Genomic DNA, 47190 nt, shown 5'->3' with positions numbered 1-47190 from the left:
TGGCTCTGGAACGAGCAGGATACGACGGGGCGTTCGTCGAGACGAGAAACGGCCAAGGGACGGGGCCCATCGTCGATCGCGCCGAATAGCTCCAGAAGAACCACGCCAGTTACCGTCGAACTTAACAGTGGTGGCCCCCTGCCCCGGCCGGTTTTGGATCGCATAACGCCCTTTATGCGAGCTAAACGTACCACATGGGGCAGGGGACGCAAGGCGGAATCTCTCATTTATGGAAGGCGGCTCGTGGGGACTTCGCCTAATCGCGATTGCAGGAATTTTAAGAAGCTGAGTTACGAGCCCAATCTGGAAACCTGAGGTACGAATGGATAGTATCGACTGCATGCAGGTGCGGTATCCGGACCCCTGGCCCACGGTCCCCGCGTGAGGCCGACGAACACCTACCTCTGGCGGGCCTATGGGCGACAAATTCGAGTATTACGACATTTTGGGGATCCTCGTTCCCGGTAGCTTGCTCATCGCGTGGATTCCGATCTGCTTTCCGTCAGCGCGCGAGCTTGCCGTCCCTGAGTTTCCAGAGGCCTTTGCCGTTGTGATCTGCACCGCGCTCGCGGTGTTCCTCGGCCAAGTGGTCCAAGCCCTTGCCAGTCTGGCGGAGCCGTTGCTTCATCGATCGTGGGGCGGAAGACCTTCGGACCTCGCCCTCGCTGGCACCCTGACGAAGTATCTGCCCCGAGATTCCGCCGAGCGGATCAAGCGAAAGCTGGCCGATACGATCGGAGGGACACCGTCGGATCGGTCGCTCTTCCTGTATGCCATGCAGGTGACGGACGGCTCCGGGATCGGACGGGCCTCGCGATTCAATAGCCTCTACGCCTATCACCGCGGACTGCTCACGACCGTCGCTCTCGGCTTCGCCCTGTTCATCGCCTCGATGGTCTTCGGGGCCGCCGCTCAGTGGACTTGGGGCCAACGCCTCGGCGTCATCGCGGGCCTGTTCGGGCTGCTCGTTCTGATCTGGCATCGAACGCGGCAAAGGGGCTGCTACTACGCACGCGAGGTGCTGCTGTGCGCCGAGCGGGTGACCCAAAGCGAGACGGCCGGAAAACCGTCGAAGGAGTAATAATGGCTAACATCGCCAAGGAAGTGATCTGGCCGAAGGACCCGAACATCCTCGTCAGGGTTGTGTTCCTGCACGTCGGGCAAGGATCGAGCACGATCGTGCTCGCCGCAGATGGTTCGACCTACAAATCGCTCTTGGTGGACATCAACCTCGACGCGTCGTGCGACGGAATCGACGTCCCGCGCTTGATGAAAGATCTCCTTGGCGATGCTGGTCTCGATGTCTTCGTCAACTCGCACCCGCACGACGATCATCTCTGCGGGGTGAAAGCCCTCTCTGACAGCATCGCGATCAAGGAGGTGTGGCACTCCGGCCACGTCCCCGGCCGCGACAACGAGGAGGCCTACAGGCAACTCCAGGAGGTCATCAAGAAGGTGACATCAGGCGGCGGAAAGGAGGAGGAACTTTGCGGCAGCCGTTCGCCTCGGCCGGTTGGAGAGGCCGAGTGCTATGTCCTGGCTCCAGCGCAACACGTGAAGGATTCGATCGATGACGAGACCGCCGAAGTGAGGCGGAGGCGAATCCACGAGCACTGCGCCGTCCTCAAGTTCGGCTCAGGATCAACCTGGGTGATGCTACCAGGAGACGCGGATCGGGACGCGTGGGAGAAGTGGATCACTCGTTATCATAACGGGCGGCTGCCTGCGGTCGTCTTGGCCGGGAGCCACCACGGGTCCAGGACTTTCTTCTACTACAACGATGGCGACGAGCCGTACAAGGCAGCGCTGAAGGCGATCGCCCCTGACTACGTCGTGCTCTCAGCTCCGAGGCACTCCGAGAGCAGGCACAAGCATCCCCATCCGCGAGCCGTGGACTTCTATGCCGAGGAGGTGGGCAGACAGAACATCCTCCATACAGGCGAAAATCGATACTGCTTCATCTGTGACATTTTCCGGAACGGTACATACTATATTGACTCGGACAAAGGGGAGTTGGTCGAAGCCTATCCCATCGAGGACAAGAAAGACGGGGGCGGAGGCAACGGCAGCTCCGGCAAGCCATGGGCTGCTCCTGCGGTCATCACCCGGGTCGACCACCGTCCTATGGGGAGCCGGTCCCGATGACAAGCTCGTGGATCACGCTCTACCCGCAATGGTACATCGGGGAGCGGCAGGGACTTGCCCGTCACTATCCCGGGTTCAAGGTCTACGAACCAGAGCTTGAGAAGGGGAAGTTGATCCTTTACGGCATGTTGGAGGTACGACCGCCCGGCGGGACGGTCGGCCATCCGGTCCTGCTCGAGTACCCCGCCTCCACGCCCTTCGAAAAGCCGGTCGTCCTTCCGTTGAAGGCACTTCCGGCGATCGATGAGCAGGGAAACTTCAAGGAGCTATTGGAGCCGGAGTTCTTCGATCACCGCCACCAAATGCCCAACGGGGCGCTCTGCCTGTTCCAGCGAGAGACGCGGACTATCGTGGGTGGCGACGTTGTTACTGGAGTGCAGGCGCTGAGCAGGGCGGAGCGCTGGTTTTTGGGCCTCCACACCGGTAATTGGCCTCCAGACTCGGCGGCCAGCGAGCTTGAAGCGCATTTCAAATACGCAACTGATGTGCTCCTCAGCGAAACCTTCTTTCGCGACGACATCAACGGCTTCGGCCGGTTCTACATGGTGCCGGACCTGCGGAGGCTCCAGGACTCGCAACTCAAAGATCTGTGTCCGATGATCGTCACTGCTCTGACGGAGGAGAGCCTGATCGTCAAGATGTTCGACGCGAGAGCCGACCTGTCTCGGATCTACCCTTGGATCAAGTCGGATTTATGGGATCTTTCGAAGCTGGCAGAGATAGACGTCAAGAGCGACGAGCAGCGGCCGGTCGAGAACGGATATTGGTGGTCCTTGCCTAAGGAGCCGAGGCCATTTCGGGACGGGCGCGGATTTCTGGAAGTCCTCACGCCCGTCGCTAATGGAGGCGATCCGTGGCCCCTTGTCAGCAAAGCCCTCGGCGGGGAGATGACCATCGGCGATCGCCACTTCTTTGGCCTCCGATACCCGGGTAGAGACGGCGGAATCGCCTGGTTGATGGTCGCTATGTCGCGCGGCAAACGGTCGGTGGTCGGCACGATCGCCGACGAAAAGTCGAAGCGCGAGGCCTTCGAGAGAGCCCCGATCTACGGGCTGAGAGTCCATTCCGCGAGGCCGTCGGATCTGCGCCTCCGCAACACGGGGGTTGTCGCCGAATCGATCTCACAAAAGCGGGTTGTGATGCTAGGTCTCGGGGCTCTCGGGGCCGAGGCGGCTGAACTGCTCGCGAAGGCTGGCGTCGGCGGATTCAGGATGTGCGATATGGATCGGCTATCGACGGGTAACGTCGCCCGCCATGTCGGCGGCCTGAACGAATTCGGAGCGCCGAAGGTAAGAGTCGTGGCCACTCGCATTCACGAAATCAATCCTTACATTAAATTTGATGAATCGGACCTGATCTTCGGTACGGCTGTCCATTCGCTTGAGGATCTCGCGGAATTCATCCGGCCAGCGGACCTCGTCATCTCGACGGTTGCCGACGAGAGCGTTGAGTCGGTCATCAATCAGGTGGCCGTCATTGAGCGCAAGCCTGTTCTCTACGGACGCGCGTTGAGGCGGGCCAGTATGGGCCGGGTTTTCCTCGTTCGGCCGGGCCGAGACGCCTGCAAGGCGTGCTTGTCTGCCTTCGCCTCGCGAGGACGATCCGGGGAGCCCGCTCCTCGCGATTGGATCGATGTTCCTGAATCCGAGGCAGACGTTCTTGTTCACGAATGTGGTCGTCCAGTGATCCCGGCAAGTGCGGTCGATCTTGCGTTCGTCGCGGGGCTCATCGCTCGCGTGGCGTTGGACTATTTGGAAGATCCGCAGATCGAGCGAAATCACTGGCTCTGGAGTAAGAGGCCCGAGCCGTTGGTCGATCGGCGACTTACGGAGCCCCTCGAAACTTTTATAGGCCGCCTCGACCCCGACGAAGCCTGCCCGGCTTGCCAGGAGCCTGATGTCCGAGCTGTCACGCTCAGCGAAGACGCACGCCGCGATATCATCCTCATGACCGAAGCATCACCGAAATCCGAGACCGGCGGAGTATTGATCGGATACGTCGACTCCGAACGGCGTGCCCATGTGATACGTGCTACCGGGCCCGGGCCGAATGCCGAGCAGTCTGCATATCGGTTCTCTCGGGACGTGGATTTCGTTCAAAGAGAGCTTGAGCGATCGGCAGGTGAACTCGGAGAGCGAGGGGTATATCTAGGCGAGTGGCACTCGCACCTCGTCGCGGACCCGAGGCCGAGCACTACGGATATTGATTCTCTCTGTGGGATTGCGGCCGAGCCGAATTACCTGACCAGATGCCCAATTATGATCATATCTGGACTTGATACGAAATCTGGAAATGTTCACCATGTCCGCGCGTGGAGCTTCCCCGTGGGAGGTCGTATCTACGATATCGAGATCGAAGACGAGCCGACAGAATAGTTAAACTGGCGTATCTATTTATCGGAGCATCTTCGCTCGTAGCGTATTCGTTATGCCCTACGAGACGAACCTTGCTTGGAAGCACGCGGTCCCGTAATTCGCCCGATACTGAGTCCGAAGGATATCGATCACCTTGCGAGCATTCCATTCGTGAATCGCCCAGGCGACTACGGGCTCAATCCCCGGGATCGCTCTGGAGCTGTGCCCTCGCCCGCTCCACGGCCTCGTGGAGCTTCTTCTGGAGGAGTGGTCGCGGTGGCAGTTCGGTCATGTAGGCGGCCACTCGAATCCCGCTCTGGTCGAGCTGCAAAAGTTCGACCTGCTCATCCGATTTGTTTGCGCAAAGGATCAGGCCAATCGGCGGCTCCTCGCCCGGCTCCTGCTCGTGTTTTTCAAGCCATCTCAAGTACAGCTCCATCTGGCCCTTGTGAGCAGCCTCGAAGGGGCCGAGCTTCAGCTCGATCGCGACCAGTCGCCGGAGCTTGCGGTGGTAGAAGAGCAGGTCGAGGAAGAAATCCTTCTGGTCGATGACCATGCGTTTCTGCCGTGCGACGAAGGCGAACCCGGTCCCGAATTCGAGGATGAAACCCTCCAGCTCGCGGAGGATCGCGGCCTCCAGGTCCTTCTCGCTGTACGTGTCCTTCAGGCCGAGAAAATCGAGGAAATAGGGGTCGCGAAAGACGAGGTCCGGCGTCAGCCGATCCTCCTCGCGGAGCTTCGCCAGCTCCTGCTTGGCCAGTTCGGCGGGCTTTTTGAGAGGGCCGTCCGCTCGAAGAGCATGCCGCGGAGCTTGTCGCGGAGGCCTCGGACGCTCCAGCCCTCGATGCGGCACATCTCCGCGTAGAAGTCCCGCTTCATCGGGTCATCCAGCGGGATGATCTCGACGAAATGGCTCCAGCTCAATTGTCGCGACAGTGTCGCGACAATTTCCGAGTCGGGGAAGCGCTCGGCAAACTGGTACCATCCGCCAGACATTCGAGCGGGAAAATCCCGTCCCGAACTCCACGGCCAATTCTCGCGACACCGTCACGACAATCTGCTCACCGTACTCGGCTCGCTCCTGCCCCAGGATCTCCGTGCGGACTACCATGCAATGACGGCCCGTGTATAGGGCTTCCCGTAGCGGGCGGACCAAAATCAACGCGTTCGCTGGACCCTCCGGCGGAGACGGACCGGGACGTTGCCGGAGTCACTCGTCGGGTTCCTGGACCCGATAATCATCGGGAAGGTGACGGCTGAGGTCCATGCTGTCGTGCAGTATCCGGCCAACCTCGACGCCACCCTCGGCAATCGTCCGGTACAGCAGGAAATGGCGGGGCCGCCGGACCCGGCCGACGGACCGCTTGACATGGTCGCGGCTGTGCCGGAGGTGATAGGTCCGCGCCCCGGCCACGATCTCCGGACGATCGTGGCTGCCCACACATTCGGGGGCCTCGGCCACGTCCAGGATGGCCCGGATGAGCAGGGCCTCGTACCGGAGGCGAGCCTTCTCCCCGAACTCCTCATGGGTCCAGGCCAGGATCGCTTCGATGTCCTGCTCGGCCTGCGGCGAGAGGCGATAGTGGGCCATCGGTCACTGTTTGCCGGGACTGCGGGTCGTCGCATGCTTGGCCGCCCGGCGGCCGATCCCGCCGATGAACTCCGCGAGCTGCTGATCCCCTTCGAGCGTCGTGCCCGCGCCCCGGTCGAGCGTGTCGAACGCCTCGGCGGCCAGGCCGCGGAGGGTGGCCAGCTTCTGCTCATCCTCCCGCGTCTGCTGCTCCAGCAGGCGCAAACCCGCCCGCAGGACCTCGCTCGCGTTCTTGTACCGCCCCGAGGCGATCAGGCCCTCCACGAGCTGGTCATAGTGATCCGTCAGATTGATGTTCCGCGTCGGCATCGCGTGCCCCCTTCGTGTTCTCCCCCTATCCCCTCGACCCTACCCAAATTGGCAAAAATTGTCAACTGCGGCCCGCGTGCACACGCGGGCCGCGCCCGACCCGAGCGGATCGCGGGCGTATCCACCTGCGCCGACCCCGGCGCTACGGGAGGCCGCGTCACGCGGGAGCGGTGCCGAAATTCGCCCGAGATCGAGGCCGGAGGATTTCGGCGACCCTGCGGGCATTTCATCCGTGAGCTGGAGCCTAATTTTTGCGACAGCGTCGAAAGAATCCGCTCGCCGGATCGGTCCGCCCCGCTCGCGCCGTCGAAAGCGGCCACGGTCCGTGGCAGAAGTCGCCAATTGGGCAACGAGTGCTGCACAAATTGCCTCGGCCCGCGTTTTCCGCGCGGCATCCGGGCCTGCACCCGGCTCGCTTTCGACATGCGGTTCACGGCTCGGGGTCGGCAGGGAAGAGCCTCCCCTGCGTAGGAGGCGACTCGGTGCGTCCCGCCTCTCGGCACACCTCGGTGGGACGGGCCTCCGCCGCCAACGCCTGACAGATGCGGGTGCGGGCCGCCTCCAGGGCCGCCCGGTGCTCGGGCGAGAGGAAGGTCTCGCGGGCCTCCAGGTAGAGGAGGCTCCCGAGCCGCCAGCGGGGCGGCAGCGTCTCATCCCCGACCTCCGAGAGGAACGGCTCCAGGTCATCGTCCTCGTATGGGATCGCCATCCGGGGAGCCTGCCCCGGCCCGCGTCGAGACGCAAGGCCCTTGGCACGGCCGCCCGAACACGAAATCGCTGGTCGATTGTCGCGACGCTGTCGCGACAATTCTGCTCGCCAAATTGGCCCGGCCCGATTGTGCAGGAGCCTCTTGCACGAACGCCTCGGCCCGCGTTTTCAGCGGCGACTTCCAGGCCTGCACCCGGTCACTCCCAAGGAGTGGACGGGTGTGAAATTCAGGTGGCGATTTGGAAATTGGGGATGGGCTTCCGGTCTTGGGATTTCCTTGCGGGCGAATCGGGGGCGAGTCGAGGGGTTTTTCAGGGCCCGGAGATATTCCGGGGAAAGGTGCCGCTCCCCTTCCCTGCTCTTCCGGGCCGGGGGGCGGCGGTTGATTCGTGGGGGGATTGGGCCTCGGCCTCGTGGCCTAGCCTCGGAAGCTGCGGGCTCTCGCCTTCGCGGCCGCCCGGAATTCGTCGTCGGTGAATTCGGCGATGATTTGTTCGGCGCTCGCTCCGTGCCCGTAGAACCAGCCGTCCACGGTGACGAGGTGCCGGAAAATGTGCGGCTCCTCGGGGCCAGGCTCGTCGGCGATGAAGTTCTCGTGCTCGGCTTCCCAGTAGTGCCAGAGAATTTCCTCGATGGCCTCGGCGACCGCTTCGGGCAGCGTCTCCTTGGCCGGTGATTTCCGCGTTTCTTGGTTCATGGTGTTTCCCTCCGTGAAGAGGCCGGGCCTCGTGGCCCGGCCTGGTCGGCTAGTCCTCGTGCGGCAGCATGATCGTGATGACCGGCTCGGCCTTGTCGCCGGGGCCGCAGTGGGCCTTGAGCGTCACGAGCGGCGGGTCTCCGGGCCGGTTGTCGTTGCGGACGTGGAGCCGGAAGAGCAGCTCCGAGTCGGTTCCCTTGGAGCGGGTTATCGCCACCCGGCACATCCACAGGATGTCCCAGAGCCGCCCGGCTTCATCCTGGGCGACGACTCCGTCGGGGACCGCGACGTATTCGGCCCAGACGGCATGGGTCAACGCCACGGGGATGCGGAATCCGGCTTCGAGTGCCGTCTCGGTCACGTCGATGAGCACGCCGTCCGCGATGGCCTGGGCCCGGGTGTAGCGGAAGATGATGAGGTCGTCGTTGTTCTTCATGATGATGTCTCCTCTTTGGGACCCGCCCGCGACAGCGTTTTTCCGTCTGGGGGAGGGCCGCGTTTGTCTTTCGCCCCGTGGTGGAGACAAACGCGGCCCTCCCCCGGACGGGAAACAGCCCTTCCGATCCGGTCCTCGGGACCGGATGCCGCTGTTCCTGATCGCCTTGCCGTGTCGCGAGGGATGGAGCGGAGCGGCTGCGAGCGGAGTGACAGGCTTTGCCTGGCATGAGCACGCAGCGGAGCGGCTCCGGAGGCGAGAAATGTCGCGGGGGATGCTCTTCGATGGGGAGGGATTCAGGTGGCCGCACGGCCCGAGTGTGCACGCGGACGGCTCGCGGCCTCGGCGGCTGCGTCGCGTTCAGCCTCGTGCCTGGGCGCAATTTCTCCGCTGGCCGCAGACGCGGCATTTCCAGGCCGGGGGTCTGACCCGGATTTCCTCGCGGAGTCTTTCGCGTTGCTCCCGGATTTTCCGGGCGATGCCGAGCACCTCGGAGCGGAGGGCCTCGGTGTTCTTGACCTTCGCCCGGGAGCCGTCGCCCAGGATGACCACGCCATGCGGCGGTCGCACGCCGTAGCGTTCTTCCACCAGCAGCAGGTACACCCCGAGCTGGAGCCGGTGCGAGTCCTGGAGCCGCCTCGCCGATTTCCATTCCTCGGGGATGAAATATCGACCCCGCCGCACGACCCGATCGGGGCGGCCGATGAGCCCGAGGCGTTCGGACGCGAGCGTCTCGTTGTCGAGGGCGACGGTCTCTCCGGCCTCGAATCCCCGATTCCGGCGGGCCCCGAGGGCGAGCACCAGGCAGAGCAGCCCGAGGACGGCCAGGAGGGCGGCCACGCCGATCGGCAGCGTCATGGCCTCACCCCGAGCAGGAAGAGCACGACCAGGAGGAGCGTCGCGAGCACGAGGAGCCATAAGCCCAGCGTGAGCACGGCCCGCGATAAGCGCTCGAACACGGCGGTCAGGCCGTGGAATCTCCCGCCTCGCCGCAGGGCCGCCTGATTCGCGGGTTTTTCGCCGAGGCCGCATTCCAGCCGCCAGCTCTCCGGGCACCAGGCCCACGAGGCGATTTCCGATGCCGAGACCAGGTTGTCGTTCCGCTTCCTCATGCCGACGTGCCCGAAGTGGTGCGATGGTGGTAAACTAGGGGAGAATCCCAAGAGGGTAAAGGACCATGGCCACCGACCGAGCGAACGACTTGCAAGCCTTCCGAAGTTTCATCGACGAGCAGCTCGCCGGCGGTGCGACCGACCTCCCCCTCGACGAGGCCCTCGCCCGCTGGGAATACGAGAATGCGCCCGAGGAAGAGCGGGAGGAGACCCTCCGGGCGATCCAACGCGGCCTCGATGACATGCATGCCGGGCGGACCGTGGACGCCTTCGAGTTCGCCGAGCGGATGAGGCAGAAGCCGTCCGTCCCGAGGACATGACGCCCGAGGGCTAGTCCGAGCCCCGCCGCGAGAAGTATTCGAGCACGTAGTCGAACCCGGCGTCGAAGGCGTCGTGCTCCAGGTCGTAAGCGTGCCCGTTCTCGCACTCGACGCTCATCGTCGCGTCGTCGACGTCGGTCACTTCAAGCATCCCCCCGCACTCGCAGCAGGTGCAGTCGTCGGGATCGATCAGGATCGGCCCGCTCTGCCTGCCTGCGTCCTTCGTGAGCGACGTTGGGAAAAGCACCGAATCGGCCAGGACAAACCGCCGGAAGCCGTCGAGCAACACATCCATGTTGAGGGCATCGGCCGTCTGCTGCGACGTCAGTTCGCGGGGCGTCTTGGCCAGCGGCGTCGGGCCGATGTTCCATTCGAGGGCGGCCTCCCCCGCGTAGGAATGGACGACGAGCGGCGTGTCGGTCGGCATGCCGATGGCCGACATGTCGACCTCGTAGAGAAGCCAGGTGCACTCGCGGTCCTGCCCGCAGTTCTTGAGCGTCGCGAGGGGCTCCCCCTGCTCGTCCCATTTCACGTCGCGGTTCTCGACCATCCCGGCCAGGACGGCATCGGCGAACTCACGCAGCTCGTCGAGCGAGAGCGGGCCAGTCGGCCGGAGGCGTTCCCCCTCTGGGAGATTCGATGGGCGATCGGGATCCGGTGTCAGCGTCGGCATGGGGCGGACCATGCCACGGCTCTGCGCGGCCGGTCTATTCGGGGCCTCCCGCAAAAAACGGCTCAGAGCGTCTGGGGCATCGGCTGCGGACGCGGCCGCCGTTCCTGCGGCTCGATGAGGTCGTGGGCGAGGTCCTTCTGCCGGGCCCGGGAGAGCGTCCGGATGGCGTCGCGGAGCTTCGGCCCGGCCGAGTCCTCGTCGATGACGAGGTGCGTCTCGCCCCGCGAGCGGCTCGCCTGCACGTAGGCGAGGTGGCGGTCCGACATCGGGCCGCCGAGTAACACGTGGGCCCTCTCGACGGTCCGGCCCTGGGCCTTGTGCACCGTCGAGCAGTAGGCGAGCCGGAGGTGGGGGTCGTCCTTGACCCGGACGGTGACCGCGCGGCCGCCCTTGTCGAGCCGCACGGTGAGCGTCTTCTTGAGCGTGTCGACGCGGAGGACGTCGCCGGTGAAGCCGTTCTCGATGCCGAGCTTCCGGTTTCGCCTCGTGAACTGGACGCGGTCTCCCTCGTGGATCCGGTCGCCGTCGACGTGCAGGGCGCGCTCGCGGAGCTGCCCGGCCTCCCGCCGCAAGGCCTGGCACATGCGGTTGATCGTGCGGACCTCGACGTTCAGGCCCGCGAGCAAGAGCGTCTCGGCGGGCTTCGTCACGCCGTCGTCGGCCTTCCACTGCTCGACGAGCCGGAGCATGGCCCCGTCGCGGTCCTTCGTGACGTGGAGCTGCCCGCGTTCGGCGTACGCCGCGAGGGCGGCCTGCGCCTCGCCACGGGAGAACGCGTGCACCGCCTCCCGCCGCCACTCCTCGCGTTGCCGCCGGATCTGCTCCAGCCGACCCTCGCCGACCCGCTCGGCGATCGATTTGAAGGGCCCACCGGCGCCGATCGGCTGGAGCTGCATCGCGTCGCCGACGAGCACGAGCTTCGCCCCGGCCCGCTCGACGTGGCCGATGAGTTCCGCCATGGCCTTCGTCGGGACCATGCCCGCCTCGTCCACGACGACGACGTGATTCGACTTGAGCACCAGGTCGCGGCGGCCGAGCCGGGCGAGCGTCATGGCGAGGGTGTCGGACGGGATGTTCGCCGAGCGGCGAAGCTCATCGGCGGCCACGCCCGCGATGGCGCAGCCGATGACCTCCTGACCGGCGAGTTCCCAGACGAGCCGACACGTGTCGAGCGTGAAGGACTTGCCCGTGCCCGCCTTGCCGGTCAGGCACTGCACCCGCCCCGGCCGGGCCGTCAGGTGCCGCACCGCCGCGGCCTGCTCCTCCGAGAGCGTCGGCCGCAGGGCGAGCTGGGCCGAGACCCATCGCTCTTCGAGCGCCCCGGACTGGCGGGCCATGCGATCGACCCGCTCCAACATCTGGCGTTCGAGCCGAAGGACCTCCGGCGTCGTGTAGCGGTCTTCGGACCGCTCGGCGTAGCGGCGTTTGGCGAGGTCTCGCCGCTCCGTGACGAGCCTCCCGAGCCGGACGAGTTCCGGGCTCGTGAGCCGGTCATCGACCAGCTCCAGCACGTCGCGGGCCCCGAAGGCGCTGCCCTGGGCGGTCTCGGCGACCTTCTGGATGAGATCCTTCTCGCTCCAGTGCGAATGTCGCTCGGTCAGATCCGAGATCGCCTCGGCGAAGAGCCGATCCTTCAGCCGCTCCCTCACGGTGGGGGGGTCTGGGCGTGGGGACCGGAGATGGACGGCGATCGTGTTCCGGTCGATGCCGTAGCTCCGGCCGATCCTCTGCCATTCGGCGAGCAGCTCCGAGCGGGGCCGCTCCTCCTTCAACCGGCGGGTTTCGAGCGTGATCAGCTCCGCCATGCGGGCGGAACCGGCCGCGAGGGTCCCGGCCCGCTTGAGGATCTGCTGCTCGATCTCGGCCCGTCGCTTCGAGAAGTGCTCGACCAGCGGCTCCGGGATGTGGCCCAGCTTGAACGAGGACCCGTCCCGCTCGATGGCGAAGCCGAGCTGACGGAGGCCGTGGGCGAGCGCGGCCCGATACAAGGCCCCGGCCGCCATCTTGTGGTGATAGAAGGCGGTGGAATCGATCGCGGTCGTGCGGCCGTCGGCGTGCACGGCGACGTTCGGACAGACGACGTGGGTATGGAGCTGCGGGTCCCCGGCCCGCGAACTCGCGTGGCGGAACAGGGCGAAGGTCAGCGGCACCGGCACGCGTTCGAGCCCCTGCTTGCCGACGCGAGCATGGCCGCAGGTCCGCTCGATGTAGTCGAGGGCCTGCTTGACGGCCTCACGGTCGGCCCGCTCGATCTCTCCGCGGAGTTGGTCGTCCGCGCAGGCCCACGCGATCGAGACCGACTTCGGTGCCGAGAACGTGAGGTCGTCGCCCGGCTTCCTCGGGGCCGGGCCGTCCCGTCGCCCGGCATTGCGGACCAGCGGCCTGCCGCCGTCGTGGGGGTCGAACCCCTCGCAGAGCCGCTCCAGGTGCTCGCGTTTCACCTCGCCCGCGAGGCCGAATTCCCGCGCCCCCTGGCCATACCACCGCCCGGGGGGCTCGCCGCCCTGCTCGTAGTAGTTCACGTTGGCCAGGTCCAGGTAGTACGCCACCCGTCCGCCCGACGCGAGCGGGCTGATGCTGAGCATGGTCCCCCTCCCCTGGCCCAGGGCCGGGCGATGTCACTGCCCCTGGCTCTCCACGTACTCGAGGAACGTGCGGGGCATCGGTCGCTCCGCGGGCCCCTCGGCCGTCGGCACGATCACCGTGGTGGGGGCCGGGGCCACGAGGGCCCGATAGGCCAACACCAGCACGGAGCTGAAGGCCGTGAACGCCACCAGCCCGACGACCAGGACGCGGAGGGCCCCGCCCTCCGACGATGCCCGGACGTCTGAGCCGAGGTGTCGCTCCGGGGCGGGGGCGGGGCGGCTGTCGACCCGGCTCCATGCGACCTGCTGCACCACCTCCTGCCGCAGCAGATTGGTCACGGGCCCGTGGTAGTGATTGACGGTGACGTTGACGCGCTCGCCGCGGATCTCGCCGACCGTGAGCGAGCTGGCGGTCAGGTCGCGGCCCTTGGCCTCGGGGGCCGGTGCCGGTACGGGGCGGGCGTCCACCCGCTGCACCCCCGCGGGGCCCGGGGGCGTCGGCATCGGCGTCTGCGACCGGCCGGGGGCCAGGTCGACGGGGGAGAGACGTTGGGGCAGTTGGCTGCTCATGGGGCCTCCTGGTCGGGCAAGGGGAGCCGGTCGCTCTTCGGGTCGAACGAGAGCCCGAGCCGCTCGACCTCGGTGCGGGTCAGGTCCGTCAGCCGCTGCTGGTGCCCGGGCCGTCGGCAGGATTCGTAGGAACGGACGTGCTCGGCCGTTGGCACGACGTGCTCGGCCAGCCACTCCGGCGTCAGGTGGAACCGCCACTTGTGCGTGCCGGTCGCGCCCGGGACGATGGCGAAGCCGTGAAAGCCGTGCTCCAGGCTCGCCAGGGGGAGGTCCATGATCTCGTCGGGGTGGACCAGCGGATAGTCGGCGAAGGTCTCCTGGGCGGACGTGCCGTGCGTGGTCGAGGGCTGCTGGCCGATCGCCCGGCTCTGGCTCACGCTCACGCTGCTCGTCCACTCGTAGCCGTGCACGTGCCCCAGCAATTGCGAGCAATACTGGGCCCCGTCCGGGTCGGAGACCTTCAGGATGAGCTTCGACTGGCACTGCCCCAGGATGACGTTGGTCTTCGGCTTGCCGTAGAGGTGCACCAACTGCTCCGGCGTGTGGATGACGATCCCGATACGCACGCCTCGGCTCCGGCCCCGGACGAAGAAGTCCTCGACCTCCTCGGCGGGCCGGTTGTAGTTGAGGGCGGCGAATTCGTCGATGAAGACGTAATGCCGCCTCCGCTCGCTCTTCTCCTGCCCGATGAGCTTCTGCTTGAGGACCGTGAGCATCAGGTAATTCATCGGGCCGATGACGTGGTTGAACTGGAAGTCGCCCCCGGCGACCATCACGGCCTCGCCCCGGACCAGCTCGTCCAGGCTGAACCGCCGCCGGGCGTGCTCCATCAGCGCGGCGTATGTCTCCAGGTTGGCCAGCTTGGTCAGCAGCGAGGAGTCGATGTTGGCCTTCGTGGCCCCCTGGTCCGGGTTGAACAGCCGCAAGGTCCTCCGGACGCCGGGATCGGTCGAGGTGCGGCAGAGTTCCTCGGCGTACGTCTCGTGCATCGCCAGCAGGTAGGCCAGCCGCAGCGTCCACGGCACCTTGCGATTGACCAGCTCCCTCAGCACGGCGGCGAAGACGTGCCGCGGGGCGTCGGAGTAGAACTTGTTGTCCGTCCCGCTCGGGTCCTCGGGCAGCGCGGCGTAGGCGAACTGCCAGGCACCGGCCGGGTCGGTCACGTCCCGGCACATGTCCCAGGCCCAGCCCCGAGAGTCGAGCACGTTCGTCAGGACGACCTCCACCGGCAGGTCCATCGCCAGCAGCGAGCGGTACAGGTCGTTCTGCGGGTCGAAGATGAAGGCGTTGAAGAGGTCCAGCTCGTCCTCGCCGGGGAGGTGCTCGAAGATGCTGGCGATCAGGATCTCCAGCAGCGTCGACTTGCCCGAACCCGTCGAGCCGATCAGGGCGAAGTGGCCCCGGTCCACGCTCCGCGGCACCCGGGCGTTGGCCACCTGCATGGTGTGCGTCCGGAGCCACGCCGGGTCCGGGAGGCCGATGAGGGTGGCCCAGATCCCCCGGGCCGCGTCGCGGATCATCGTCGTTGCTGCCTCCTCCACTGGTCCTTGAGCGAGGGCCCGAACGACGGCACGCCCGGCAACCCTCGGGGCATGCGGACGGGGACCTGCGGGAGGGTATCCAGCCCGGCCAGGACCACCACGACGTGGACGTAGAGCGCGAAGATGACGAGAGAAATCACGCCGAGCAGGATCGCGCCCACGACCGCGGCGATCGCCTCCCCGGCCCCCACATACCCGGCCCAGAGGAGCGAGAGACCGGCGGCGATGCCCCCGAGCCGGATGCCCAGGCAAAGCAGCCGGTCGGAGGCGGCCACGATCAGCGTCCCGGCCGCCCGGACCACCCCGGGCAACACGACCCGGGCGAGGATGAGCAGCCCGACCAGGATGCTGATGGACGCCGCATCCCTCATCGCCACGGCGACCAGGAACCCGTGCCAGACAATCAGCAGGATCCCCACCGCCGCCCACCGGGGCAGCGCATGGGACAGCCAGCGCAAGTACCGCAGGAGCACGGCGCCCATCGTCGGTACTCCTCGGGTCCATCGATCCTTCCGGGGTAAGGGCGTGGGGCGGGCCCGGCTCAGTCCCCGGCGACGTGGTCGAGGAAATCCCCTCCGGCTCCGCCGGTCGGCGGCAACGCGAGGGGCGTCGCCTCCGACCACGACGCGGGACGCACCCGGGGGCGAGCGGTCCCGCTCGTGAACCGTTCCACGGGCTGCCCCGCGGTCTTTTCCGTCGGCGGCGCGGACTCGGCCTCCGGCTCGGCCGACGGCCTGGACTCCGGTTCCGCCATGTCTTCGAGCAACTTCTCCGTCCAACTGCTCAGGACGTCGCCGACGGCCGAGAAGGCGGACAGGAAGGCCGCCAGATCCGCCTCGATGCCCGCCCCGTCTTCCAGGTAGTATTCATCGTTGCGCACCCAGGTGAGCAGCTCTCGACTCGCGGCCGTCATCGCCTGAAGCTCTTGCATCTGCTCGCCGAACTCGGACGGGACCACGAGCTGCGAACGCAGCTCATGCCGGGCCGCCCGGGCGGCATACCAGTCGGCGGTCTTGGCATACATCGAACTGGCCCGGGCGTACGGCTCCTGCTCCGCCTTGGCCCGGAAATGGGCCTCGGCCTCGCGGAAGAACGTCGCCGCCGCGCCCGACGCCTTCTTCCAGGTCTCGAAGCTGCGACGCAGGGCGACCTCGTCCGCCGTGGCCTGCTCCCCCAGCCGGACGGCCTCGGCGAGCAGCCGCTCGAAATACCGGATGCGGTGGTTCTCCCGGACCGGGTCGAAGGCCGGGGCTCGCTCATGGGCGGCGATGGCCTGCTCGATCGCCTGGCGGATCCGGGTGAGCTGCCCCTGGACCTGCTGGGCCGACTTGGCCGCGGCCGCGCTCGCCCGCCCCGCTTTCTCTTGCAGGGACGGTTCCGGTGCGGGGGCCTCGGCCGCGGGCGGCGGGCCGGAGTTCGGGTCCCTCGGCCCGGGGCCGGATGGCCCCCCGCCTGCGGGCCCCTCCTCGCCGATGCCCGGCAAGGGCTGCCCGAACGGGTCCGGAGCGGCGTCCGTGGAGGCGGCTCGGACCATCACCCGACGAATCATCGCCTCTCGCAGGAGGCGATCCTGGATCGTCTGCTCCTCCCCGGGGGTGCGGGCGGGCCCATGGGAGTTGCGGACGAGCGCGGGGGTCCCATCGTAGACGGGATACTGCCACGCCGCGGCCGAGGCGGGGACGAGGGCGAGGACGACGTTGCTGAGCAGCCCGGGAAGCCAGAAACCCCGGGCCATCCTGCGTTCCGGTTGCCGTGACATGGTCCGTTCCTCTCAGTGGGCCAGTGAGCGAAATGCCGTGACAAGGTCGTCGAGAAACCGCTGCAAGCGGTTGCGCCGTCGTGTGGCGGGGTGATCCACCTCCTGCTCTGTGCTGAGCGTCCAGCCTTGAAAACGCCCCTCGTAGCGCTCGGCCCGGCGCTGGTCCTCGCGGGCCATCCAGTCGAGGAAGGTCTCTCCCCGGATCGGAGGGGCCGGTTGCGGCGGGGGCTCCGGGCCGCGGCCCCGCATCAGGGCGAAGGCCACCAGCACCGCGGCGACCATGACGAGTTGCTTCCGGCGGCGGGGCGGTTCCGCCGTCCGGCCGCGACGGCGGAACCGGGGCTCGGTCGCCTCCGACGAGGATCGCCCGGGACTGACCGGCGGGTCCTCGTCGGGCGGGGCGTGGGCGTCGGCACGCCCCGCGGCGATGCCCCCCTCCCCCGGCGTCGGCCGGGATTCCACGCCGCGGTCCCCCATCACACCTCCATGCCGGGCTCCGGCTGCGGGCGGTGCTTCGGGGGTCGGCCTCGCTTGCGGCGGGGCGGATCGGCCGGGGCCGACGGCGGCCCGTCGGCCTGCGTGATCGCCTTCGGCGACGCGTCGGGCAAGCTCGTCGCGGAGCCGCCCGACGCGGGAGGGAGGTCCCGCAGGGCCTCCCGGCCCTCGGCGAACGGGGTGCGGCCGGCGATCACGTCGGCCGTGAGGCCGCGGACGGCCAGCACGTCCTCGCGGTACTCGGCGAGCACCCGCTCCTTGTACTCGTCCCCCTCGGTGTCGATCTGTCGGGCGTAGTCGAGGGCCTCCAGGGCCGTCCGGAGACGATCCTTCTTGACCTCGACGGATTCCGATTCGAGGTCCGCCACGGCCTTCTCCGCCGAGACGCTGACACCGGCGAAGAAATACCGCTGGCAGAGGTCGCGGAACCAGTCGGCCAGCGGCCGAGCGATGAGATTCAAATTCATGGCTGCGGACTCCAAATCCACCGGGCGGACGGGGGACGGCTCGCCGGGCGGCGAGGCCTCGGGAAATGGGGGCGCAGGTTCTACGGGGCGGCCGAGAGGGACTCTCCGGGCCGGTCAGGAAGCGAGGAATCGTCCTCGCTGGTCGGGCGAGCGCACCGAGACGTCGATGCCCGCTCCATCTGCTCGACAGGCGAGGATAACCTCACTGCCCCACTATAGTCCCCTGAGATGGGATTTCAATCCCCTGTCAGGGGAATTTTCGATTTTCCCACCGGATTTCGGTCATTTTCCCGAGGGGACAGGGACATCCGGGATCGGCGATAAATTCAGGGACGGGAAATCTTTCCTGGTGTTGATTTCCGTTTGCTTCCTGTCGCCAGCTCGTATCCTGAAGCCGCCGGTCGGATAGCCAGCCTTTTGTCGGCAGTCGAGGTGCACCGGCAAGTTTTCCAGCCCCTTGTCCGGGTCGGTGTACGTCAGCCGCATCCTACATATCGAAGCATATTCGTTTATCTTTTCTACGATCTTTGAATTTTCATCGTAGTCGCCGAGGTTGCCGAGCCTATGCATCTGTTCGAGCAGGGCCTCAAGCTTCGGGACGAGCGCCTTGCGGACCGGATCAAGCTCGTCGTCCATATCCCTGATCGTTGCCAAGACCGTCTCCGCGGCCGATGGGCGAGCAATCATCTCACCGGCCAATTCCGGTATTCCCGTGACATCCCGTCTGTCTTCGCCGAGCTGGGCCATCCTTAGCTTCTGTCGTTCACGTTCCTTCTGGGACTGGCGTCGCCGGGTCTCCCGCCGCCGCTTCCTCTCCGCCTGGTGCTGCGCCTCGGGCTCCGGCGGGGGGAAAGCGAACAGGGGACCGAGCACATCGCTTTCGGCGAGGGAGATCCGGTGCCCGCCCGCCTCGCGGCTAATGGTTATGTAATCCCGTTTTGTCTCGTTACTCAAGCGCGCGAGTTCCTCCCTGCGGAGGTCCTCCTCGACCTCCGCCGCCGCCGCGGCGATGGAATGGACAATCGCGTCGAAGGAGTGTCGGATGCAGTCCTCGCGATGCTCGTGCTCGTGGTCACGGACGGCCCGGAGCAGGTCCACGAGCGAGCGCCTGCGCTGGTCCTCGGGCGGGTAGATCTTGTTCAGCAGCTCCTCGATGGCGGCCGTGTCCGCCGGTCGAGGCTCCTCAAGGCCCTCCGCGAGGCGACGGCCCAGGGCGACCACCTCCTCGTGGCGCTGCTTCGCCCGCTGCTGGGGTCTGACCAGCGTGTCCATTCGCATCAGACTGCGGGTGGCCAGGGCGATCGCGGCCCAGGTCGGCAGGGCCCCGAGGCCCTCCAGGATCCCCGAACGGGTCAACGTCGTGCGAGCATAGGCGGTCAGCTCCTTCGGTGCGGGACTTCTGGGCATGGGCGGAATGCCTCGGGCGTCGGGATCTCGGTCCGGGTCGACTCGCTCTCGGTCGCCTCTACATAACTTGCCTGCACCGCAGGATTGAACTCATTCGATTGTCCGGTAGACCGGGCATGCTCCCCAACCGCCCACCCTGATGCCGATCCTGAGCCCCTTGATCGCGCCAGGCTGCACGATCGGCCACTCCGATAGCCTTCCCCCTACCCCGACCATTGTTTTTCGCTCCTGGCGAATCCTGGGGCCGAGAGAAGCCATTCCGATTCCCGTGCTGTTCGGCATTCCCGGGGATCCGCGGCCCGCTCCCGTTCGTCCGCCCGGCCCTCTTTGTTCTCGCGATAACGCGATATCGCGTTATCGCGATGTCGCGAGGACAGGACTGCGAATTTCGCTCCCTGGAGTCGCTCAGGCTGCCCCGCTCTGCGGCTCCTCCTGAGGGCCCTCCCCTGCTCCGTCCGCGAGGGAGCCTCGCAAGCTGATGACCACTCCCCGGAGGGCCTCGTCGAGGATCGTGTTGATCAGGCCCGATCGGTCGGTCCCGCGCATGGCCGCGAGGACGGTCAGGCGAAGATCGTTCTCCGGGGAAAGGAGCAGGCTGCATTTGACCTTCTCCGCGCCCTTGCTCTTGGGTGTCTTGGCTCCCCTGCTCTTTCGCCCCTTCTGATTTCCGGGCTCCGGCTGCATCGTCGCCTCCTGTGGCTCGCCGAGCGATTCCGCTTTGCACCTGTCCTGCTTTCGGCTCTGGAGATCGGGCGACTTTGGCGGGCCGGACGCATTTGCTCCTTTGCTCGGATTCCCGGCGCCCCTTGCTACCCCCCTCCCCTGCCCCGCCTGATGGGCCTTCGATGCTCGAGAAACGGGCCTTCCGTTATCGCGAGAACACGCCTCCTGTTATCGCGATAACGCCTGCTCTGTTCTCGCGATATCGCGAGGACACAACGACGTAAGTCCTAAGAATTCAGTCATTTCCGCAGAACACCGAAGTGTTCTCGCGATATCGCCAGAGCACGCTGTCGCGATAACGCGATATCGCGAGAACGGTCAGCGGTCATAGGATTTCGTGTTGCGAACGGCGGTGTCCAGGAGCCGGGCGATGTTCTCCTCGAAGTTGGCGATGGAGGTCTGCTCGTTGTAGCGCGGCCGCTTCGAGAACTGCGTCCGGCGGCATTGCTTGCGAAGCTCATCCTTCACGTTGAAGAGCAGGGCGACGCAGGCTCGGAGCACATTGCTCGTCTTCACCCGCACGCCGAGGTCCCGGGCGATCTCGCTCACGAGCGTCTCAAGCTCTTCCTCCTCCTCGCGCGAGAGCAGCATCCGCTTCTCACGCACCAGTTCCTTGCGCTTCGACGGCTTCGCCGACGGGCCGGACTGGTGACTCCTCCGGGCCTCGGATGTTCGACGCCGAGGAGCCGCGTTGGGCTTCTCCTCGGCGGCCGGAACGTCCGCAGCGATGACCGGAGCGGACGGGGCAGGGGAGGGCTCCTCGACCACGGCCACCGCGTTCCCGTCTTCGATCACGGCGAGCGTGTTCCCGTCCTCGGCCGTCGCTTCTTCGTGGGGGCGACGGCTCAGCACGGAGCGGAGCACGCTTTCCTGGACCGGCCGATACTCTCGCTCATCTGGTGCAACCCGCTTAGCCATTGCCGACCGCCTCCTCCGCCATCTCTTCGCCATCGGTGTTTGCAGCAGCCTTGGTCCTCTTCGCCTGGGCGGCCGGGACCACGCCGAGCCGTGTCTCGATTTCCCGTGCAAGCTCGCGATATTGCTCGCAAAGCTTGTGCTGGGGATGGGTCTCGAAGAGGGTCTTGCCCTCCTTCTGGGCCTCGTGAACGACCACGGAACGGCTGATGGAGGACTCGAACTTGGCAGGGGAGCCGTCGTCGAAGCGGAAGGTGCGATCGACGTAGGCGATGAGCTGGCTCGCAAGCCGCGTCCGGCGACCATCCACGCCCGAGAGGATCACCCCGAGGATTTCGAGCTTCGGGTTGCCGTTCTGCTGGGCGTCCTGGATGTCCACGAGCGCGTCATTCAGGCCCGTGATGGCGAGCGGGTCGGGCATCGCGGCGAGGATGAACCAGCGGGCCGCCTTGTAGGCCGCGATGGTCGGCACGTTCGCGTTCGGGGCCGTGTCGAGGAAGATGTAGTCGTACTTCCCCTCCAGGCTCCTCAGCGGCTGGATGAGCACGTTCTGCTCGACGATGAACTTGCTCTTCTGGTGGAGGGCCTGCTCGGTGTTCTCCAGCTTGCGGCTGGCCGGGATCAGGTCCACGTTCTTCGGCAGCTCCAGGTCCTCGTCGCCGTTGGTGATGACGACGTCGAGGGGCTGCTCCTCGCCGATGAGCACCTCGTAGCTGCCGAGGAAGCTGTTGCTCGGCACGCCGAGGTGCCGGGTGGCCCCCTGATTCATGTCGAGGTCGATGATCAGGCACTTGCGGCCGGTCTCGCCGAGCGCGGCCGCCATGTGCACCGCGTTGGTGGTCTTGCCGACCCCGCCTTTCTGGTTTCCCACCGCGATGATGTGGGTCTTCCTGTCCCGAATCTGCTCCGATCGCCCGTCGCCACCATCCATGTTGCCCGTCCTCCCGAAAAAAATTTCTGCCCTGTTTTCGGCCTGTTCTCGCGATAACGCGATACCGCGATATCGCGAGAACGACCAACTCGACCGAGAGTCTCTCATCCGTAACCGGCTGGAGCAATAGGGAAATTGGGCAATCCGGCCTGTTCTCGCGATATCGCGATAGCGTCGCCTCTGTCCTCGCGATATCGCGATAACGCAACAAGTACCGGTTCAGGCGTCCACTCGGCGATGCAAGTAGGGCGTTGCCGCGTTTCTAACTGCGCCGATATACTCGCCCTGCGCTACTTCAAGCGACTTTTAGTGCCCGGTCCTTGCGTGCAGATATGACAAGGATTTGGGCCGAACTGCCAGGGGGCAGGGGGGAGTATGTAGGAAGGGATCGAGAAGCAAACCCCACAAACCAAAACAGCGACCCGATGGGTCGCTGATTGGGTCCGCAGGAAGTCTGGTGGCAGACTTCCCGAGGGGAGATTCGAGCCTGGTAACCTCGAATCTAGCCCCTCCGGGAATCCCCTGTCAACAACCCTTCTGAGCGGAATAGGGGGATTCTACGCCTTCTTCACGGCAACGTTACGCCGTCCCCAACCCCTTGCGGGTCACGCGGGCACCCGTCGATCGTCCGCTCTCGCATGGGCTGCGTGGAGAATGCATCAGAGAACACTCATCGGGAGGGGCTCCCGGAGGAAACCCGAGGGCGGGTTCGCGCTCATTCCGGTCATCCGCATCGCCATGGCGTGGTGGGCCTACGCGCGGAAGCTCATCCGGCTGGCCGATCTGAGGGCCTACTTCGCCTGCTACGAGCTGATCGCGAGGCGGTGCACCTTGCCCCCTGGGCGGGTCCCGAATTTCGCGCCAGGCGAACTCTGCGCCCTCACAGGCCTGCCCGAGAAGCGGGTCCGGGACTCGCTCCGTCGCCTGGAGCGGGCGGGGCTGCTCCGCTTCGCGTCCTCGGACATCCAGTTCACCGCCTCGCCTGACGCCCTGCCGGTCGAGGATCTCTCCGGCCTCTGGGCGTTGCTTGAGGCAATCCCGAACCGCAAGCGGCTCGTTCCCATCCCGCGGCGGATCCTCCGGCTCATCGCCGGGGGGGCCTCCCGGGCCCTGATCGCCACCATCCTCGGCCACTGCCTGCGCTGCCTCTACTCCTGGCCGAACGAGGGCATCAACGCCTCGGGCACCTGCAAGTCCTCGTGGATCGCCGCGACCTTCGGCATTTCGCTCCGAGCGGCCAAGGCCGCCCGGCAGCAGCTCATCGAACTCGGCTGGCTCTGCCCGGTGGACGTGCCACAGTGGGCCATGAACCGCTACGGGCAGCGGTTCGAGATCAATCTCGATTGGGATCGGCTGGACGGCACCGACGCGGAACGCGGCGGAGCCGAATCTCGGACGTTCGGCAGGGCAGGGGAGGGCGCTCCGATTTCTGCACCCCCTCGGGCCGCGATCGTCCCGATTTCTGCACCCCCTGAATCAGACAAGAATCCCCTTCGGGAATCTAACAACCAGAAACCCGCCGCGGGCGGTCCCTCTGGTTTTTTCCAATCGAAGCAGGAGAAGGATTCTCCGACACGCAAACCGCCGACGCTTCGCGACGTCGTCCCCGAGGATCTCCGCGACACGGAGCGGCTGCTTGAGCTTCACCGACAGGCCCGAAGCGAGGGCCTCGTCGGTACAAGCGAGCACGACCGGCTTCGCTTCGTCGCCGCGGCCGAGCATGCCCGGGTGATCGGGACGCGCAATCCCTGCGGGCTGTTCGTCCGGCTCGTGAAGGGCAAGCTCTATCACTACCTGACGCAGGACGACGAGGATGCAGCCAACGCTCGCATCAAGCGTCACTTCTACGGCGACCCGAGGAAACAAGGGCCGAAGTTGTTCCCGCCCGCCGTGCCGGAGCGGACCGAGCCGCGAACGCTCTCGGAGGATGCCCTGGTCGTGCGTTCCGTGAAAGCGGCCCTGGCTCGGGTCGGATTCCGGGGCGACCCGTTCTACGCGCTCAAACGCGAGAAGCCCGAGTGGACGCGGGATCGGTGGGATCGGGCGCTCGCCGAATGCGAGGGAAGGATGGGGCCGGTGCTGCGATAACCTCCTTTCTTGCGGCCTCATCCGGTTGCGGCGGTCCCCCGGGCCGTCACGGCTTCACGCGCAGAGCGGGCACGTGCCGTGCTGCTCGGGCGTCTCAAGCCGCGGGCTCACCGTCTTGGCGTAGTCGGCCCCGTCGAATTCCCCGGCGATCGATCGCCGGACGTAGTCGAGGGCCTGGGACTCGGAGCACCATCCGAAGGTGATGCTCTCGACCTGGCGGAACGTGCCGTCGGGCATGCGTTTCACGACGGCGAATTCCTGGGCCCCGTCCTCCGAGGTCGAATCGTTGAGGAAGAGATACCCGGCCAGCTCGAACGCCGTGCAGAGCGTCCACGTGTGCTGCGTGAGCGTCTCGGCGAGCTGCTCGGCCGACTCGACCGGCCCGACGCACCACGTTCGATTCCTGTGGAACATCGCGAGGCCTCCGGCTAGAGGTCGCGGCTGGCGGGGGCCAGTCGGCAGACCGTGTCGGTTTCCTCGTCCGTGAGCCGCCTCGCGAAGTGCTCCTCCCCGGTTCGCCAGAAGTAGATGAACGCCTCGGAGCCCTCGGCGAAGCAGAACTGGCCCCCGGCCTGCCACCTCGGCGGCAGGACCTCGAGGAACTCCCAGTAGGTCTCCTCGTCGACGGCGATGATCTGTCCGGGCTCGGCGTTGATGAGCCGGAGCCGGACGGCCTCGGAGTCGTCGTCCTCGGCCAGCGGCGTGACGCGGTCGCTCGCGCGGAGCGATGCCAGGAATGCGGCCAACTGTGCGGGCGTGGCCATCTCGCAAGAACCTCCTCGGGCTGATGCCGAAGAACCGGTGAAAACCGTTTCCACCGGCCCCCCGAGGGGTCCCGTGAGGCCATTCAGGCGACGGTGGAATCTGCGTGACGCCCTCGACCGCGGTGGGTCGAGGGTCCGACGTGTCGAACCCTCGGGGAGATCCTTCTCCCGGGAAATGCCTCGCTTCAGAACGATTGATCGCGGTCCTGGAGGGTCTTGTAGATCCAGGTGTGGCAGAGGTCGGCGACCTTGGCCACCACGAGCAGGTCGTCCTTGCCGAAGCTTTGCGACTGCTGCCACTGACCGGCCTTGATGACCGCCCCGGCCTCGTCGGTCTGGTCGTCTTCCTTCCAGATCCGATCGATCGTGACGTTGTAGACGATGCGGCCGTCATCGAGGCGATTGCCCCAGATGTTGCCGCGGATGTTGCGGATCCGGACCACCCGCACCGGGCGGTCCTTCTGGCCGTTGCCCTTCGCCCTGACGGGCGTTCGCCGTTGCTGCTGCGTCTGCTGCTGTCCGGCCATGATCGAGCCCTCGTTCACGCGGTCTTCGATTGTCGAGCCTCCTCCGTCGTCGGCTCGTCCTGATCGCTGCTCGGGGCCTGCTCCTGCTTGGGAGCGGCCGGCTCGTCTCGATCCATGGGCATGAGGAGGAACCTCACGCCGTCCTCGCTGCCCGGCGTTTCGCAGAGCAGGGGCTGGCCCTTCTCCGCCGGGAACCGGAGCGTGAACTCCGCCCGGCCGAGGGCATCGAGGAAGCTGACGAGATACGAGACGTCGAGGGACACGGAAGCGGGCTGCTCCCGGTCGGCGGAGACGTTCTGGACGACCGCGGCGACCTCGCTTGCGAAGGTCGCGTCGTCGTTGTCGACGTCGAGCCGGACGACGTGCCCGTGAAGGGTGAACTTCACGGCCCGGCTGCTCCTCGTGGTGAGTTTCAGGGCCTCGCGGAGGGCCTTGGCGAGCCGCGGCGCGTCGAGCACGCGGGCTGCCGTGGCCGAGGGTTCCTCGGGGAAGACCTGTTTCCAGCTCGGGAAACGGCCTTCGATCTGCTTCGCGATGAAGCGGAGTCCCTTCGCCTCGGCGATGAGCTTCCCGACCTCGGTGAAGCCGAGGCGGACGCTCGTCGGGGCCATCGCTTCGAGCACCGCGGCCAGGGCCCGGAGGGCCTTGCGTGGCACGACCGGTGCGAGCGGACGGTCTTCGGTCCCGGCCGCGGGAGTGAGTCCTCCCGTGGCGGGCTCAAACGCGTGGCTCAGCCTGCGGCCATCGGTCGCGATCAGGTGGAGCTGCCCACCGTCGGCTTCGATGGCCATGCCGCCCAGGGCGTACCTCGTGCTGTCCTCATCGACCGCGAACTGGGTGCGATGGATGAGTCGGACGAGTCGCCATGATGCGATCTCGACAAGAGTCCTGACCGGTTCGTCCTGCCGCGTCGGGAATTGCTCGGGGTCGAAGGTGGCGAGCGACGAAGTGCTCGCCCTGGTCTCGATCACGAGCTTCCGGGTCCTGGCGTTGGGATCCGGCTTGGCCGGGATCGTCTCGACCGGGACCTCTTCGACGCGAATCGAGGCGGCTTTGGACGCCTCTTTCAGCAGCTTCGGGAACTGCTCGGGGAGTTGCACGACTCCGGGCTCAAGGACGTCGGCGAGCGGAACCTCGACCTCGGCCCAGGCCTCGAAGTCGCTGGCACGGAGAAACCCGCGTCCATCTCCGATCGCTTCGAGTTGAACGGTCTGGAGGATGGCCTTCGGGAATCGGCGTGCGACCAGTCCGAGGACTGCGTTGTAGCGTGGCGTGAATGTTCTCGGGTTCAACCTCGCGTGGAACACACGTGCTGCCTCCTCCTCGTCGGTCTCGGGGAGAGGGCGTCCGCGCGCTCAAAACCTTCGAGCGACACCATCGGACGCCCTCGACCTGGTGCACGCGAGGTGCATCCGGCCGAGGGCGTCACTCGGTTACATCTGCTCGTATGAGTACAGCACCGCAAAGAACGATCTGGGCGACGATTACCACGCGAGGCGTGACGGAGTCACGAGGGGAAGCTCTCCGTCCGGGATTGCCCCCGCGGCCTGTCGCCCGTCGCCCGAAGGCCCTCCGGCGAAGCCGTACAATGGCCGAGGGGGAGGGGCGACAGGCCGCGGGGGCGCGTCCGAGAGTGAACGGGGGCAAGATGGGAAAGCCGGGGGAATGCTCCTGTGGTCCGAGCCCGGAGCCCCTTGGTGCTGCGTACCGGGAATCCCGGACTTGCTGCGATCGGGCCTAGAACGCCGGTGAATCGCCTTTTCATCAGGGAACGCCGTATTTACGGCCCGGTGATCGTTCGATCTCTATTCGATTCGGTTCATGTCTCTTAATTTCGATTTCGTAGGGCAGTCGGATAGGCCCCACACGTTAGTCTCCAGTGTCCTTTCGGTCTCATTGTGTGACCGACGGCACCCGGTAAACCGGCCTCACCAGTCGGATAAGGGCGCGGGGTCGCTCCCCGCCGATGCCGTTGGCGCGTAGCGCCGGGTACATCGAGAGGTGTTCGCCCGGTGCGACGGAGGCTCGTGAGCGTAATCCTCCGGCCTTGCGGCCCGAGAGTAATCCTCACGTTCTATCCGATGTTGATCCGCCCGGAAGGCGGGCGACGGGGACAGACCTCGTCAGAGGCCGACCTGGGCAAAGCGGGTGCGAATCCCGCACGGGGGGCAAGGGCTGCGATGCTCGTGCAACCCGTCTGGCGTGGGGAGCTTCCGCCTGGTGACAGGCGGAACCGGTCGCGTGACCACGACCGGCGATCGGCCGACAAAAGCCGACGGCGAAAAGCTCAACCACTACAAAGGCGGCAACGACGTTTCCCTTGGAGGAACGGAACCGCTTGCCAGTGAGCGATGTCAGAGACGGAGCCGAACCGGGACAAACCGCAAGGCGGAGGGTAGACGAGGGCTTCCGCATTCTCCTTGTCGAAAGCTCCGAGCCTGATCGCTCGGAGGTGACTGCGGCCCCCTGGCCGGGGCACGTACGCCGTGCGGCCGTCGCCTCGTGCGACTACCGACGTGACTGACTTCGCGATGTCCATGTCTAACCCGGGAACCTCTGCCGCCGCCGGAGTCGCGACCCGGTGCGCGGTTCGGTCGATCGCGTGCTTGAAACGCGGCAGAGGGGGAGCGGGCTTCGAGTAGGAGTGGGCGTCCCGCGCCCAGCGTCGTCCCTGCAAGGCAGTGGGGAGGGCGTCTGCGTGCTCACGGGTGGTGCCGGGCACACGAGCAGCGACGAAAGGAGCGACGTGCATTAGTCATGCAACCGAGACCCGATCCTCGGGAGAGGAGAAGGACAGCTTGCGTCATGCGACGGCGTCCTGGCGGACGTGCGGTCCCAGGCCGTAGCGAGCGACGAGAACCCGCGGCCCTGCAAAGGTTCTCCTCCTCGGGTAGCGGAGTGATCCGCTACCACGATGAAGCAACCACTATGTAAATGCGCAACCACAATAAAGGAATGTGGTTTCGCGCGGATTCGGATTGCGCAGCGGATGCTGGTAGGAGGAAAGGTTTCGGTCAAAGGACGTGCGGCTTTTCGGTCGATTTGTGCCCCAGAACAAATCGACCCCCTGTCTCGTGCCCGGGGGGCGGAGTACCGCTGCGAGGCGACGACGCTCGAAGGGTTCGTCCAGCAACTGGCCGTCTGCTACGTCGGCCGGGGCTACCACTTCTACGTGACGGGCGAGGTGCCGGAGCGGAAGGACCCGCGAGCGGTGGATGCGAAGCTCATCGACCGCTACGACATCGCGGTCTCGAAATGGACGCGGGCGCGTCGGAAGCGGGCCGGGCAGGCGAACCTGCAATACATCCGCTACCGGCGGTTCTTCGTGCTGCTCGCCACCCACGGGAGGCATCGCTTCTTCGAGGACGAGCCGGTCATCAAGGACGTGCGGAGATCACCGATTCGGTTCGGCGGCTACTCGGTCAGCTTCCGCGGCGGGCATCCGCACGTGCGGATCGACCAGGAGGCCTTCAAGGCGCTGAAGGCCTACTTCCTCGACATGGCTCTTCGGAGGGGCGTCGAGGGCCTCGCGCGGGAGTTCTACGGGTTCCCGTTCGAGCCCTATGCCCCGATCCGGCGGCAGCAGTTCAGCCTCCTGCATGGGGTGAACAGGGAGCGGAAGGCCGCGGGCCTTGAACCGGTCCCGTTGTCGTGCATCTGGCTGAAGCGGCGGATCTATCGGCCGTTTGAACCTCCGGAGGAGGAGCGTCGAGGGACTCTTCGCGATTCGTCTGGTCGACGAGATGGAAGATAAGGCAATGCCCTCCAGGGGTCACAGCGATGGAATGGATGGGTGGCCGGTCTTCCCCGATCGAAGTTCGGCGGGTTCTGCGGGGTCGATTCCTTGCTCGTCAGCCGAGTCGATGCCGAGGCTCCTTCGGGCTCGCTCAGGATCACGAAATTCGGCGAGCGGGCACTCGGCATAGGCCCGGTCGAGGAGGATGCGGAGGGATGCCAGGTCGGGCCGCTCTCTCAGCAGCGTTTCGGCCGTCGCGAACGCCTCCCGGTAGAGTGCCTCGGAGTCTTCCGTCCGTCCGAGTCGCTCGTAGATCTCGGCCAGGGTGAGGCGAAACTGAATCGGCTTGACGAGATAGACATCGTTCTCTGGGTACAGCCTCGCGTACTTCTCAGCGGTCCTGAGCGCGACTTCAAGGGGGGGGACAGCTTCGATATCACGGCCGAGGTCGGAGAGGAGGAGGGCAAACGCCCGAAGATCCTCCGTGCGTTCGATGGGATAAGCGACGTCGTCGGGGACGTGGCGGACGAGCTCTTCGCCGACCGAGAGGGCCCGCAGGAGCAACTGTTCGGCCTCTGCGAGCCGCCCCCGGTGATGCGCGATTCGAGCGAGTAGGTGGAGGGCCTTCCGGACATTGGAGAGGTACATGGGCCGATCGGGTGCCTCCTCGACGGTCTGGGAGGCCACCTCCAGCGAGCGGCGGGCATGGCCCTCCGCGTCCGCGACCCGCCCTCGCCTGAACAGGATCTCCGCCAGGCTGCGGTGCTGAAATGCCACGGCATCCCGCCAGTCGGGGTTGGCGGGGAAGTCCCGGGCGAGGGCCTCGACGGCCTGGAGAGCCGCCTCGGCGTCGCGCTCGGCCCGATCGGAGTCGCCCGCCGCAAGATGGACCCCGGCTTGCTGCATGAGGCCTCGGAAGAGGTTGTAGCGGTACCACTCGTTCTCGGGGTGCGCGTGGCTGAGGGGTTCGAGGAGGTCGATCGAACGGCTGAAGTGCTGGAGGGTCCGTGGTCGGTTCTGGTCCGCATCGCGGCTGTTGAAGGACCGGGCGAGGTGGTAGTTGGCCAGAGCGGCCCGGTAGCGGAGTTCCGGATCATTGCGGCTGCCGGGCAGCCGGTCCAGGACCTCCTCGTAGAACGCCTGCCACTCGGCGAGGAGGGCATGGGTCCGTTCCGACCCGAGGGGGACCTCCGCGATCATATACTCGGCGGCGAGCGTGGAACGCTGGAGTAGGTCACTCAGGATTTCCAGGTTCGTCTCGGCCCGGTCCCTCGCTAGGGCCTCGGCGGCATAGGCCTCGCGGATCCGCTGGTTGTGGGCGAACAGGATGCCGGAGAGGATGGCGAGCAGTACAACGACGGTCACTCCCCAGACGGTCAGCGCCAGGCGGTGACGGATGGTCCACTTGCCGAGCCGGGTGATAGGAGAGGGACGGCGGATCGTGAGCGGTTGATTCGCGAGGAAGCGGCCGAGTTGCTCGACCAGCGCATCGACGGAGGCGAAGCGCTCGGAGGGTTCCTTGGCCATCGCCTTCATCGCGATCGTCTCGAGGTCGCGGGGCACGGCCGGATTGAGTCGCCGGATCGGGGTTGGTTCCTCCGAGGTGATGCGGAGATAGGCCTGGACGACGGCCTCCGCCTGGAACGGGTCACGGCCCGTGAGCAGGCGGTAGAGGATTGCCCCGAGGGCGTAGCCATCGACCGCCTGCTCGTTGCTACCCGGTCCGCCGACGAACTGCTCGGGTGCCATGTAGCTCGGCGTGCCGAGGATGGCCCCCGGTTCGGTCAGGGTCGATTGATCGTCTTGCCGGATCCGACGCGCCAGGCCGAAGTCGGTGATCTTGGGGACCCCGTCGGATGTCACGAGCACGTTCGCGGGCTTGAGGTCACGGTGTAGGATGCCTTGGTTGTGGGCGTAGGCAACCGCCCGGGCGACCGTAAGGATCAGGCGGACGCGTTCCCTGACGGGGAGCTGTTTGGCCTCGCAGTAGTCGTCGATGTTTTCGCCTTCGATATACTCCATGACGAGATAAGGCGTCTGGCTGTCCGTGGTCCCACCGTCGAGCAGCCGGACGATGTTCGGGTGTTCGAGCAGGGCAAGCACTTGTCGCTCGGCATGAAAGCGACGGAGCAGCTTGCCCCTCATCAGTTCGGGGTGGATGAGCTTGAGGCCGACGTGCTGCCGGTAATGCTCGACCCGCATCGCGAGATAGACGGTCCCCATACCGCCGCGGCCTAGGACCCGCTCGATCTCATAGGGGCCGATGCGTTCGCCGGGCGTGAGGGCGTCACCCGGTTCATCGGCTTCTTCCTCAGTGGGTGTGATGCCGAGGAACCCCTCCGCCTCGGCGGCCTCGGACTCGGCCAGGAGCGCCTCGACGTCGGCGGCCAGGGCCGGATCGTCGGCGGCCAGGGCGGCCACCCCATCGCGGCGTCGCCCCGGGTCGGAGGCCCGGATGCGGGCGAACGCGTTGCGGATCTCCTGCCATCGCTCGGGGGTCATCGATGTCGGATCACCCGTCATGCAGGTTCCCTCCAACGGGACGGATGCCCCCGTTCGCCCCGGAGAGTTCACGCCTCAGCCAGCCGCGGGCCAGCGCGAGGTCGCTCTCGACGGTGGAGGTGGAGAGCCCGTGGTACCTGGCGATCTCATCGACTGTCATCCTCATGAAATAACGCATCCTGATCGTCTCGGCCTGCCGCTCGTCCCATGCCGAAAGGCGTTCGATGGCGTCGTGGAGCTCCAAGACGTCGATGCGTTGCTCCTCGAAGTAGTCGAGGATGGCGTCGAGGGGCAGCCGAGTCCACCCGCCACCACGCTTGAGCCGGTTCCTCGCACGGGCCCGCTCCACGAGAATCCGCTGAATGGTCCGGACGGCGGCGGCGAAGACATAGCGCCGATCGGTGTGTCCCCTGACGGCTGGGTCGCCGAGCAGGCGAGCCGCCGCCTCGTTGACGAGGGATGTAGGCTGGGGCGCATCCGAAGGTGATTCCTCCCGGACGAGACGACGCGCGGCCCGTCGCAAGTCTTCATAGACTGCGACGATAAGGTCGGGCTCTTCCTCAAGTGCGGGGTCTTCCGGCTCCAATTCGCGATGTTGGAACACCATCGTTCCGGATCCGGGGGAAATTTTTTAGGGGGAATTGCGGTCATTGTCGCAGGATCTATTGGGCGTTCAACCCATTGATGCTCTGAGGCCACACCGGCCGGCGTGGTCGGTTGTGGCCGGGAATCGTGCTATCGGAGCCGATGACGAGCCGACCTTTTCCCTCAACCGAGGCGGGAGAAAATCAATGCGAAGGTTCTGCATCGCGGCCGTTCTTCTCGCCCTGGCAGGGCCTGGAATTGCGCGTGGAGACAGCGTCTGGGAAACCCTCGTCAATACGTCGCGCGAACTGAAAGAGCGATACAGCGACAAGGTCTATATATGGAACGAGACGAATCGGATCACGCGGTTCAAGGTTCGCCGGGGCGATGGGACACTCATCGGCATCACCGGGCCCGTGTTCCCCGGCCAGTTCTCGCCTCGGATTACCGATCTCACGCTTCCGAACCCGAAAGTCTACGAGATCAAGGCCTTCGTCTGGAATGATCGGAATCAGACGTGGGTGGCGAAGACGGGGTGGGTGCGGTTCCGGAATCCCGACCCAGGCGAGCCTTACCCTCCGGAGAATTGGGGCGACAATCTTTACTTTGTCTTCTACAGGACAGGCGATGGCTTCGCTCTCGACTGGTTGTAGGCCAATGCGGCCCGCTGAGTGATCAAGACAAGGGCACGTTTGTCAAGTGACACCAACCTTTACGAGGTTAAGTGACACGAAGTGTTACGAGGCCGGCCGGGCAACGACTCTTCAACAGCGGCCCCCTCGGGGGCCGACCAGGGCCGCCATCGGCGGCCCGGTCACTTCAGCAGCCTCTCCAGGTCCTGGAGCCGGTAGCTCCGGCCCCGGATGTTCAACACCACGCTCCGGTGCAGCAGGCGATCCAGGATCCCCGCCGCCAACGCCTCGTCCCCGGCGAAGATCCCCGGCCAGTCCTTGACGCTCTTGTTCGTCGAGATCGCCGTGCTCCCCAGCAGTACCGGTAGCTCACCAGCCGGAAGAACAGGCTCGCATCCTCGCGGACCATCGGCTCGAAGCCGACCTCGTCGACGACCAGGTACGCGACGTTGAGCTTCCCGTTCGAGCCGTATGCCCCGATCCGGCGGCAGCAGTACAGCATTCTGCACGGGGTGAATCGGGTGCGGAAGGCGGCGGGCCTGGAGCCGGTGCCGTCGTCGTGCATCTGGCTGAAGCGGCGGATCTATCGGCCGTTTGAGCCGATGGCTACGAGATAGTCACGTCTTCATCGAGGCCCAGCTCCCTCAGGGCGGTCTTCACCTCTTCCGCCTTGGACTTGGCATGCTCCCCGTCGGTCGGGCCGTGGTCTTCACCTCAAGCGAGAGTCCTTGGGAGGACGCCAGCCTGGTGAGCACTTTGAAGTAGAAGTTCGACCACTTCTGGTGGGGAATCGTCCCGCTCCTGCAGAGGGTCTTCTGCCCGTTCCCCGGCATTGCGTCGTCGCCCGTCTCATCGTCGGAAACCGTGGTTTTTTCAGAGACGCGGACTTTGGCCTCGGCCTGGAGTCCGTCGATCTGGGGGGGCACGCCCGGATGCTGTGGGAGGTCAGGGACCTGTAAAAAATATATACCTAAATCATGAGAGTATTTTCATGATATGAATATGGCAATTTTATAATTAATTTGCAGTACTAAATACGAGATATACGAAGTGAGATTTTAGCAAATCGTCCATAGTATGTAGGACGTCCTCCGCCGACTCGACGCCGAGAAGGACTCCGGCTTCGAAGTTCGACGCGAGCGCGTGCGAAGTGAGGTTTGCCGAGCCGATGAGAACTTTCTTACCATCGGAGGCCACGATCTTCGCGTGCAGGAGCGGGTGCGTTTGCCTGTCTCGGCCAGTGCCGGCCTCCGCAGAATAGACGGCGAGATTCCCTCCTACACGCTCGGCCTCGCGCCGTAGTTCCTCGATGGCCCTGCTTGTAAAGCTAGCGAGGTTAATAGCGTCGTGGGTGACAAGCGTTACTTGCACGCCTCGAAGCATGGCGCTCAGGAGCGGTGTCAGTATCGCGGCCATACCTGAGGAATCAACGAATGGGGAAATAATGAACAATAATTTATTAGAATAGTTTATTAGTTCGATGATCGCATCCCGGTAGCTCGAACCGCGTCTCGCGTGTGCCACGTGGGCGATTGGGAGCGTCCAGACAATCCTGCATGCTCGTTCCTCGACTGTCTCCGAACCCGATGTCGAGACATCGGACAGCACGAGGGAAGAGCAGAGTTTGGCAACACCATCCGCGCGGAGACGCGACTCAACACCCGAGACGCCTCCAGCCTCCTCGAGGGCTCTCCAGAGGATTTCCGGGCCTTCCTCGCCCGCGAGTGGTCGTACCCAGGAGAGGTCCGCCACCCCTACTGTCCGACCGACCCTCGCCCAAAGAGGAGCTGCGAGTCGGGCGACAAGCTCTGGGTCACATCCGAGCCGAGCCCTGAGCACTGCAGTACGTGAGTTTCCTTCCATTGGACGGAATTTCAGCGTTGCGCCGCGGACTGCGATGCGGCTAGAGCCGAGGGTCGGACATTCTCCCAGAAGCCGCGCTGGATAAGCGGAATGCCAAGGTCGCTCCCCAGCTCAGGTGGCGGTGTCGGGCCGCCGTAGAGGACGGCGCGGGAGAGTTCGCGATTGAATTGCGGGCAGTTGTACTCGCGGTGCAAGCATCCGACGCAGGTCGCTCCTTCATCCGTGCAGAACGGATCGTAGATGCAATCGCGTCCGCTCTGGGCTGAGTCGTCGAGCCAGATGCCGAGCCGCTGCTCGAAAAGGGTGATGAGTCCTCCGATCTTCGTCTCGGCATAGCGGTTCGCGTAAAGGACGCAGGCGAGCGCCCCCGGGAGCAGGTATTCGCCGACGCTGTTCTGGCTGAAGCCGCTCCATTCGACATGCCTGAGGAGGACATGGCTGATGGTGTGGAGCAGGGTCCGGACGGCGACCGTCATCGGGTCGTAGTAATTGGCATCCCATCGATTCTGGGACAGGCCGAGGACGTTTCGGTAGAGCCACGCCCACGCCTCCTCCCTGGCGGCCGGAGCCGGCCCTTGGGACCAGTGATTCTCGACGAGCCATGCGACGACGCGGACCGGGTCCAGTTGTAGGTAGATTCCTTCGGTCTCGGCAGAGACGACATAGAGGGGCATCCTGCCCTGGGGGTCGCTCGACTCAAAAGGAACAAGAATGCTTCTATTTGGGTCTCGCGTGATGCGCGTGTAGCCGACCGCACAGAGGGCGATCGGGAAGTTGCCGATGATTTTGAGGTCGCCGATTCCGAGGTTCTCTCGTGCGGACTGAGCTGCCTGGTCGATCCGTTCCGCTCCATCGCGGTCGCCGAGCTCGGTGAGCCAATCGTGGACATTGGCAACGGAGGAGGTCTCGAGCGTGTCGAGGACCGCAATGTGCTCGAAGAGCTGACGCGGTGTGGCTGCATCGGCGGCGGGGGCTGCGGACCCGAGAAGGGAACGAACGCGGCCGATCGCGGTGTCGTCGAGAGGGTTCGCCTGCTCCGCCTGCTGTCTTCGCCACTGCTTAACCGTAGGATGGTTGGGGTCGACTTGCTCGAGGGCCTGGACTAGGCTCTCCGTCATGGCATCGTTCTGGGCGGCGGCGGGGCCTCGTTCACGCCGGGTCGCACGCTCTCTGATCACCTCGGGGAGGGCTCGGTCGAGTAATCCCCACGTCCTTGCAAGTACGAGGCAGAGATGCTCTGGGTCGCCGGTAAGGCCCCGCTCCTGATCTTCGTCGAAACTGATGAAAGGGACGATGTGGGGGAGGTACAACGCACTGTCGGTGAGTGCGAGCGTTTTCAGGCCGCGTTCGTACTGTGAGCCCGGGCCCTGGGGAAGTGATCTCGAATAGGGGCAGGTGCAGGGCGTCATTCTCAGACGCGCCACCTCGGCGTTCCCGCAAAGGCCGCATCGCCACCGGGCCGATCGGACACGTCCAGTGTCGTGGAAGGTTAGAAAGGCGCTCCCGTGCCTTCGGCACGCGGTCGCCGGGTAGTAGATCTCCTCGAGTCTTCCGCAGTTGTGCGCCTGGACGTAGCGAAGCTGGGTGAGCGGACCCATGCATTGCGGACAGCGGCGGGGCTGCGCATTCGGGCGGCGGACCAGGTCGCGCAGCCGAAATACCCGGCCGCACACACGACATTCGAGCAGGGTCGGGTAGGGCCTGAACCGGACGGAAGTCGGCGTGCCTGCGACATAATAGCGCCGATTCGGCCGATGCCTTGGGTCGGCGAATCCGGGCCGAGACTGGTCGCTCGGCCACTGCGCGAGCAGGTCAGCGACGGCATTAAAGAGAGCCTCCTCGTTGACGCGTGTCTCGCGGAACTCGACGCTCGTTACCTGGCAGAACCCGTACTGGTCGTGCTCGAAGATCGCACCTGGGAGGAACTGGTAGAGGACTTGGGTCTGGCCGCGACTGAATGCCATAGTGATCTCCGTAGCACAGAGGCTATCTGCAGCCGAATTATGATTGGGAATTAAACCATTGGAGTTCGTACCAGTTGGCCTCCTCCTCCGGGCGGAACTTGACGCCAACGTCGACGTCGCGCAGGCTCGTCATCGCCTTGGGCTGGATGACATCGACCACCCTGTCCCGCTGGCTCCCGCGGATCCAATACAGGAAACGGTCGACGTGCTCGGCGAGCACTTGGCTCATGGCGAGCTCGAGACCGTCCGGGTAGATGCCCTCGCCGAGTGCGTAGGCTTCTCGGACGTCCTGATTCAGCGTGGCCTGGTCGATCCGGGTCCGCAACCTGGACGGAGCATTAGGGTTGAGAAGCTCGGCAGCAATGGAGCGCTTGGTGAATTGCGGTGTATGCTCGCGGGCGCCGTACCGCCCGAGGAGGATGCCGATGAAGACCCCGGGTATCGTCCGGTTCGCGGCGAACTTTGCGAACCGATTGACAGATACGGGCGAGACGAGCCGTTCGAGGTGGCGATGATATTCAGTGAACCTGTGATAGATACTCGACGCGCGGAGGGAGTAGGACGCGAGGACCGCTAGGACGAGCCCCACGTGACGCCGTCCGCTGCGGCTGGAAGCTTGGATGTAGTCGGCGGTCTCCTCGGGGATGCTGTCCATAACCATCAGATTGAAGCGTTCGATGTCCACTCCATGGCTGATGACGTTTGTCGCAACCGTCGCGTCGAGGTGACCGTCCTCGGCCCAATCGAGCGGGGGCGCCTCGATCCGGCGAACCGCGTCCGCGATAGTCGCGAGGCTGGAATCGCCCGAGAGGAATTCCGTGCTCAGGTCTCGGGCATTCCCCGGCCGGAGGCGACTCGACTCCCGATCGAGCGTCTGCCTGATCCGGATGCCCCGCGCCTTGGTGCCGACGTAGGTGAGGGTCGTCGTGTAGAAATGGAGAAGGTGTCTGACTTCCTCCTCGGTTCGTGCGGTGGGGAGCCAGGCGGCCGCTTCGTAGGGGCGGTCGTACAGCCTGATGAGCTCCTCGTGTAGTAAACGGACGCAGAGCGCCGCTGCGTCGGCCGCGTGAAGGTGGGGCGGGCGAAATGCCACGTAGAGCCGGGCGGTCTTGACCGGCTGCGTGGTCTCATCCTGATCCCGGTCCGCCGTCGTATAGAACGTCTCGAAGAGATCATAGCCTCGGGTAGGGAAGCGACGGGCGTGGGGGACCCCGTAGATCTGGCGGATCTGGTGCTCGAAGCCCTCGACCGTGGCCGTTGCAGCGACGGTTTTTGGAGGGAGGCCCCCGACAGCCCGTTCGCAGGAGCGCACGAGGGTCTCATAGTGGCCCGCGAACGCGCCGAGCTCCTGCTGCAGAAGGTGGAGCTCATCTTGGATGTGAAAGCTCGGCGTTGGATCGTGATGTTGTATCGCGGTGCGACGGCGTGGAGGCGAGCCGGACCTTGGATTGAGCTGACAATTATCCACACACCAGTCGCCGAGCCCGTAGCCGTGCTCCGGGTCTTGCTGGCAACGCCAGGCGGCACCACCCCAGAGCATAGAGAGCTTGGGCTGGTAGGCGATGGTGGCCATCTTGTCGATCGTGCCGATGATCACCGTCGGGAGGAATCGATAGACTTCCTCATCTGAGACGTAGATAGGAAGCTCGGTGCGGCAGGCGCCGCAAACGTGGCGGATGCGCTGCTTTGCACGGTCGGGCTGAATTCGGACCGAGCCCTGGCCCCGACAAGCGGGGCAGTCGCTCACGAGGAGGAGCTTGTCTCGGAGCGGAGCCTCGGACTCGAGCCGCTCGAAGGTCCACTCCCCGACGTCGGGCCCCCGAAGCTGGTTCGGCGTGCTCGTCTTGCCGACGAAGTAGCCAAGGCTAATCTGGTCCGAGCTCTCGGCCGCTTCGCCGAGCAACTGTCGCCGCTCCTGCTCTGTCTCCCAGACGACCTTTGCCGCGCGCTGGAGCTGCTGGACGCTCAGCATGCGGAGGGGAAAGCGGAGCCACGCTGTGACGCCGAATCGCTTCCCGCGAAGTCGATCGTAAAGCGATGCGCAGCTGATGAGGCCAAGGTAGGCCTCTGTCTTCCCTCCGCCGGTCGGGAACCAGAGCACGTCAGCCCAGTCCAGGGCATCCGACCAATCGCGTGGAGTGCGTTGGGGCCACTCTCCCGCGGTGATCCCCTCGCGGATGGCCAGCGACGGCAGTTGGGTGACGATGAAGACGATCTGGAAGAGATGCCAGCTCTCGTATCGACCGGCAGTTGTCCGCTGGAAGACGCGGTTCATCCCTACAAACGCACGATGAAGCCGCTCGTCCTGGGCTATGGCCGCGATCCCCGAGGCGAAGCGGGCCTCCTCGTCGCGGAAGGCTTGGAGGTCGTTCTTGCATTGCTCGAGCGCGTCGGGCCTTAGCCCAAGGGCGTTCTGGTCGATGATTCGAGCCTGCCAATCGTCGCCGTAGCGCTCCATCGCAATCCGTATGGTCTCGAGCGACCCGAGCGGATCACGGATCAGGTCGTCGAACCGTGCGGTCGGCTGTTGGCTTGTCGTCCTGCGCTGTTGCTCGAATCGGGCAAGAGCTTCGGTGCGGATCGAGTGGTGGTCATCTGATACAACTACGCTTGTGCCGTGGCCCACCGCCCACACGTTGAGGTCGAATTGGTAGTCCCGAGGGACAGGGAGGAGTTCAATCGGAGCGAGTTCGCCGCGGACCAGAGTGCCCGTGACGTGGCAGTCGCCGAGGATATTATGCTGGTCGCGGAAACGTTGGATGGGATCTCGCGGGGTATCGTTACAGAGGTAGCACTGGATCCTGACGGAGCCGTCTCGGTGCGGATGGACCCGAACGTCGAGCCTGGCCCGGAGGGGAGGTCGTAGCACCGGTCCCGTCGCGATCGCTTGCAGATGGCGCTGGTACGTTTCGTCCGTCTGTAGCGCCTGAACGGGTATGGTGGCATTCCCGTGGATTTCCCTCCAAATGCTCGGATCGGAGGTGGCGTCGCTGAGGACCGAGTCGAGCGCCTGCTGGACAAGACCGCCGTCGTTGAAGCGTTGGTGGCCGCGTGAGGGGTCGATCCGGATTGTGATCGGAGGAACCGGCACATTTCGTCGGATGAACGCTTCGATGAGGGAGACCATGGCACGCTGAGTCGCGGCCTGGGATCCAGCCTGCGGCGCAGCAGCTTGGGCGTTGGCGCTGCGTCCAATCTCCTCGCGTTGCTCTTCGAAAGTGGGAAAGTGCTGTGTATAGACGCAGAATGAGACATCGACGGTCAGTTCGATGTCTCTCCCTTCCGGGTCGGGCGTGGCGACCAGCTCGAAACCCAGCGACGACGGGGGCCTTCGCGTCGAGTCGCGGTTTGAGCTCCGCTGCTCAGCCGCGATCTGTTCGGCCTCGCCGACACCGGTTTCCGCTGTCTCCTCATCGTCCTCGGCTACCAAAGCCTGCGGATCGGCGGGCCCGCTCGCCGCAGGGCGAGTGCCTGCCTGGGGTACTTCATTCGCCGCCTCGTCCTCGTCGGCTGGGTCGAGTGCGTCGGGTTGGACCACATTCGGGTCCCGGGGACCGAGCACCCCTAGATGGCAGTGGTCGCTCGGGACGATGCGGAGGAAGCGCGGCTCGTGCCGCCCCGCGAGCTTTCGCTCGAGGTCGTTGACGAGGTACGTCACGAGGGCGTGCTCGTCGCGGTAAGTGAACGGCGACCGGCTTTGGCTGGCTGCTCTAGCGCTCACGTGACCTCCGTCATCTGGCTGGCTTGCAGTTGTCGTCAATGCCATGATCAGTGCATGGAGAGGAGTGTTCCGATACGCTGGACCGAGATCACCTCGCGAACGCTCACGGCAGCAGCGAGTTGCTCGAGCGGGGTTCCGATTGCCTTCGCGCTCCGTATTGCCGCCTCGTAATGCTGGCCGGCCGCGATCTGGGACAAGAGTCGACCCAAGAGTCGACCGCACCGGCGCCTCAGGACTCGTTCCGAGCGGATACAGGCGAACGTCGCTCGCATCAGGTCCGGGTCGGAATAGAGGCCGCTTGCCTTAGCAAGCAGGTGGAAATCGGATTCATCAAGGGGGGCGATGATCTCGTCCTCCCCGCCGTTGAACCAACCAACGACGGCCTCGTATTTTACACCGAGACCGGCCGACGCGAGCGCTTCGAAGAGGCGCCGACGATTGCCCCTGTACTTCGAAAGCGCCGCCTGTTTCGCACACTGCCAAAGGTCGAGCGCCATCGAGGCACGGATATCGCGATCCTCCCGAATCGCGTCAAGGAGACGCTCGAACACGTTGTCATAATAGTCGTCAACTAGGGCGACCATGAGCATTCCTGGCTTGAGATGAGCGGCTGGGATCCGTTCCTTGATCTCGGTCGCCGGATGATAAACGTCGACCAGTCGAGCGGCGGGGTAGCGGAACCGTTCGCCGGACGCGTCTAAGATTTCGACGAATTCAATCGGCCCGCGCGGCCCGGACCCGTCGCCGGCCTCGTCGTCGCCTGCGGAGCCGAGGACGATCTCGTCCGACCACGTCATGCCAGCCAGCTTTTCGATATCCAGGGGCTCCACGGCATCGTCGGCCTGAAACCTTCGCTTGAGAGTCTTGACGGTCCGGGTCTCGACGCGCCTGGAGACCAGGGGACGCTCGCTCCGGGGGGAAGTCCCGTCTGCCCCTTTGACGCCTGCGTGTCCGGTATGCTTGCCGTCAGTAACAGGGAGCCGTAGTGACCGGAGTACGGTCGTACGAGGCCCATTCTCTTGGAGGCGCTCGATCGTCGTATGAACCCTTGCCTGGATAGCCTCGTCGACTTCTGCCTCGAAGGGGTAGGCGACCACATGAATCGGGATTCTGGGATAGACGTCGAGATAACGCGTGTCGCTCGTGCGAAAGCCGAGAAGTATGCTCGGACAACAGTTTCCCTCGGCGACGAGGCGGGGCTCTTCCCTGACCGTAGAAATCACGGCTCGGCCGGCCTGGAGCGCGTCAGCCCAGCCGTCGACTAGGTCTCCTAGCAGGGCGGCGAGCATGCTGCCCTCGTGGGCCGTGGGCGCAACGATGCGGATCGGCTGGTCCTCGCCGCTCGAACGCTCACGCTCGAGCTCTTCCTGGAGGACACAAGCGAGCGTGTAGAATTTCGCCGGCTCTTTTTGTTCGATGAAGAGGTCGTAGAGTTTCCCGAGCGTGCGGATGATCTGGGGCCAGCGTGCGTCGAGGTAGGAGCCTAGTGGGCCATTTGCGCTCGGCGAGCTCTCTTCAAGCCCGGCGATACGCTCCTTGAGGGTCACCGTTCTATAGGCCTTCCGTCGCGCTTCCTCGAGATGAAGAAGGGGTACAGCGAGCTGCCGAAACCGGTGGTACACCGACCAGGCTTCGAGCAGCGGTGCAGGGAGCCGACCGCCTCCGGCACGCATGGCACCGACGAGTAACTCGTGAAGTCCGGCGAGGATTTCATCCGTTTCGTCGTCGTCGGTGAGCCATAAAAGCCGCTCCGAGGGACTCTCGATGGGTTTCGACCGCGCGGGCTCGACGATCTGTTCCAAGGCGTCGACGGCGGCGGGATCCCAAGCCCATGCGAGATAAGATTCGCGTCCTCGCTCATTGAGCCGGTTCAGGCGAGCCTGCTCACACGGAGGAAATATAAATATTTGTGCAGGACTTGATTTGATACTGGGGTGCTTGAGTAGCGTGTCGATATGACCGCCCGTTCGGGGATGTGAGACATCGATGACAACCGTACCGAACCGACGGCGTACCTCCATCGCCGCCGCCCACCCAGGGTTTGCGACGAAAACTCGCGGCTTGTCATCGACAGGAGGCGAATATTGGGACAGAACCTCGATGGGCCAGAACTTTGTGAGGGGCAGGGACTCGGTACCGTAGCGAATCGCTACTTCACGGAGGAGTCCGACGCATTCACGGATATGCTGAGTGACGAGGAGAAGGTCGCCGGGGATGAGCCGGCCCTTCTCTTCGGGGGGAATACCGCAACCCTGTCGATGGACGAAGTCGGCGAGCAGTAGGCTGACCGCGAGATGACGTCCCAAACTCTGGGTAGCGTTGGGAAGCAAGAAAATGAGGCGGCGCTTTTCACCGGGCTTCAACCGGACGGGGAGACGCGAGGCCAGCACTCCGCTCGCCCTTTCGACCAGGGAACTGGCGAGTCTCGACCCCTTCCTCGAGAGGGGGATGCGGTCTTTGAGCAGAACGGAGGCGAGGGTTACCTGTTCTCGATCCACCTCCCTGAACGTATCCAGCCAGGTCATGACGCCCTCCTGGTGCGGCTCTCAGCGGATCAGCAAACGGTCTTCTCCCAGAATTCGGAGGTAGCTCGCATAGCGCTCCGTCATGTCGACGGCTTGCCGCTGGTTCACCCGCTCAGCGAGGGCCCGGCCGACCGCGATCAGGTTGCGACGTTCGGGGGAATCAAGATTGCCACAGATGGCAAAGCGCGGCTCTCTGGGTCGGCCGCGGCGGCGTGGTATGCACTCGATGACAAGGTCGCAGAGGAAAGCCTCTTTTCCTCGTTTGCAATGGTCGGCCGAGTTCTCGGCGGAGACGGTTGCAAGGCCGACGATGCGAAATCCGGCGGTGCGGATGGCATTGCCGAGCGCCCGCCAGGCCTTCATGTCCTTGTTGTGATACGTGAGGATCAGCCGTCCGTCGGGTGCAAGGACCCGCCGGCTCTCGGCAAGACAGGCTGCAACAAGCCGCTCGTAGTCGATGACATCGGTGCCGCGTCGGCTGTTCGGCACGGCCTCGCGGGATTCGCTCGGAAGGGGGATGCCGAACGCATCAACCATCCACGCGTGGAATAGGCGGGCGAGTTCGCCGTACTGTAGATCGTCGTGGTAGGGCGGATCCGTGAGTACGAGGCGAGCTACGCCGTCCTTTAGGATTTGGCGTTCGCTGCTCCCCGTCACAACAATCGCCCCTACAGAGAGGCGCCTTCGCCTACCGCCAGCGTATGCGTGCTTGACGGTAGATGGCAGTCCGTCCGCGCCCATCCACTGGAGTCCGCGCTCCGCGGCTTCCAGACGTCTTGGGATAGTTCCTCGGCCGGTGGGCGAGAGGAGGTTCGTCTCGACCACCACAGTCGAACGGGAATAGTGGTGGTTGGCGATCGCCTCAAAAGCCTTTGGGTGGTGCCTCTCCCACCGACAGAGATAGCCGGGCATCTCACAAGCCCCGAGGACGGACAAGCGTAACCTCGTCTTCACTGGCTCAGAGACGTCGAGACGATTCACCTCTTCGAGGGCTGTTCGAATCACGTGGATCTGGCGCTTCGTATAGAGGTCGGACCAGCGCCGAAAGCCTCCTCGAAGCAGGTGTCCGGTTTCTAAGCCTTCAGGAATCGGTGAGCAGAGAAGCTTCTTGATGAATCGGTCGGGCGGCCGGTCGGCGACAGGATCTCCTCTCTCCACAGCGCGTAGCTGGTGAGTGTTTCTGCCGCCGAGGACGTTCCGCTCGAGGACGAGCACAGGGTGCCAGCGGGGCTCCGCTGCCAAGAGTTCCGCGAGGAGACAGTCTCTCCGACAATGAGGACATTGGACCTGCGGATTCTGAGAGTAGACCTTCGGGCCGTGCGCTCGCCAGCGAGTCTGGCAGGACCCGCAGGAGAACGTCTCGACTGCCCGGTGTCGGCGACTTGCCGCGCCACAGGCCGAGCAACCGTAGAATGCCCAGGCTTCTCCGGCGCGCCGCGACGCGACCGAGATGAGGGGGTCGCGGAAGATATACATGTTTGACCGGCAATGGAGGCACGGCGCCGTCCGTACCCGGATGACGTGGGTGATTTCGGCAGATGAAGCCATGCCGCATCGTCGATACATTTTGCGGAGGGGGTCGAGACGTTCAATCAGGTCGGCCTTGGCGGAGTGGAATTCGTGAAGATCAGCCCGGTTGAGGCAGGTTGCTAGGCCGAGGGAAGGCCACGGGTACAGGTCTTGGGCATAGACCTTCAACCCCCGTCTCGCCGCCTCAAAGGCAACCGTACCGCCCCCGCTAAACGGGTCGGAGACCACGAAGGAGTCGTCACCAAACGCTTCGATGGCGGCATCGAGGAGCGAGCCGGCGACGGCATGCGGACGCCGTGCCCACCAGCGGAACAGCGAGACGACCGGGGAAAATGTCTCGCGGTTGCGCTGCTGGGTTTCGACTTGGCGATCAAGAGCACTCCATTCAACCCGTTCGATGACGGCCATGGACCCCGTTGCTTTTCGGAGAAGTAATCCACGCTTCGTCGCCCGGCTTCGGGATTCGGCAGGACCTATTGCCGTCGCGTGCAGATTTTGTAAACGCTGAATCCATCATGGTTTGTGACACATTCGCTGTGCCCCATTGCCTCCTCGCTACCCGCGTCGTCGGTCGGCCGAGCCTTACCTAGTCTCAGTATATCACCAGCAAACCCTGTCGCTACCCAGTTGTGTCACGCAATCGCGCATGCAATAAGAAATTGCTCAAAAGTTCTAATAAACTTGTAATGAATGTTAAATTGAAATTCGTTCCACCTCGTCGAGCGTAATTTGATCCGCCGTGCGGTCGTAGAGCTTGGTGGTCTTCGGCGACTCGTGGGCGGCCATCTGCTGGGCCTTCTCCAGCGTGCCGTCGTGCTCCAGGTAATTGGTGATGCCCGTGGCCCGGAAGCTGTGGCAGCAGATCGCCGTGGCGATCCCCGCCTTCCGGGCCCGGCGCTGGACCATCTTCAGGGCGGCATGGCGGCTCATCCGGCGGTCGCCGAGCGTCCTGGTCTTGCCGATCGCCGTGCGGAACAGGGGCGTCTTCTTCTGGTCCTTGAGCCCAGCGGCCTGGATGTAGGCGTCGACGAACTCCTCGGCCTTGTGGTGGGCGGGCATGTCGTGGTGCTTGCCGCCCTTCTCCTTGAGGCGGAACCACCAGCGCTTGCCCTGGGGGTAGTAGTCGGCGACGTCCATGCCGAGGGCGGCCTCGATTCGGGCGAAGGAATAGAGGCAGACGGCGATGAGGGCCCGGTCGCGGAGGCTGACCGGGTCGGTGCCGTCGATGCTCTTGAGCAGGTCGCGGGCCTCGTCCTCGGTGAGGACGGGCGTCTTGCCCTTCTTGACGACGTGCCTGGGCCCGCGGACGGCCTGGGCCGGGTTGATCTCGACGACCTGGCCGACGATGAGCCAGTCGTAGAGCATGCGGATGGCGGCGAGGTGCTGCTTGACCGAGGGCGCAGCCATCGTCTGGGCGAGTTCCTCGACGTAGGCCGAGACGTGGTAGCTCTTGATGTCCCGAAGCTCCAGGCCGCGGTCGCCGCAGTAGGCGAAGAACCGCTGGGCGTTGCGGTAGTAGGCGGCCCGGGTGTTCGGATTCCTGATGTTGTCGGTGAAGAAGGTGAAGAATCGCTCGGCGGCGTTCTCGCCGAACCGGGCGACGACGGCCGGGACGATGGCGGCGGCCGCCGGTTCGATGGTCGCGGGGGTTCGCTCGTCGGTCATGATCCTCGGCCTCCCTTCCTGGGCTTGCGCCTCGCGCCCGTGAGTTCCCGCTCCCACTGCTCGGGGGAGGGGAGCGAGCCCCGGAGGGCGGGGGGGAGCGACTCGACGAGTTTCGTGACGTAGCTGGAGACGCCGACGGGCTTGGACAGGTCGCGCAGGGCGTACTCGGCGACGACCTCGTCCTTGGCCTTGCAGAGGATGATGCCGATGGAGGGAGCGTCGTCGGGGTGGCGGAGCAGGTCGTCGGCGGCCGAGAGGTAGAAGTTCATCTTGCCCGCGTACTCGGGCTTGAACTTGGTCGTCTTCAGCTCGATGACGACGTAGCAGCGGAGCCTCAGGTGGTAGAAGAGCAGGTCGATGTAGAAGTCCTCGTCGCCGATTTCGAGGTGGACCTGCTGGCCGACGAAGGCGAACCCGGCCCCGAGCTCGATGAGGAACTGCCGGATGTGGGCCAGGAGGCCCTCCTCGACGGCCTTCTCCTCGGCCTCCTCGGCGAGGGTGAGGAACTCGAACTTGTACGGGTCCTTGAGCGTCTCGCGGGCGAGGTCGGACTGGGCCTTGGGCAGCGTCCGCTCGAAGTTGGTGCTCGCCCGGCCCTGACGCTCGTAGAGGCCGCTCTCGATCCAGTGGACGAGGACGCTGCGGCTCCAGCCGTTCTCGACGGCCTTGCGGGCGTACCAGAGCCGTTCGTCCGGGTCCTTGGCCTGCTCGAGGAGCACGACGTTGTGCCCCCAGGGGACCGCGGCCACGGCCTCGGGGGGCCCGCCCTCGGCCAATCGTCCCACAGGCTGTGGGACGATTTCGGGGGTGTCCTTGTAGGCCAGGTAGAAGGCCCGCATCCGGTAGAGGTTCGTCCGCGAGAAGCCGCTGACGCCGGGGAACTCGGCCTGGAGGTCTCGGCCCAGGCGGTCGAGGACCGCGTTGCCCCAGCGATGGGCTTTCTGCCGCTCGACGATGCCGCGGCCGATCTGCCAGTAGAGCGCGATCAGCTCGCGGTTGGCCGCGACGGCGGCGCGGAGCTGTGCTGTGCGGATGCGCTCCTTGAGTTCGCCCAGGAAGGTCTCGTAGCCCTTCGGGAGCAGGTCGGCCTTCGGCTTGCTCGCGGTCGGCGTGCGGTCGGCGTTCTTCTTGGCCATCGGGTCGGCCTTCCGTGACGATGGGAGCCGACGTTCGTCGGCCCCGGGCGGCTCGTTCTTGAGCGTTGCCGAGCTGCGGTGGTGCCTGTTAAGTTTGACGGTAACTGGCGTGGTTCTTCTGGAGCTATTCGGCGCGATCGTCCGATAAACGATCCCGGTATCCGACAATACACTTGGCTCCCCGGGCCGGGAAGCCGCAGGGATCGTCTCCGG

The 47190-nt window shown here is 65.2% G+C and carries 41 protein-coding genes and 1 pseudogene; 8 read left to right on the top strand and 34 right to left on the bottom strand.

All coding sequences use genetic code 11. The annotated features are described in order from the left end of the window. Positions 1-415 precede the first annotated feature (415 nt). Genes TsocGM_RS20260 through TsocGM_RS20250 form a run of 3 tightly spaced genes read left to right on the top strand, consistent with a single transcriptional unit; the run spans position 416 to position 4520 of the window. Positions 416-1081: a hypothetical protein gene (locus TsocGM_RS20260; RefSeq protein ID WP_126727287.1), complete on the top strand. Its 666-nt coding sequence runs from the start codon at positions 416-418 to the stop codon at positions 1079-1081. A gap of 2 nt (positions 1082-1083) precedes the next feature. Next, positions 1084-2145 carry a ComEC/Rec2 family competence protein gene (locus tag TsocGM_RS20255; protein ID WP_126727286.1) on the top strand — a complete coding sequence of 354 codons (1062 nt, stop codon included), beginning with the start codon at positions 1084-1086 and terminating at the stop codon, positions 2143-2145. After that, positions 2142-4520 (top strand): ThiF family adenylyltransferase, encoded by a 2379-nt coding sequence (locus tag TsocGM_RS20250; RefSeq protein ID WP_158633660.1) that lies wholly within the window; start codon positions 2142-2144, stop codon positions 4518-4520. The genes TsocGM_RS20255 and TsocGM_RS20250 overlap by 4 nt, the downstream gene beginning before the upstream one ends. A gap of 175 nt (positions 4521-4695) precedes the next feature. Here the strand turns inward: TsocGM_RS20250 and TsocGM_RS27965 are convergent. From TsocGM_RS27965 to TsocGM_RS20210, 8 genes and pseudogenes are all read right to left on the bottom strand, one after another. Further along, a pseudogene (locus tag TsocGM_RS27965) lies at positions 4696-5655 on the bottom strand (PDDEXK nuclease domain-containing protein). 54 nt (positions 5656-5709) lie between these two features. Beyond that, complete coding sequence (locus tag TsocGM_RS20240) at positions 5710-6090, bottom strand: type II toxin-antitoxin system RelE/ParE family toxin (protein ID WP_126727284.1); 381 nt, start codon at positions 6088-6090, stop codon at positions 5710-5712. Positions 6091-6093: 3 nt separating this feature from the next. Next, positions 6094-6399 carry a type II toxin-antitoxin system ParD family antitoxin gene (locus TsocGM_RS20235; RefSeq protein WP_126727283.1) on the bottom strand — a complete coding sequence of 102 codons (306 nt, stop codon included), beginning with the start codon at positions 6397-6399 and terminating at the stop codon, positions 6094-6096. Positions 6400-6829: 430 nt separating this feature from the next. Further along, positions 6830-7108, bottom strand: a complete 279-nt coding sequence (locus tag TsocGM_RS20230; RefSeq protein ID WP_126727282.1) for a hypothetical protein — start codon at positions 7106-7108, stop codon at positions 6830-6832. Positions 7109-7526: 418 nt separating this feature from the next. Then, positions 7527-7805, bottom strand: coding sequence for a hypothetical protein (locus TsocGM_RS20225; protein ID WP_126727281.1), 279 nt, complete (start codon positions 7803-7805; stop codon positions 7527-7529). 49 nt (positions 7806-7854) lie between these two features. After that, on the bottom strand, positions 7855-8241 hold the full coding sequence (locus TsocGM_RS20220; RefSeq protein ID WP_126727280.1) for a DUF6573 family protein: 387 nt from the start codon (positions 8239-8241) through the stop codon (positions 7855-7857). Between the two features lie 360 nt (positions 8242-8601). Beyond that, positions 8602-9099 (bottom strand): PD-(D/E)XK nuclease family protein, encoded by a 498-nt coding sequence (locus TsocGM_RS20215; protein ID WP_126727279.1) that lies wholly within the window; start codon positions 9097-9099, stop codon positions 8602-8604. Next, a complete protein-coding gene (locus TsocGM_RS20210) occupies positions 9096-9353 on the bottom strand; it encodes a hypothetical protein (RefSeq protein WP_126727278.1) in 258 nt (85 codons plus the stop codon). Before TsocGM_RS20210 ends, TsocGM_RS20215 begins: the two co-directional genes overlap by 4 nt. 65 nt (positions 9354-9418) lie before the next feature. Between TsocGM_RS20210 and TsocGM_RS20205 the strand changes: the two genes are divergently transcribed. Further along, positions 9419-9673 carry a hypothetical protein gene (locus tag TsocGM_RS20205; protein WP_126727277.1) on the top strand — a complete coding sequence of 85 codons (255 nt, stop codon included), beginning with the start codon at positions 9419-9421 and terminating at the stop codon, positions 9671-9673. Between the two features lie 10 nt (positions 9674-9683). Here TsocGM_RS20205 and TsocGM_RS20200 read toward each other — a convergent pair whose 3' ends face one another. The 12 genes from TsocGM_RS20200 to TsocGM_RS20145 form a co-directional block, all read right to left on the bottom strand. Continuing rightward, positions 9684-10358, bottom strand: coding sequence for a hypothetical protein (locus TsocGM_RS20200; RefSeq protein WP_126727276.1), 675 nt, complete (start codon positions 10356-10358; stop codon positions 9684-9686). Positions 10359-10408: 50 nt separating this feature from the next. Next, a complete protein-coding gene (mobF, locus tag TsocGM_RS20195) occupies positions 10409-12931 on the bottom strand; it encodes a MobF family relaxase (protein ID WP_126727275.1) in 2523 nt (840 codons plus the stop codon). A gap of 33 nt (positions 12932-12964) precedes the next feature. Next, positions 12965-13501 carry a hypothetical protein gene (locus TsocGM_RS20190; RefSeq protein WP_126727274.1) on the bottom strand — a complete coding sequence of 179 codons (537 nt, stop codon included), beginning with the start codon at positions 13499-13501 and terminating at the stop codon, positions 12965-12967. Further along, entirely contained in the window at positions 13498-15021 is a 1524-nt protein-coding gene (locus TsocGM_RS20185) for a type IV secretion system DNA-binding domain-containing protein (protein WP_126727273.1), read from the bottom strand. Before TsocGM_RS20185 ends, TsocGM_RS20190 begins: the two co-directional genes overlap by 4 nt. Then, positions 15018-15524: a hypothetical protein gene (locus TsocGM_RS20180; RefSeq protein ID WP_126727272.1), complete on the bottom strand. Its 507-nt coding sequence runs from the start codon at positions 15522-15524 to the stop codon at positions 15018-15020. Before TsocGM_RS20180 ends, TsocGM_RS20185 begins: the two co-directional genes overlap by 4 nt. 59 nt (positions 15525-15583) lie before the next feature. Beyond that, a complete protein-coding gene (locus TsocGM_RS20175) occupies positions 15584-16777 on the bottom strand; it encodes a hypothetical protein (protein ID WP_126727271.1) in 1194 nt (397 codons plus the stop codon). 36 nt (positions 16778-16813) lie between these two features. After that, the gene (locus TsocGM_RS20170) at positions 16814-17278 is read right to left on the bottom strand and encodes a hypothetical protein (protein ID WP_126727270.1); all 465 of its coding nucleotides are present in this window, start codon (positions 17276-17278) and stop codon (positions 16814-16816) included. Beyond that, positions 17278-17763 (bottom strand): hypothetical protein, encoded by a 486-nt coding sequence (locus TsocGM_RS20165; RefSeq protein WP_126727269.1) that lies wholly within the window; start codon positions 17761-17763, stop codon positions 17278-17280. The genes TsocGM_RS20170 and TsocGM_RS20165 overlap by 1 nt, the downstream gene beginning before the upstream one ends. A 282-nt stretch (positions 17764-18045) precedes the next feature. After that, entirely contained in the window at positions 18046-19035 is a 990-nt protein-coding gene (locus TsocGM_RS20160; protein WP_126727268.1) for a hypothetical protein, read from the bottom strand. 540 nt (positions 19036-19575) lie between these two features. After that, positions 19576-19854, bottom strand: a complete 279-nt coding sequence (locus TsocGM_RS20155) for a hypothetical protein (RefSeq protein ID WP_126727267.1) — start codon at positions 19852-19854, stop codon at positions 19576-19578. Positions 19855-20211: 357 nt separating this feature from the next. Then, positions 20212-20811 (bottom strand): hypothetical protein, encoded by a 600-nt coding sequence (locus TsocGM_RS20150; RefSeq protein WP_126727266.1) that lies wholly within the window; start codon positions 20809-20811, stop codon positions 20212-20214. Further along, positions 20804-21739, bottom strand: a complete 936-nt coding sequence (locus TsocGM_RS20145; protein ID WP_158633658.1) for a ParA family protein — start codon at positions 21737-21739, stop codon at positions 20804-20806. Before TsocGM_RS20145 ends, TsocGM_RS20150 begins: the two co-directional genes overlap by 8 nt. Before the next feature lie 654 nt (positions 21740-22393). Here TsocGM_RS20145 and TsocGM_RS20140 point away from each other — a divergent pair. Then, positions 22394-23827 carry a hypothetical protein gene (locus TsocGM_RS20140; RefSeq protein ID WP_126727264.1) on the top strand — a complete coding sequence of 478 codons (1434 nt, stop codon included), beginning with the start codon at positions 22394-22396 and terminating at the stop codon, positions 23825-23827. Positions 23828-23881: 54 nt separating this feature from the next. Here the strand turns inward: TsocGM_RS20140 and TsocGM_RS20135 are convergent, their stop codons facing one another. The 4 genes from TsocGM_RS20135 to TsocGM_RS20120 all read right to left on the bottom strand — a co-directional run bounded on the left by TsocGM_RS20135 (position 23882) and on the right by TsocGM_RS20120 (position 26425). Beyond that, the gene (locus TsocGM_RS20135; protein ID WP_126727263.1) at positions 23882-24241 is read right to left on the bottom strand and encodes a hypothetical protein; all 360 of its coding nucleotides are present in this window, start codon (positions 24239-24241) and stop codon (positions 23882-23884) included. 14 nt (positions 24242-24255) lie between these two features. Continuing rightward, a complete protein-coding gene (locus TsocGM_RS20130; RefSeq protein ID WP_126727262.1) occupies positions 24256-24591 on the bottom strand; it encodes a hypothetical protein in 336 nt (111 codons plus the stop codon). 185 nt (positions 24592-24776) lie between these two features. Further along, a complete protein-coding gene (locus tag TsocGM_RS20125) occupies positions 24777-25118 on the bottom strand; it encodes a hypothetical protein (RefSeq protein WP_126727261.1) in 342 nt (113 codons plus the stop codon). Positions 25119-25132: 14 nt separating this feature from the next. Beyond that, positions 25133-26425: a DNA polymerase III subunit beta gene (locus tag TsocGM_RS20120; RefSeq protein WP_126727260.1), complete on the bottom strand. Its 1293-nt coding sequence runs from the start codon at positions 26423-26425 to the stop codon at positions 25133-25135. Positions 26426-28107: 1682 nt separating this feature from the next. Here TsocGM_RS20120 and TsocGM_RS20115 point away from each other — a divergent pair. Then, entirely contained in the window at positions 28108-28872 is a 765-nt protein-coding gene (locus TsocGM_RS20115; RefSeq protein WP_126727259.1) for a hypothetical protein, read from the top strand. Positions 28873-28890: 18 nt separating this feature from the next. On the opposite strand, the gene TsocGM_RS20110 is transcribed toward TsocGM_RS20115, so the two are convergent. Continuing rightward, positions 28891-31377, bottom strand: a complete 2487-nt coding sequence (locus TsocGM_RS20110) for a serine/threonine-protein kinase (RefSeq protein ID WP_158633657.1) — start codon at positions 31375-31377, stop codon at positions 28891-28893. Then, positions 31367-31963, bottom strand: a complete 597-nt coding sequence (locus TsocGM_RS20105; protein ID WP_126727257.1) for an ECF-type sigma factor — start codon at positions 31961-31963, stop codon at positions 31367-31369. Before TsocGM_RS20105 ends, TsocGM_RS20110 begins: the two co-directional genes overlap by 11 nt. 184 nt (positions 31964-32147) lie before the next feature. Here TsocGM_RS20105 and TsocGM_RS20100 point away from each other — a divergent pair, with 184 nt between their 5' ends. Then, entirely contained in the window at positions 32148-32594 is a 447-nt protein-coding gene (locus TsocGM_RS20100; protein ID WP_126727256.1) for a hypothetical protein, read from the top strand. 161 nt (positions 32595-32755) lie between these two features. On the opposite strand, the gene TsocGM_RS20095 is transcribed toward TsocGM_RS20100, so the two are convergent. Next, positions 32756-33082 carry an ATP-binding protein gene (locus TsocGM_RS20095; protein ID WP_158633656.1) on the bottom strand — a complete coding sequence of 109 codons (327 nt, stop codon included), beginning with the start codon at positions 33080-33082 and terminating at the stop codon, positions 32756-32758. Here TsocGM_RS20095 and TsocGM_RS26565 point away from each other — a divergent pair. Beyond that, positions 33023-33190 carry a hypothetical protein gene (locus tag TsocGM_RS26565; RefSeq protein ID WP_199756847.1) on the top strand — a complete coding sequence of 56 codons (168 nt, stop codon included), beginning with the start codon at positions 33023-33025 and terminating at the stop codon, positions 33188-33190. The two genes, TsocGM_RS20095 and TsocGM_RS26565, sit on opposite strands and share 60 nt — an antisense overlap. Positions 33191-33590: 400 nt before the next feature. On the opposite strand, the gene TsocGM_RS20090 is transcribed toward TsocGM_RS26565, so the two are convergent. From TsocGM_RS20090 to TsocGM_RS20060, 7 genes are all read right to left on the bottom strand, one after another. Continuing rightward, the gene (locus TsocGM_RS20090) at positions 33591-34325 is read right to left on the bottom strand and encodes a phospholipase D-like domain-containing protein (protein WP_158633654.1); all 735 of its coding nucleotides are present in this window, start codon (positions 34323-34325) and stop codon (positions 33591-33593) included. Between the two features lie 122 nt (positions 34326-34447). Then, positions 34448-36400, bottom strand: a complete 1953-nt coding sequence (locus tag TsocGM_RS20085; protein WP_126727253.1) for a hypothetical protein — start codon at positions 36398-36400, stop codon at positions 34448-34450. Positions 36401-36437: 37 nt separating this feature from the next. Then, positions 36438-40058 (bottom strand): helicase-related protein, encoded by a 3621-nt coding sequence (locus TsocGM_RS20080; protein ID WP_158633653.1) that lies wholly within the window; start codon positions 40056-40058, stop codon positions 36438-36440. A gap of 110 nt (positions 40059-40168) precedes the next feature. Further along, positions 40169-42646 carry a hypothetical protein gene (locus TsocGM_RS20075; RefSeq protein ID WP_126727251.1) on the bottom strand — a complete coding sequence of 826 codons (2478 nt, stop codon included), beginning with the start codon at positions 42644-42646 and terminating at the stop codon, positions 40169-40171. Between the two features lie 21 nt (positions 42647-42667). Beyond that, the gene (locus TsocGM_RS20070) at positions 42668-44584 is read right to left on the bottom strand and encodes a hypothetical protein (protein ID WP_126727250.1); all 1917 of its coding nucleotides are present in this window, start codon (positions 44582-44584) and stop codon (positions 42668-42670) included. A 285-nt stretch (positions 44585-44869) separates the two neighbouring features. Continuing rightward, on the bottom strand, positions 44870-45841 hold the full coding sequence (locus TsocGM_RS20065; protein WP_126727249.1) for a tyrosine-type recombinase/integrase: 972 nt from the start codon (positions 45839-45841) through the stop codon (positions 44870-44872). Next, positions 45838-46977 (bottom strand): PDDEXK nuclease domain-containing protein, encoded by a 1140-nt coding sequence (locus TsocGM_RS20060; protein WP_126727248.1) that lies wholly within the window; start codon positions 46975-46977, stop codon positions 45838-45840. The genes TsocGM_RS20065 and TsocGM_RS20060 overlap by 4 nt, the downstream gene beginning before the upstream one ends. Positions 46978-47190 lie beyond the last annotated feature (213 nt).

The sequence above is a fragment of the Tautonia sociabilis genome, assembly GCF_003977685.1.
GTDB lineage: Bacteria > Planctomycetota > Planctomycetia > Isosphaerales > Isosphaeraceae > Tautonia > Tautonia sociabilis.
The sequence above is the reverse complement of the archived record's forward strand: the minus strand, read 5'-3'. Positions and strand labels throughout refer to the sequence as shown.

Bases quoted from the DNA above. Each gene is read 5' to 3' on its own strand.
- TsocGM_RS20215 (WP_126727279.1), bottom strand. From the start codon at position 9,099: ATGACGCTGCCGATCGGCGTGGCCGCCCTCCTGGCCGTCCTCGGGCTG.
- TsocGM_RS20205 (WP_126727277.1), top strand. From the start codon at position 9,419: ATGGCCACCGACCGAGCGAACGACTTGCAAGCCTTCCGAAGTTTCATC.
- TsocGM_RS20240 (WP_126727284.1), bottom strand. From the start codon at position 6,090: ATGGCCCACTATCGCCTCTCGCCGCAGGCCGAGCAGGACATCGAAGCG.
- TsocGM_RS20235 (WP_126727283.1), bottom strand. From the start codon at position 6,399: ATGCCGACGCGGAACATCAATCTGACGGATCACTATGACCAGCTCGTG.
- TsocGM_RS20225 (WP_126727281.1), bottom strand. From the start codon at position 7,805: ATGAACCAAGAAACGCGGAAATCACCGGCCAAGGAGACGCTGCCCGAA.
- TsocGM_RS20130 (WP_126727262.1), bottom strand. From the start codon at position 24,591: ATGGCCACGCCCGCACAGTTGGCCGCATTCCTGGCATCGCTCCGCGCG.
- TsocGM_RS20075 (WP_126727251.1), bottom strand. From the start codon at position 42,646: ATGACCTGGCTGGATACGTTCAGGGAGGTGGATCGAGAACAGGTAACC.
- TsocGM_RS20065 (WP_126727249.1), bottom strand. From the start codon at position 45,841: ATGACCGACGAGCGAACCCCCGCGACCATCGAACCGGCGGCCGCCGCC.
- TsocGM_RS20115 (WP_126727259.1), top strand. From the start codon at position 28,108: ATGCTGGTAGGAGGAAAGGTTTCGGTCAAAGGACGTGCGGCTTTTCGG.
- TsocGM_RS20230 (WP_126727282.1), bottom strand. From the start codon at position 7,108: ATGGCGATCCCATACGAGGACGATGACCTGGAGCCGTTCCTCTCGGAG.
- TsocGM_RS20250 (WP_158633660.1), top strand. From the start codon at position 2,142: ATGACAAGCTCGTGGATCACGCTCTACCCGCAATGGTACATCGGGGAG.
- TsocGM_RS20260 (WP_126727287.1), top strand. From the start codon at position 416: ATGGGCGACAAATTCGAGTATTACGACATTTTGGGGATCCTCGTTCCC.
- TsocGM_RS20165 (WP_126727269.1), bottom strand. From the start codon at position 17,763: ATGAATTTGAATCTCATCGCTCGGCCGCTGGCCGACTGGTTCCGCGAC.
- TsocGM_RS20220 (WP_126727280.1), bottom strand. From the start codon at position 8,241: ATGAAGAACAACGACGACCTCATCATCTTCCGCTACACCCGGGCCCAG.
- TsocGM_RS20200 (WP_126727276.1), bottom strand. From the start codon at position 10,358: ATGGTCCGCCCCATGCCGACGCTGACACCGGATCCCGATCGCCCATCG.
- TsocGM_RS20155 (WP_126727267.1), bottom strand. From the start codon at position 19,854: ATGCAGCCGGAGCCCGGAAATCAGAAGGGGCGAAAGAGCAGGGGAGCC.
- TsocGM_RS20100 (WP_126727256.1), top strand. From the start codon at position 32,148: ATGCGAAGGTTCTGCATCGCGGCCGTTCTTCTCGCCCTGGCAGGGCCT.
- TsocGM_RS20060 (WP_126727248.1), bottom strand. From the start codon at position 46,977: ATGGCCAAGAAGAACGCCGACCGCACGCCGACCGCGAGCAAGCCGAAG.
- TsocGM_RS20140 (WP_126727264.1), top strand. From the start codon at position 22,394: ATGCATCAGAGAACACTCATCGGGAGGGGCTCCCGGAGGAAACCCGAG.
- TsocGM_RS20190 (WP_126727274.1), bottom strand. From the start codon at position 13,501: ATGAGCAGCCAACTGCCCCAACGTCTCTCCCCCGTCGACCTGGCCCCC.
- TsocGM_RS20185 (WP_126727273.1), bottom strand. From the start codon at position 15,021: ATGATCCGCGACGCGGCCCGGGGGATCTGGGCCACCCTCATCGGCCTC.
- TsocGM_RS20070 (WP_126727250.1), bottom strand. From the start codon at position 44,584: ATGGCCGTCATCGAACGGGTTGAATGGAGTGCTCTTGATCGCCAAGTC.
- TsocGM_RS20085 (WP_126727253.1), bottom strand. From the start codon at position 36,400: ATGGCATTCAGTCGCGGCCAGACCCAAGTCCTCTACCAGTTCCTCCCA.
- TsocGM_RS20125 (WP_126727261.1), bottom strand. From the start codon at position 25,118: ATGGCCGGACAGCAGCAGACGCAGCAGCAACGGCGAACGCCCGTCAGG.
- mobF (WP_126727275.1), bottom strand. From the start codon at position 12,931: ATGCTCAGCATCAGCCCGCTCGCGTCGGGCGGACGGGTGGCGTACTAC.
- TsocGM_RS20180 (WP_126727272.1), bottom strand. From the start codon at position 15,524: ATGGGCGCCGTGCTCCTGCGGTACTTGCGCTGGCTGTCCCATGCGCTG.
- TsocGM_RS20145 (WP_158633658.1), bottom strand. From the start codon at position 21,739: ATGGATGGTGGCGACGGGCGATCGGAGCAGATTCGGGACAGGAAGACC.
- TsocGM_RS20170 (WP_126727270.1), bottom strand. From the start codon at position 17,278: ATGGGGGACCGCGGCGTGGAATCCCGGCCGACGCCGGGGGAGGGGGGC.
- TsocGM_RS20210 (WP_126727278.1), bottom strand. From the start codon at position 9,353: ATGAGGAAGCGGAACGACAACCTGGTCTCGGCATCGGAAATCGCCTCG.
- TsocGM_RS20110 (WP_158633657.1), bottom strand. From the start codon at position 31,377: ATGACGGGTGATCCGACATCGATGACCCCCGAGCGATGGCAGGAGATC.
- TsocGM_RS20135 (WP_126727263.1), bottom strand. From the start codon at position 24,241: ATGTTCCACAGGAATCGAACGTGGTGCGTCGGGCCGGTCGAGTCGGCC.
- TsocGM_RS20175 (WP_126727271.1), bottom strand. From the start codon at position 16,777: ATGGCCCGGGGTTTCTGGCTTCCCGGGCTGCTCAGCAACGTCGTCCTC.
- TsocGM_RS20160 (WP_126727268.1), bottom strand. From the start codon at position 19,035: ATGGACACGCTGGTCAGACCCCAGCAGCGGGCGAAGCAGCGCCACGAG.
- TsocGM_RS20105 (WP_126727257.1), bottom strand. From the start codon at position 31,963: ATGGTGTTCCAACATCGCGAATTGGAGCCGGAAGACCCCGCACTTGAG.
- TsocGM_RS20150 (WP_126727266.1), bottom strand. From the start codon at position 20,811: ATGGCTAAGCGGGTTGCACCAGATGAGCGAGAGTATCGGCCGGTCCAG.
- TsocGM_RS20255 (WP_126727286.1), top strand. From the start codon at position 1,084: ATGGCTAACATCGCCAAGGAAGTGATCTGGCCGAAGGACCCGAACATC.